The organism is Peribacillus tepidiphilus, assembly GCF_009466385.1.
Lineage (GTDB): Bacteria > Bacillota > Bacilli > Bacillales > DSM-1321 > Bacillus_BN > Bacillus_BN tepidiphilus.
The window spans coordinates 1-57,671 of the sequence record NZ_WIAQ01000017.1 but is presented as its reverse complement, the minus strand read 5'-3'; the positions used below and the strand labels follow the sequence as shown (position 1 = coordinate 57,671).

General features: G+C 37.7%; 49 protein-coding genes, 2 pseudogenes and 1 riboswitch (1 of these 52 running past the window's edge). Of the genes and pseudogenes, 18 read left to right on the top strand and 33 right to left on the bottom strand.

The genetic code is table 11. The annotated features are described in order from the left end of the window. Window positions 1-316, top strand: the 3' portion of a protein-coding gene (locus GD441_RS10605) for a YkvA family protein (protein ID WP_153126407.1). 98 nt of this gene lie to the left of the window's left edge; the window shows 316 of its 414 coding nt (coding positions 99-414); its start codon lies off the left edge, out of view; it ends in the stop codon at window positions 314-316. Between the two features lie 132 nt (window positions 317-448). On the opposite strand, the gene GD441_RS10600 is transcribed toward GD441_RS10605, so the two are convergent. The 7 genes from GD441_RS10600 to GD441_RS10570 form a co-directional block, all read right to left on the bottom strand. Then, the gene (locus tag GD441_RS10600; RefSeq protein WP_225434201.1) at window positions 449-1,381 is read right to left on the bottom strand and encodes a DMT family transporter; all 933 of its coding nucleotides are present in this window, start codon (window positions 1,379-1,381) and stop codon (window positions 449-451) included. A gap of 241 nt (window positions 1,382-1,622) precedes the next feature. Then, window positions 1,623-2,627, bottom strand: coding sequence for an ABC transporter permease (locus GD441_RS10595; protein ID WP_153126406.1), 1,005 nt, complete (start codon window positions 2,625-2,627; stop codon window positions 1,623-1,625). Then, window positions 2,628-4,127 (bottom strand): sugar ABC transporter ATP-binding protein, encoded by a 1,500-nt coding sequence (locus tag GD441_RS10590; protein ID WP_153126405.1) that lies wholly within the window; start codon window positions 4,125-4,127, stop codon window positions 2,628-2,630. Window positions 4,128-4,201: 74 nt separating this feature from the next. Next, window positions 4,202-5,314 (bottom strand): sugar ABC transporter substrate-binding protein, encoded by a 1,113-nt coding sequence (locus GD441_RS10585; RefSeq protein ID WP_153126404.1) that lies wholly within the window; start codon window positions 5,312-5,314, stop codon window positions 4,202-4,204. 333 nt (window positions 5,315-5,647) lie between these two features. Further along, window positions 5,648-5,754: riboswitch (SAM riboswitch) on the bottom strand. An 88-nt stretch (window positions 5,755-5,842) separates the two neighbouring features. Then, a complete protein-coding gene (locus GD441_RS10580; protein ID WP_153126403.1) occupies window positions 5,843-6,073 on the bottom strand; it encodes an excisionase family DNA-binding protein in 231 nt (76 codons plus the stop codon). Between the two features lie 73 nt (window positions 6,074-6,146). After that, a complete protein-coding gene (locus tag GD441_RS10575; RefSeq protein ID WP_153126402.1) occupies window positions 6,147-6,680 on the bottom strand; it encodes a GrpB family protein in 534 nt (177 codons plus the stop codon). Window positions 6,681-6,738: 58 nt separating this feature from the next. Beyond that, window positions 6,739-7,713 (bottom strand): aromatic acid exporter family protein, encoded by a 975-nt coding sequence (locus GD441_RS10570; protein WP_153126401.1) that lies wholly within the window; start codon window positions 7,711-7,713, stop codon window positions 6,739-6,741. Window positions 7,714-7,986: 273 nt separating this feature from the next. On the opposite strand from GD441_RS10570, the gene GD441_RS10565 reads away from it, so the two are divergent. The 3 genes from GD441_RS10565 to GD441_RS10555 all read left to right on the top strand — a co-directional run bounded on the left by GD441_RS10565 (window position 7,987) and on the right by GD441_RS10555 (window position 10,031). Then, entirely contained in the window at window positions 7,987-8,226 is a 240-nt protein-coding gene (locus tag GD441_RS10565; RefSeq protein ID WP_153126400.1) for a YkuS family protein, read from the top strand. 178 nt (window positions 8,227-8,404) lie between these two features. Beyond that, window positions 8,405-9,325 (top strand): DMT family transporter, encoded by a 921-nt coding sequence (locus GD441_RS10560; RefSeq protein ID WP_153126399.1) that lies wholly within the window; start codon window positions 8,405-8,407, stop codon window positions 9,323-9,325. A gap of 157 nt (window positions 9,326-9,482) precedes the next feature. Further along, window positions 9,483-10,031, top strand: a complete 549-nt coding sequence (locus tag GD441_RS10555) for a YhcN/YlaJ family sporulation lipoprotein (protein WP_153126398.1) — start codon at window positions 9,483-9,485, stop codon at window positions 10,029-10,031. A 262-nt stretch (window positions 10,032-10,293) separates the two neighbouring features. Here the strand turns inward: GD441_RS10555 and GD441_RS10550 are convergent, their stop codons facing one another. From GD441_RS10550 to GD441_RS10530, 5 genes are all read right to left on the bottom strand, one after another. After that, window positions 10,294-12,108: a DUF2357 domain-containing protein gene (locus GD441_RS10550; RefSeq protein ID WP_153126397.1), complete on the bottom strand. Its 1,815-nt coding sequence runs from the start codon at window positions 12,106-12,108 to the stop codon at window positions 10,294-10,296. Continuing rightward, window positions 12,092-14,113 (bottom strand): McrB family protein, encoded by a 2,022-nt coding sequence (locus tag GD441_RS10545; RefSeq protein ID WP_153126396.1) that lies wholly within the window; start codon window positions 14,111-14,113, stop codon window positions 12,092-12,094. Before GD441_RS10545 ends, GD441_RS10550 begins: the two co-directional genes overlap by 17 nt. A 6-nt stretch (window positions 14,114-14,119) precedes the next feature. After that, entirely contained in the window at window positions 14,120-15,175 is a 1,056-nt protein-coding gene (locus GD441_RS10540) for a hypothetical protein (protein ID WP_153126395.1), read from the bottom strand. Between the two features lie 613 nt (window positions 15,176-15,788). Further along, entirely contained in the window at window positions 15,789-16,580 is a 792-nt protein-coding gene (locus tag GD441_RS10535; protein ID WP_153126394.1) for a TerC family protein, read from the bottom strand. A 281-nt stretch (window positions 16,581-16,861) separates the two neighbouring features. After that, complete coding sequence (locus GD441_RS10530) at window positions 16,862-18,607, bottom strand: methyl-accepting chemotaxis protein (RefSeq protein WP_153126393.1); 1,746 nt, start codon at window positions 18,605-18,607, stop codon at window positions 16,862-16,864. Window positions 18,608-18,913: 306 nt separating this feature from the next. Here GD441_RS10530 and GD441_RS10525 point away from each other — a divergent pair, with 306 nt between their 5' ends. Further along, window positions 18,914-20,314, top strand: a complete 1,401-nt coding sequence (locus GD441_RS10525) for an APC family permease (RefSeq protein WP_153126392.1) — start codon at window positions 18,914-18,916, stop codon at window positions 20,312-20,314. 291 nt (window positions 20,315-20,605) lie between these two features. On the opposite strand, the gene GD441_RS10520 is transcribed toward GD441_RS10525, so the two are convergent. The 6 genes from GD441_RS10520 to GD441_RS10495 form a co-directional block, all read right to left on the bottom strand. Next, entirely contained in the window at window positions 20,606-21,979 is a 1,374-nt protein-coding gene (locus GD441_RS10520) for an RsmF rRNA methyltransferase first C-terminal domain-containing protein (RefSeq protein WP_153126391.1), read from the bottom strand. A gap of 484 nt (window positions 21,980-22,463) precedes the next feature. Then, window positions 22,464-23,984, bottom strand: coding sequence for an MFS transporter (locus tag GD441_RS10515; protein WP_153126390.1), 1,521 nt, complete (start codon window positions 23,982-23,984; stop codon window positions 22,464-22,466). A gap of 465 nt (window positions 23,985-24,449) precedes the next feature. Then, window positions 24,450-25,598 carry a mannitol-1-phosphate 5-dehydrogenase gene (locus GD441_RS10510; RefSeq protein ID WP_153126389.1) on the bottom strand — a complete coding sequence of 383 codons (1,149 nt, stop codon included), beginning with the start codon at window positions 25,596-25,598 and terminating at the stop codon, window positions 24,450-24,452. Continuing rightward, window positions 25,599-26,030: a PTS mannitol transporter subunit IIA gene (locus tag GD441_RS10505; RefSeq protein ID WP_153126388.1), complete on the bottom strand. Its 432-nt coding sequence runs from the start codon at window positions 26,028-26,030 to the stop codon at window positions 25,599-25,601. It lies immediately after the preceding gene. Window positions 26,031-26,035: 5 nt separating this feature from the next. After that, window positions 26,036-28,135: a BglG family transcription antiterminator gene (locus tag GD441_RS10500; protein WP_191992154.1), complete on the bottom strand. Its 2,100-nt coding sequence runs from the start codon at window positions 28,133-28,135 to the stop codon at window positions 26,036-26,038. A gap of 240 nt (window positions 28,136-28,375) precedes the next feature. After that, entirely contained in the window at window positions 28,376-29,812 is a 1,437-nt protein-coding gene (locus GD441_RS10495) for a PTS mannitol transporter subunit IIBC (RefSeq protein ID WP_153126386.1), read from the bottom strand. Window positions 29,813-30,082: 270 nt separating this feature from the next. On the opposite strand from GD441_RS10495, the pseudogene GD441_RS10490 reads away from it, so the two are divergent. From GD441_RS10490 to GD441_RS10465, 6 genes and pseudogenes are all read left to right on the top strand, one after another. Next, window positions 30,083-30,433 (top strand): annotated as a pseudogene (locus tag GD441_RS10490) (pre-toxin TG domain-containing protein); the annotation flags it as partial. 9 nt (window positions 30,434-30,442) lie between these two features. Then, window positions 30,443-30,931 (top strand): SMI1/KNR4 family protein, encoded by a 489-nt coding sequence (locus tag GD441_RS10485; RefSeq protein WP_021096119.1) that lies wholly within the window; start codon window positions 30,443-30,445, stop codon window positions 30,929-30,931. Between the two features lie 567 nt (window positions 30,932-31,498). Continuing rightward, window positions 31,499-31,720 (top strand): HNH/ENDO VII family nuclease, encoded by a 222-nt coding sequence (locus tag GD441_RS10480; protein WP_153126385.1) that lies wholly within the window; start codon window positions 31,499-31,501, stop codon window positions 31,718-31,720. A gap of 16 nt (window positions 31,721-31,736) precedes the next feature. Then, window positions 31,737-32,219 (top strand): ankyrin repeat domain-containing protein, encoded by a 483-nt coding sequence (locus tag GD441_RS10475; protein WP_153126384.1) that lies wholly within the window; start codon window positions 31,737-31,739, stop codon window positions 32,217-32,219. A 169-nt stretch (window positions 32,220-32,388) separates the two neighbouring features. Further along, window positions 32,389-33,189: an RHS repeat-associated core domain-containing protein gene (locus tag GD441_RS10470; RefSeq protein ID WP_153126383.1), complete on the top strand. Its 801-nt coding sequence runs from the start codon at window positions 32,389-32,391 to the stop codon at window positions 33,187-33,189. Window positions 33,190-33,204: 15 nt separating this feature from the next. After that, window positions 33,205-33,639, top strand: coding sequence for a hypothetical protein (locus GD441_RS10465; protein WP_153126382.1), 435 nt, complete (start codon window positions 33,205-33,207; stop codon window positions 33,637-33,639). Window positions 33,640-33,992: 353 nt separating this feature from the next. Here GD441_RS10465 and GD441_RS10460 read toward each other — a convergent pair whose 3' ends face one another. After that, window positions 33,993-34,193, bottom strand: coding sequence for a helix-turn-helix domain-containing protein (locus GD441_RS10460; protein WP_013877118.1), 201 nt, complete (start codon window positions 34,191-34,193; stop codon window positions 33,993-33,995). 158 nt (window positions 34,194-34,351) lie between these two features. Between GD441_RS10460 and GD441_RS10455 the strand changes: the two genes are divergently transcribed. Next, entirely contained in the window at window positions 34,352-35,128 is a 777-nt protein-coding gene (locus GD441_RS10455) for a recombinase family protein (RefSeq protein ID WP_153126381.1), read from the top strand. Window positions 35,129-35,621: 493 nt separating this feature from the next. On the opposite strand, the gene GD441_RS10450 is transcribed toward GD441_RS10455, so the two are convergent. From GD441_RS10450 to GD441_RS10440, 3 genes are all read right to left on the bottom strand, one after another. Next, a complete protein-coding gene (locus GD441_RS10450) occupies window positions 35,622-36,599 on the bottom strand; it encodes a ring-cleaving dioxygenase (protein WP_153126380.1) in 978 nt (325 codons plus the stop codon). A 568-nt stretch (window positions 36,600-37,167) separates the two neighbouring features. Continuing rightward, on the bottom strand, window positions 37,168-38,406 hold the full coding sequence (locus tag GD441_RS10445) for an MFS transporter (RefSeq protein WP_153126379.1): 1,239 nt from the start codon (window positions 38,404-38,406) through the stop codon (window positions 37,168-37,170). A gap of 370 nt (window positions 38,407-38,776) precedes the next feature. Beyond that, window positions 38,777-39,568, bottom strand: a complete 792-nt coding sequence (locus GD441_RS10440) for a DUF817 domain-containing protein (protein ID WP_153126378.1) — start codon at window positions 39,566-39,568, stop codon at window positions 38,777-38,779. A 164-nt stretch (window positions 39,569-39,732) separates the two neighbouring features. Between GD441_RS10440 and GD441_RS10435 the strand changes: the two genes are divergently transcribed. Next, the gene (locus tag GD441_RS10435; protein ID WP_153126377.1) at window positions 39,733-40,452 is read left to right on the top strand and encodes a GGDEF domain-containing protein; all 720 of its coding nucleotides are present in this window, start codon (window positions 39,733-39,735) and stop codon (window positions 40,450-40,452) included. A gap of 460 nt (window positions 40,453-40,912) precedes the next feature. On the opposite strand, the gene GD441_RS10430 is transcribed toward GD441_RS10435, so the two are convergent. Beyond that, complete coding sequence (locus GD441_RS10430; protein WP_191992153.1) at window positions 40,913-41,401, bottom strand: type II toxin-antitoxin system PemK/MazF family toxin; 489 nt, start codon at window positions 41,399-41,401, stop codon at window positions 40,913-40,915. 555 nt (window positions 41,402-41,956) lie between these two features. Next, the gene (locus GD441_RS10425) at window positions 41,957-42,784 is read right to left on the bottom strand and encodes an MBL fold metallo-hydrolase (RefSeq protein WP_153126375.1); all 828 of its coding nucleotides are present in this window, start codon (window positions 42,782-42,784) and stop codon (window positions 41,957-41,959) included. A 721-nt stretch (window positions 42,785-43,505) separates the two neighbouring features. Here GD441_RS10425 and GD441_RS17215 point away from each other — a divergent pair. From GD441_RS17215 to GD441_RS17450, 3 genes and pseudogenes are all read left to right on the top strand, one after another. Then, a pseudogene (locus GD441_RS17215) lies at window positions 43,506-43,592 on the top strand (SAM-dependent methyltransferase); the annotation flags it as partial. Window positions 43,593-44,145: 553 nt separating this feature from the next. After that, window positions 44,146-44,388 carry a hypothetical protein gene (locus GD441_RS10410; RefSeq protein ID WP_153126374.1) on the top strand — a complete coding sequence of 81 codons (243 nt, stop codon included), beginning with the start codon at window positions 44,146-44,148 and terminating at the stop codon, window positions 44,386-44,388. A 106-nt stretch (window positions 44,389-44,494) separates the two neighbouring features. After that, window positions 44,495-44,617 carry a hypothetical protein gene (locus tag GD441_RS17450; RefSeq protein ID WP_263862440.1) on the top strand — a complete coding sequence of 41 codons (123 nt, stop codon included), beginning with the start codon at window positions 44,495-44,497 and terminating at the stop codon, window positions 44,615-44,617. 214 nt (window positions 44,618-44,831) lie between these two features. On the opposite strand, the gene rlmD is transcribed toward GD441_RS17450, so the two are convergent. Then, a complete protein-coding gene (rlmD, locus tag GD441_RS10405; protein WP_153126373.1) occupies window positions 44,832-46,202 on the bottom strand; it encodes a 23S rRNA (uracil(1939)-C(5))-methyltransferase RlmD in 1,371 nt (456 codons plus the stop codon). 150 nt (window positions 46,203-46,352) lie between these two features. Here rlmD and GD441_RS10400 point away from each other — a divergent pair, with 150 nt between their 5' ends. Further along, entirely contained in the window at window positions 46,353-46,580 is a 228-nt protein-coding gene (locus tag GD441_RS10400; RefSeq protein ID WP_153126372.1) for a hypothetical protein, read from the top strand. A gap of 354 nt (window positions 46,581-46,934) precedes the next feature. On the opposite strand, the gene GD441_RS10395 is transcribed toward GD441_RS10400, so the two are convergent. The 4 genes from GD441_RS10395 to GD441_RS10380 form a co-directional block, all read right to left on the bottom strand. After that, window positions 46,935-47,885 (bottom strand): diacylglycerol kinase, encoded by a 951-nt coding sequence (locus GD441_RS10395; protein ID WP_153126371.1) that lies wholly within the window; start codon window positions 47,883-47,885, stop codon window positions 46,935-46,937. A 142-nt stretch (window positions 47,886-48,027) separates the two neighbouring features. Next, complete coding sequence (locus tag GD441_RS10390) at window positions 48,028-49,326, bottom strand: hypothetical protein (protein WP_153126370.1); 1,299 nt, start codon at window positions 49,324-49,326, stop codon at window positions 48,028-48,030. Then, window positions 49,298-50,632, bottom strand: a complete 1,335-nt coding sequence (locus GD441_RS10385; protein WP_153126369.1) for a hypothetical protein — start codon at window positions 50,630-50,632, stop codon at window positions 49,298-49,300. Before GD441_RS10385 ends, GD441_RS10390 begins: the two co-directional genes overlap by 29 nt. Before the next feature lie 390 nt (window positions 50,633-51,022). Beyond that, window positions 51,023-53,323 (bottom strand): YhgE/Pip domain-containing protein, encoded by a 2,301-nt coding sequence (locus GD441_RS10380; RefSeq protein WP_153126368.1) that lies wholly within the window; start codon window positions 53,321-53,323, stop codon window positions 51,023-51,025. 242 nt (window positions 53,324-53,565) lie between these two features. On the opposite strand from GD441_RS10380, the gene GD441_RS10375 reads away from it, so the two are divergent. Further along, the gene (locus GD441_RS10375) at window positions 53,566-53,853 is read left to right on the top strand and encodes a hypothetical protein (RefSeq protein ID WP_153126367.1); all 288 of its coding nucleotides are present in this window, start codon (window positions 53,566-53,568) and stop codon (window positions 53,851-53,853) included. An 81-nt stretch (window positions 53,854-53,934) separates the two neighbouring features. On the opposite strand, the gene gatB is transcribed toward GD441_RS10375, so the two are convergent. From gatB to GD441_RS17210, 4 genes are all read right to left on the bottom strand, one after another. After that, on the bottom strand, window positions 53,935-55,362 hold the full coding sequence (gene gatB, locus GD441_RS10370; protein WP_153126366.1) for an Asp-tRNA(Asn)/Glu-tRNA(Gln) amidotransferase subunit GatB: 1,428 nt from the start codon (window positions 55,360-55,362) through the stop codon (window positions 53,935-53,937). Window positions 55,363-55,375: 13 nt separating this feature from the next. Beyond that, on the bottom strand, window positions 55,376-56,836 hold the full coding sequence (gene gatA / locus GD441_RS10365) for an Asp-tRNA(Asn)/Glu-tRNA(Gln) amidotransferase subunit GatA (protein ID WP_153126365.1): 1,461 nt from the start codon (window positions 56,834-56,836) through the stop codon (window positions 55,376-55,378). An 11-nt stretch (window positions 56,837-56,847) separates the two neighbouring features. Continuing rightward, on the bottom strand, window positions 56,848-57,138 hold the full coding sequence (gene gatC / locus GD441_RS10360; RefSeq protein ID WP_153126364.1) for an Asp-tRNA(Asn)/Glu-tRNA(Gln) amidotransferase subunit GatC: 291 nt from the start codon (window positions 57,136-57,138) through the stop codon (window positions 56,848-56,850). A 306-nt stretch (window positions 57,139-57,444) separates the two neighbouring features. Beyond that, window positions 57,445-57,671 (bottom strand): hypothetical protein (locus GD441_RS17210; RefSeq protein ID WP_225434199.1); only part of this gene is annotated, 227 nt, incomplete at its 5' end.

Sequence of the window (57,671 nt, the reverse complement as noted above, 5' to 3'; positions counted from 1 at the left end):
GTTCGGCAAAAAAGCCGGCTCGTCCGTTGTTTATGCTGTTCTTCTTTTGTACTATACGCTTCAAAAGCCTGAAGTACCTACTAAAACAAAAACGATCATTATTGGAGCACTCGGTTATTTTATCCTGCCTCTTGATTTGATTCCGGATTTTGCTGTAGGCGTCGGGTTTACAGATGACTTAGGGGCTCTAGGCATCGCTCTCTTGCAGGTCGCGATGTATATTGATGATGATATAAAATTAAAGGCTAAAACGAAGCTGAAAGAATGGTTTGGAGATTCTGTAGATACGTCGGATGTAGATAAGAAATTAGGATAGAAACCGGGGCTATAGCTTGACTGGTCTTCCGATTTTATTATTAACGGGGCGCTTTATTAAGTGCCCCGTTTTCTGTTATGTAGCGATGTTCTTGCTCCTGTAGACTTCTTAAAAAATGAAAACCCCCCATACTCACAGAGGGCTCACATCCTTCCTTTTTCTTCTTTCGATTCGTCTTAGCATCAGGATTTCATAGGTTCCAGAACCAAGAATGACGCCAGCCACAATAAAGACAACACCAAAAAGATGAGCTGCCTTAATTTGCTCTCCTAATAAAAGAGCAGAACCCAATAGGGCAAAAAATATATTAAGATTCATAAAAATGGATGCCTCAGCTGCTCCTATTCTTCCAATTGCAAAATTATAAATCATGTGTCCTAATGCAGTGGCGAAGATGCCTGACGCCAAGAGCCATGCCCATGAACTTCCCTCAACTTTTGACAAACTTTGGAGTCCACCTGGTTCTTTTATAAGACTTATGATAAATAGAATGATAGCTCCAATAATCAGCATATACCCAGTCAGTAAACGAGGATCCAAAGTTTTTGCTGCTTTACTGATCAGGATAAAGCTCAACGCCTGTGAAGTAATAGCTAGGAACACATATAAATCTCCCACAGAACCTCCTGATAGTCCATTTCCACCTGCAAGAACCGTAATAAATACCCCTAAACTCCCTAAAAGAAAGCCTATAACTCTAATAAATGACGGTATTTCCTTTAATAATACCGAAGCTAGAATCGCCGTTAACAATGGACCCAATCCCAATATTAAACCACCATTAACTGCTGTTGTCTTCGTTAGCCCCATCGCCAAGAAAGAGTGGTGGAACACAACACTTAATAAACTCCCTAGAACAATGTATATGACTTCTTTCTTTGTGGGCTTCCTGACTAATTTAAACCAGGAGAGAATGACAAAAACCGTTATTCCGGCAATAAAAATCCGAATAGACGTCGCAGTGATCGGCATAAACCGTTCAACAATGATTTTCAAAACGGGCACATTAACCCCCCACACCACCATGGTCCCGACCAAAATTAAATAGATTTTAAGGTTTTTCAAAACAAGTTCCTCTTTTCAAAAATAAGGTATCTTTAATGATATACATAAAAATAAAAAAAAGAATAATCCTGCATCTTTTAAATAAAGAAGCAGGATTATTACCAATTATTCACACTATCCTTAAACATATATAGAAATTCATCTGCTAACAGAAGCACCTTTTCTGTGTTAGGCAGTGTTTGTGGGCAAAATGCAGCCCATATATTTCAGTCGAAATACACATCTTGTCCCTTCCGTTGGTTCAATGTTTTTGTTTGTAATACGTAATCGCTAGAGCAAATGAGAGTACGGCACCTTTTACAATATCCATGGAATAGTATGGAACAGAGAGCATAACCAGTCCATTTTGCAGAATTCCGATGAGTGCCGCTCCTATAAAAGTTCCAAAGGCATTCGGCTTCCCTGCCCCGAGTACTGAGAATCCGATAAATGCAGCGGCGACTGAATCCATAAGATACGGCGCACCTGCATTAATTTCCGCTGTCAGCACACGGGAAGCATGCACAATTCCGCCAATTGACGCAAACAAAGCTGACAACAAATACGCAGCAATTTTGTATTTATTTATTGGAATTCCTGAAAGACGGGCAGCTTCTGCATTTCCTCCTATTATATACATATACCTTCCATATTTCGTGTAAGTTAAGAATACATGAACAATTACAACTACTACAATCATGATAAAAATGATCCAAGGTACCGCTCCGATTTTTGCAAAAAGTGGGCTAATGACTCCCTTAGAGAAGGTTCCATCCGGCATTACCATGTTTTGTGATACGGTAGCCCCCTTCGTATAGGTCAACGCAATCCCTTGAATAATAAACATCGTAGCAAGTGTCATGAGCATATCAGGGATTTTCCCTTTCACAATCATAAAAGAGTTAAAAGCACCCACAAGTAAAGAAGCGGCTATAGCAGACAAAACGGCCACAACCGTATTTTGTGAAAACCATACAAACATCGAAATGACGATGGCATTTGACAAAGATGCAACGGATCCGACCGATAAATCAAAGCCGTTGACGGATAAAGAAATGGTAATTCCTATTGCAATAATCGTCACAATCGAAATCGAACGTAAAATATTAATGAGATTGTTTCCTTGAATAAAAGAAGGATTGCTCATTGAGAAAACCAAAATAAGAACAAAAATCGTGATAATTGTTCCATACTTATATAAAAAATCAAACCAATTGAATGGCAACTTATTTAGTTTTTTAGTAGAAATAGGGTTCGATAGATCCATCTATCTGCCACCTCCTGTTGAATAAAATAACAACTCTTCTTCACTCGTATTTTTCGTATGGAGTTCTTTTACCGTTTTTCCGTCATACATCACATACACTCGGTTTGTAATTCCCATAATTTCAGAAAGCTCAGAAGATGCATAAAGGATCCCTTTTCCTTTTTTAGCCAGCTCCACAATTAATTCAAAAAGATCTCTCTTCGCCCCGACATCCACGCCTTTTGTTGGCTCGTCAAATATATACAAATCCGCTTCGGCAACCAACCATTTTCCAATGACAACCTTTTGCTGATTACCCCCAGACAGATTTCCAACTTTCGTTTGCTCGGAAGGTGTTTTCACTCCTAAGCTTTCTATTATTTCTTTAGATCTTTGTTTTTCAGCATTCCTGTTTAAAAAACCAAACAGCCTTGTAAATGGCTTCAAATTTGCTGCTGTCAAATTGGCCAAAACAGATTCTTCCACAAGAATGCCTTCTTTTCTTCTTTCTTCAGGCACAAGCGCTATACCTTTTTTGACTGCATCATATGGATTTTTCACAACAGCTTGCTTTCCGTTAATGGTAATTTGACCTGCAACAATTTTAGAGTCCCCAAACAACGCTTTGCACAATTCTGTTTTCCCGGCTCCTACAAGTCCCGCAATGCCAACAATTTCTCCAGCTTTTACATCCAGTGATATGTCGTAAACATTTGAATCTGTTAAACCTGATACCTCTAAAACTTTTTCACCGAATTTAACAGGAATTGATGGAAACTGTTCATCTAGTGAACGTCCAAGCATCTGTTCAATAATCTTATGCTGATTGGTTTTTTCAATGTTTTCTGTCGTTATGGTTTTACCATTTCGCATAACCGTTACTTCATCACATATTTCAAATATCTCCGGCAATCGGTGTGAAATAAATATAATGCCAACATCCTTCTTTATTAATTTTTTTATTACCCTGAACAGCTCAGTTGTTTCTTGATGGCTTAATGGGGCAGTCGGTTCATCTAAAATTAAAAAACGACAGGAAGTTGTAAGAGCTCTTGCAATTAAGATCATTTGCTTTTCGGCAAGCGTTAAATTCTGTACTAGCTTTTTGGAGGACAAATTGAGGTTTAAGCTACTAAGAATCTGAGTAGCTCTCTCATGAAGCTCTTTCCAGTTTACAAGAGGATTTTTACCAGACTCGTGAATGGTATATGGGAGCATGATGTTTTCACCAACCGTTAAATAAGGAATAAGTGCTGTATCTACTTCTTGATACACTGTCTGAATCCCAAGCTGTTGAGCCTCTCTAGGTGAAGAGATGGAAATTTCTTTACCGTCCAAAAAAATACCACCAGTGTAATGGTTATATGCACCCGATAATATTTTCATCAGTGTGGATTTCCCTGCTCCATTTGCGCCTATTAATGCTTGTACGGTGCCTGTTTCACATGAAAAATTTGCGCCATCTAAAGCTTTGACACCTGGGAATTCTATAGATATATTCTTTAACTCTAGCTTAGTCATGTACTCTCCCCTTTCATTAGGAAGAGGGGACGAAGAGTACATTCACCCTTTCGTCCTCCCTTTTGGATGCCTTATTATTTATAATGTTCCTTAAGCGTCCTCATCCAATCTTCTACAAATGCGTCCGACTTGCCCCATCCTTCGACGACATTTCCTAAGTTCTCCATGTTAACTGGTTCTTTTGAGTGTTTAATCGCTTCTTGAGAAATAAGAGAAGCTTCTAAATCATAGGTTTGCGGTGTTTTTTCTCCAGCTAATTTTTTCGCTAGCAATCGAATATTCACAGCACCGATGAGCTTAGGATCAACGGCAGCTGTATATTTCCATGAACTTTTTTCTTCTCCCATTGCCTGTATATCTGCATTAGAAATGTCTATTCCATAAATTTTTATTTCATCTCTTCCTGCTTCCTTGATTGCTCTAGCTGCCCCAATGGCAAATGCATCCCATGTGGCAAAAATTGCATCAATTTCCCCTTTTTTGTGTTTATTTAACATGGCCGCTACAGCATTTTGCGTTTGAACAGATGTATCTGCAGCAGCAACTCCGAATCGTTCTACTTCTTTAATACCCGGATTAGCAGATAACACTTGTTTATAGACTGCATTACGTCGCACCATTGGTGGGAAACCATCAACCCAAAGGTAGACAATATTTGCTTTACCCTTTGTATCTTGAACTAGCTGATCAAGTGCTAGTTTAGCTAGTGCTTCATCATCTTGTGATGTAAGTGTCACACCTTCAATATCTGCAAGTTTAGGATTGGAATCAAACGTAACGACACTTTTTCCTTGATCGACTAGCTTTTGCACATCACTTACCGTTGCTTCGTCATCACCATGAGAGATAATAAAACCGTCATAATCTTCTTCTAAAGACTGTGCAATGGCATCATGAAACTTTGCAGAATCACCATTTGCCGTAAACACATCAACCTTAAAACCTAGTGCCTCGCCTTCTTCTTTAGCTCCCGCAAGATATTGTGCTGTATGGTCATCTCCACCAATTTTACGAATCACCTTAATTTTCACTTCTTCTCCATTCGCAAACCGCTCCGGAACATTTTCAATTGGACCGGACGGCTTTTCCTTAACTGGCTCTGCTGAGCTGTTGTTTGAGCAGCCTGTTATTAGAAGTGATGCAGCTAATACAGGTACTAATAATCCTTTGAACACTGTTTTTCTCATTTTTTTGCTCCCCTTTTTCTAATCATTTTTATCATTGGAGAAGCTTCTTTTTATAAAGAAAACTCGCCGATTGGCTAGCCTTGTAAAGGCGAAGACAGAGGCGTAGTTGCACTTATGCAGATAGGAAAGTTTTATACTTTCCTATCTGCCAAAAAGAAAACCTCTCCGTATAGAGAGGTTTTAGACTGTTGACAAAAAACATTGGCATTCTTCGTGTGATCTACCCTTCACCAGTAATCAGCGAGATCAAACTCCACGAATGCAAATTTGTCTACAGTAAAAAAACCTCTCCGAAAAGAGAGGTTCATCAGCATACATATGTAGGATTCGCCTCTCTTATCTCTCAAAACAGTCCTTGTTTTGCAGGATTTAGCACCAATTCCATTTGGAACGGTTGCCGGGCATCATCGGGCCAGTCCCTCCGCCACTCTTGATAAGAGAATTTCGTATAAAATTTTTAATTAAATTTAATCATTACTTTAATTAGAAAAAGTAAATATGTCAAGAAAATTTTGAAATGAATGATTTTTAATCCTCATCCTTCACGTCTAAATCTTCCGGAATCGGCTCACTCCATACCTCTTCCACAAACTTTTTATATTTTTCCAATTGTTCAAAGTGTGTATTGAACTGATCTTTGTAAATCAAATACTGCTCACCGTCGTACAATGCCCGGATTTTCTTTTGCTGGATCAACTTTTCAACGTAAAACTCTGAAACTGATAAATACTCCGCTGTTTCTTTTACAGTCAGATACATTTCTTTCACCCTTTTTTGTTAACTTCGATCTTATTTTATATTTTTTTACAATGTTGTCAGAGAAACTTCCTGCTCACTTGTTGTTATATAAGCGATCTGCTTCCTCCATCATTTGTACAATAAAATCTGATTTCCCCTCTGTATACTTTTGTCTGTCTTCAGGGTATGTCGCAGCCAGCTGTTTTTTTAATGCCTCATATTGCCTTGCTTTGTCAGGATGTGCGTTCAGGTAGTCTCTAAACTGTATGTATCCCTTCCACCGATCTTCACCATAGATGACAACATGAATATGGTGCGTTCTAATCGCATCGTTTCCACACGAAAAAAATATTTGCCACACTTGATCATTTTCCGGCTTATGATAAAAGCCGTTTTCCTCAAGACGCGGGACCAAATCATATACTTCTTGAAAATTTTTCACACCGATTACCAAATCGATAATCGGCTTTGCTTTGATGCCTTTTATCGATGTACTCCCTACATGCTGGATATCGATGGCCAGCTCTTTATAAATTCCTTTTAGTCTCTGAATGGTTTGGTCGGCAACACTAGCCCATTGGCTTTCATGTTGAGCAAGCTCGACGATCCCACGCTTAAGTCCGATCATATGCTCCCCCCTTTTTTATTCTACACCTTACTGTACTGTACGATGGACTTGGAGTAACCTATTTATTTTGCTCTTGCGCTTCCATGCCTTTATTATGGAAGTCTGTTTCAATTTGGATGAATCGTTCTAGCTCATTAATAAAGACAAGCAGCGCTGCCCGAGTCTCGAACTCCTCTCTTGTCTTCGGAAGCTCCATTTGCTCAAATTTACTCCTCATTTCACGGAGCTTATCAAGAAGACTAACCGCATCCATTTTACGATAGATTTCAAAGCCAAGACCTTCCACGAAATCAGCTACCATCTCATTTTGCTCAAACGTCGTTGGCAGGTTCAAGATAATTGGAATAACCCGCTCAATCAGATCCAGCTGCTGCTTTCGCATTGTAAAATAGTCTAAGTAAAATTCTTCTTTTCGGAAAAAAGAGTTTTCAACGCTTCTTCTCGCAAGCTCAAGCCCACGCTTTATGGTATTTTCACTCTTATATACAAATTCATCGTTCCAAACCCGCTCCCTTTTCCGGATAAAACGAGCAAGCTGAACAAAAACAGCCTTAAAATGATCCTCCGTTTGAATAGATAGCTCGCACAATTCCTTTTCAACACTCGGCATATACAGATTAAACACAAGTGCAACTAAAATACCTATTGTCAAAACCCAAATCTGATTCAATACAAAATCCAACGTGATATGGTAAGTAATAAACAACTGCATGACAATGACAAAGCCGGGTACGATTCCTTCCTGCAATCTAAGCTTTGCCATAGCGGGAATAAAAATAAAAAGAAACACTCCTACCATAATGGGAGTATATGCTCCGCCTTCAAACAACAATACAGCAAGTCCAATGCCGAACAAGCAAGCAACTAAACGACGAATCGCTACTATAACTGATTGCTTCTTGGTGCTCTGAACACTTAACAACGTAACCACCGCGGCAGTGCTTGCATTCTCGAGCCCGATCAATTGCGCGATAAACAGCGCGATCATTGAACCTACCGCTGTTTTCACCGTCCGACTTCCGATTGTAATCAAAAAAATTCCTTCTTTCTCATGTTGTTATTAGCTTATTATATGTTTTCAGAATCATGATATCAAAATGTAGGAGAGGATGCTTAGCAACCGCATTGATTAGTTCTTTACATATATTTCTCTCGTCGACCGATTTATCCGATTGACAGCCGATTTTTGCTCCTGACGACCGATATATTGCTCATGATGACCGATTTATGTGTGTAACATTCTTCCTTTAAAAAAGAATAATTTTTCCTAAGAAGTAAAACATAACTACTGGAGGAGGTGTTCAAGATGGCAAAAATCGGTGTTGAACAATCATTAACAAACATACAGGAAGCCTTACGTGAAAGAGGACATGAAGTGGTAGAGTTAAAACAAGAATCAGATGCAAATGGATGTGCATGCTGTGTCGTATCAGGCTTAGATTCTGATGTTATGGGTATGCAGGACGTTTCCATTCAAGGCTCAGTCATCAACGCAAGTGGATTAACAGCTGAAGAAGTTTGCCAAGAAGTTGAAAACAAGCTTTAAGCAAAATAAAGTTAATCTACGAAATTCCACACCTAAAGCAGCCATTGTTTTAGGTGTTTTTTATTTTATGAATGATCTACAGTTTTATTTGTATTTTTAAATTGCTTCCTTTTTTCCAGTTTGATATATTGAGTGCAATATATTCCATTTTCAATCGATTGGAAAGAGGAGCGTTTGAATGATAAAAAAACACTATGTCCTATTATTCCTAATCCCGGCCAATTTGTTTTGGGCAGGTAATTATGTGTTTGGAAAATATGTTGTAACAGAACTGTCTCCTCTACAAATATCATTTTCCCGATGGCTAATCGCCGTTTTTCTTTTATTTCCAATTGCTCATTGGATTGAACGTCCAAATTGGAAAAAAGTGTGGAAGGAATGGAAGATTCTTTTACTCATGGCCTTACTAGGAATCGCTGGATATAACTTTCTATTGTATGAGGCTCTGCGATTTACCACTTCTATGAATGCTGCACTGGTGAATGCGATGAATCCAGCTTTACTTGTCCTTTTTTCATCCCTGCTCCTAAAAGAAAGAATTTCTCTGAGGGTTGGTCTAGGTCTTTTTATTTCCTTGATGGGGGTTCTTCTCGTCTTAACGAAAGGACAACTGCAACAGGTTTTCCACATCAACTATAATCAAGGAGACCTATTCATGCTTGTGGCGATCCTAATCTGGACCTTTTATTCCATCATTGGGAGAAAATTAAAAAATGTCCCTCCTATTTCTGCCACAGCGATTTCTGTTTTATTTGGAATATTGATTCTGCTTCCGTTTTTCCTTCTTTCCGGGGGGATCCACGATCCTATTAGCAAACAAGCTACAATAGGCATTTTATATATGGGGATTCTTCCTTCGGTAGGATCGTTTATTTTCTGGAATATCTCAATTCGTCAAATTGGTCCGAGCCGAGCAGGAGTTTATCTTAATTTAATCACAGTTTTTACTGCCATCCTTAGCCTTCTATTAGGAAACACCATTACGTACGTTCAGATTATAGGCGGTATTCTCGTATTTATCGGGGTTTATTTAACCAGTCAAAGTACAGGAGCCGTTCCTGTCACCACTAGAACAAACACAGCTTCGAAAAATTCATAAAAAGGCTATTATGGTGCTCAAATCATCCTTATATTTCGGATGGTTTAGAGCACCTTTTGTTGTTTCAATCAACACCATTGAAATATATTTCCAATTATAAGCATGAAATGATTGGAGAATGATACATAATGAACTGAATCAAAAGGAGGAAATATGTATGAAACATGCGAACAAACTCATGATGCTTTTATTAACCATGCCGATCTTTGTTGGATGTGGAGTAAATACGGATCATGACCGTAATACAGCAAATCGATTTGGTGTTGAAAACGTCCGATACGATAACGTCAATAACAATCAAGCTGGATATGATGACCTTCCAGATAATCGAAGACTGAATTTAAGAAATGTGAACATGAACAATGACGAAAACCGAATGGAGGTTGCTGATGAAGCAGCTGAAAAGGTTGCCAATTTAGAAGAGGTTCGTACAGCAAATTGTATTGTTACAGATCAAAATGCATATGTTGCCGTTATTTTAGAAAACAATCCTAAAGGTGAAGTCACAAGGGATATTGAGAATAAGATAGCAAGAGCAGTAAAATCTACAGATCCCGATATTCAAAATGTGTATGTATCAACCAATCCGGACTTTGTCGATCGTATTACTGATTACGTTGATAAAATCCAGCAGGGTAGACCGGTACAAGGATTATTTGAAGAATTTAATGAAATGGTAAGACGAGTGTTCCCAACCGCTCGTTAACTGTCCAATTCGATTTTTGTTTAGTCTGAATATGTTGTTGTATATATACCAAATGGTGTAGGCGTATGAATGATTCATACGCCTACTCTCAGACTGTTGACAAACGCTCGCATTCTTCGTTACGAACCCTCCTTCGGTGCTCATTACCATTTAAGGTAAATCCGCTCATCGCACGGGTTCGTTCCTTGACTGACAAGCGTTTTCGATCAGTCTAAATGCGCGTGATAATACATTTTGTCTACAATCTAACCCCTACTCTATTTTATCTCACCATGGCTTCTTTCCTTTGCAGCATTAGATCCATGATTTGTTTTAGTTCTTCAATGATGTGGGAGTTTTCGAAACCTGGACTTAGTTCAATTAGCTTTATGCCATGGTCATCATGATATTCACTGGTTTGTAATTGTTTTCTTCCAGGATAGATCGCCCACACTTCTGGAACCGGTCGAATGGTGTTTCGGACACTCTTATGCAGCTTCCCTTCAAACAAATGTGGGGAACGACAATGAAATGCATAACTAACTAGCTGCTTCATGGTATTTGTCTGCTTGTTTGTTGAAATGAGGTCTGGCTTCCAAATAGCTGTCTTAGAACGATATTTAAAATCAAACAAGAGACTCCCAAGATACATTTCCTTCTCATAAACATCTAGTCTTCCGTCCGGATGATTGTTCGTTCCACTCGTATACAAAGGTTGCTGTAAAGGATGTGTATCTAAACTTTGCGTTGGCAATTTCCCCTCGTACACAATCTTAACGATGAGATCACCTTTGGAAAAAGAAACAGTTGTTCCAGGTTGAATGGAAGGTATGATCAGGTGGTCATGGATTTCCTCATTGTATAGCCAGCCACTAACTGGAGTAAATCCTAATCTTTCATCCTGCAAAAACTTCAATAATTGAATAAATCCCCATATTTCATAAAGCTTGTCTGTCCGCTTCCATTGATAAGAAAGAGAACGGTCCAATTGTATATCAACAGATTCTCGCCTCAGATTGTTCATGAGTTGATAGAGTGTTCGATACCTTACATCTGTTGTCATCACAATCGGCGGTACTAAATCTTTCTTTTCGGACACTTGCTTATACCAAGGAGCTGTCCGAAACCAATGAAGAGCTCCTCTCATTTGTTGTGCTTGGTTCATGTATTCTTTCAATTGATCCAAGTTTTTTACATGGTATTTCTTTTCCACAGGTTCATGTTCGAAAGAAGGAATTTCAGTATTCCCCTTATTGACATAAGTCTCTACAGCTGAAGCAAACAAACTAAGAGTTTGTATAAGTTTCTCCACGATGCTCTTGACTAATCGATTTTCAGGCAAATCAAAATCCAGCGTGTTCACAGGTGTTTTAATTAACTGCTTTGTTTCAGGATGCTGCGTACGGTGTCGAATCGTTATTTGGTCGATCAGACGGGATTTATCTTCAGGAACCAATTGATAAACCTTTTTGATCCGGTAATTTACTTTTCTATATAAATCATTTAAGGCAGACATCGTTCTTTTAAAATTCGCTTGGATGACCCTAAACTGCTTAAAAAGCTCCGGAGAAGCAAAGTTCGTCTGTTCCAAATCTAGACCAGCACTCGTATATACTAAATCATGAGCCAATCCTTTTAACACCTGTTCCACTTCTTCTCTCATAATATCCAGCTGCTTCTGATTAATTTGTTTTGGGACAATTTTTAACCAAGCATAGTAATTTTCGTTCTCGTGTCTCACCATTAATCGATACAGTCCTGGAATATACGGATAATAATACTCTGCCTGGATATCGTAAAGTACCACTGGATGTTCGGAAGGCTGTAAAAAAATATCCCCATCCTGCTTATCGATTTGTATGAACGTTTCAGGCAGAGCATCTAACCCATCCATATACAAACGATCGGAACTGTTGTCTGACTGAAAATGTATTTGAAGCGGGATATTCTCCGTAACAGAAATAACAGGAGTAGCTCCCTCTTCATATAGCTCCGATTCGGTTGTAAAAAAGAAAGGTACCTTCTGCTCGCTTTCCCCTTCTAAGAAACGCATGGTAAACGTAACTGAAAATGGGAGCAAATCAGACTGTATAACCATTGAATTTCAACTCTCTTGCTTTTTTAATAATTTCCTCTTTTGTAGCAGTAAAAGGAGAAACATCACGATATTTTTCTAATAGGCTCATAAACAAACTGTCATGAACTTGATCTTCCGCTTTTATGTACTTGCCTAATAGAGGGTATAGTTGCTCTTCTGATCCTCTTATTTTTGTTAAGATACGCTGAATAATCTGCATATCAAACGCTTCTTGCCGAGTAAAAGTCGGATGAGCAGGAAGATTTTTTAAATATGCATCAATCTGTCTTACAATTCTTGGACCAATTCCTAATTGCTTGCTCACTTTTCTCAATTCTTCGTGTAACTCCCACAAGAATTGTAATTCACGATCTGAAAGCTCAATCGTTCGGTTCTTATTCTTAAACGAATCATACATTACAAAATCGATGGCTTGGTCCCGAGAATGAACGATTTTCTTTTTATCTGTTATTTCACGAAGATGATTAAACTCCATAACCTGCAATTGTATGACATTTGCTCGATCTAACACTTTATCTGAAAAATGATAAGTAGATTCATCAAGATTCACCGTACCAACAAATAAGACATTGTCTTTAATGGAAATAGTTGGTGGATACTGTGCAGAGTTGTAAAGTCTATTCGCTAATTCATCATTATATAAGCGAAGCTCTCTCTTGCCAGGCTCCATTTCTAATATAGAAAGAAACTGAGAAAAATAATGCTCGACTCTTGCCAGGTTCATCTCATCGAAACAAATGATAAAGAGCTTATCCTCTTCTTTTTGAGCTTGCATTAGTACATTAATTAAACCGGAATCCCCTGGTCTATATACCATATGAAGCGTATCAGCATAACCAATTAAATCGGCATCATCCGACCAAGAAGGTCTTACAGGTACATATGTAAATTGGTCTGAATACAATCCCAATGCACGACTATAAGCACTTACAAGCTTCGATTTACCAGTTCCGCTCATTCCAGCCAGTATAACCAGATTGGAAGATTTCATCGCCGTGTGGAAGTTGTAAAGATCCTTTTCTGCATAAATTAAGCCCATTTCCTGCGTTGTAGCAACAAACAACTCCAGAAACTTCATTTCATTACTATTTTCTTCCGCACCCGAAATAAATGGGGGTTCATTCATTGTTTCAGAAGTGCTAGTTACTGGCGCAGATTGTATTTCTTCTCGAAACTCCACCACTTCTTCTGTCGCTGCTGCGGCTTGTTCGATTACTACATTATTTCTTTCTGCTCTTTGCTGGAGAATATGATCCACCGTCTTTGCTTGTTCCATTTCCTCCGTTATTTGCTGATAGCGCTCTAGTGTTACAAACATTACATTCGGAATGGATTCAGAATCCGTGTAAGAGTCTTCTAACCATTCTTCTTCAAATTCAATGTGCTTAAGCTCCCCTCTTACAGAGAAACTGAAGCCACCATGAGCATATTGATGTTTATCGAATTCACCAAGTAAAGAATAAGAACCATCTTCGTGTTGCCACATTACATATGATGGTGTGTCATTTATTTCATTTGAGATATTATCAACCCGTCCTACAAATTTTCGGTTTTGCAGTTTAAAACAGAATTCCTCAAAGGATAATTTATGAGCAGATTCGCTAAAAACAGGAATCGGAAATAAGCTAACATTATTACGATAACTTTCTGCTTTCGGAATAAGTCGAACATTCTTTGCTTGATACACCTCATTATGGTTATAAAGTACTTTCCGTTCCGCGTTAAAAACAATTAAATTATCATTTAAAAAATCTCGCAAATTCTGTTTTCTTATTTCATCAGTCGTATACGGATCATCTTCAAATCCCCATTTTTCCAAATCAGTTGCAAAGCATGTAATATATTTGACATTCGGGAAGCTCTCAGGCGGTTGGGAGATTAATTTAAGCAAACACTGTAAAACATCTTGACTATTAATAAATATATTCTGTCTGAACGATAGGCTTTCAAAATCGTCCTCTGCTAGTACTCCAATTAAATCTGTTGTCCAAATTTTTTGATTCATACTGATTTATCCTCTCTGTAGAATTTTTGTAAGATTAAGAAAATTTCCTATTTCCTTGATTCCGGTCTTAGCTTTTTCCTGTAACACTTTTTGTTTTGTAGGTGGCACTTTATATGTTAGAACCCAAATTTCATCATATTGATGAAAAGCCTCTTCTCTTTCTATTGCCTCATCTAACTCTGCTGTTTCAAAAACAACAAGATCAAATGTATTATTTTGTAAAATTTTCTTATTTCTTGGATTCCCAATGACCGCAATTTTCTTTTTCTCTGACGCTGCTGCAATTTCTTTATTAAGGGTTGTTCCTTTTTCTACGTTTAATAATTGTGCATGCAAATGTGAAATTTCTGCATTTTTTCTAGATAATTCATTGTCCTTATTCATCAGCTTTTCATTAAACTGATCGATTTCTCGTTGTAGTTTTTCGAGTTGGTTATATATCGTGTTCTTTTCATGCTTTAAAGAAGCGATCGTTTTATTGATCGTTTTCTTCTCTTCCTTCCAATGCTTTTTTGCATGGTTGTATTCCTTTTCAATCTGTGAATACCTGTCAGCGTAATCTTGATTTTTCTGTTCAAGTTGATGGATCTTTTTTTCTTGCGACTTTATAATAGATCGAAGTTCTTTAATTAATGTATCTTGGTCTTCTTGAGCATCCTTTTCTAAAATGTCCATCTCTGTTTGTTGGTTTGAAACAGCGTTAAAGAATTCTTTCGCTAATTGGAGATGCTCCTCTTCATCGCTGCTATATAAAATACCCAAGATTTCCTCCTTATTCTGACCTTCATCATAGAGCTGAAGTAACCGCTCAAGATCCATGGACCGAATATCTTTTTCTTCCTCTTCCCTGTAATAATGATGCAATCCTTCAAAAGCTTTCTTCACCTTCAGTAAGTTTTGGTTCTTTAAAGCTTCCATGATAAACCTTGCTTTAATCGGTTTAATCTTATCTTTTTTAATTTGTCTAAAGCCAGGGATCGAAATATCACACATCTGAATAAGCTTGATAAAATGATCATCCGGCATGCTTTCCAGTAATTCTTTCCAAATATTCTTTTCCATATCTTCAACCTCCTATTTTTTAAATAAAATCTAACCGTATTTTCCATAAAATTTGTCAAAAAGTTGCAAAGCTCCTCACCTTTCTCCCCCCCTTTGTTCTTGTATTCAAATTAACACATCACCCAAACAAAAATTTGAAAAGGTGGTATTTATTCCCTACCTTATCCTTTTTTTGTTCAGCCCAAAAGAAAAACCTCTTCACAGTGAAGATTTACTAAGCTTGGCTTAGTAATTTCTCCCTACTAAATCATACCATTTTACCATCAATTTTTTTGAATAGGTTGAAGTTTTTTTCAATTTCTTCCCTTACCAATCGAGGAAACAAAAAAGAACCCCATGTTGATTCAGTGCGGGACAAACCTATCATTTTGCTGTCCTTCCAGTCTGAATAAACCTCTTTTAGGAATTCAGAGGTTTTGGATATTATCCCGTCAAACGTTTTTTTAAACTCTTTTAAAGTTGTAGGAGCTGGAACTAGGTACGCCTAATCTCCCTGTATACAAAAAAACAGATCTTCCGCAGGATGGAAGGTCTGTTTTTCTAATTCATAGATTTTTTAAATCTAAAAGGTTAGTTAAACATTAAAAGCAATGTTTATTGAATACTTGGGATCCTATACATTTGCGTTGGATTCTTCTATAGATGTACGTTCTTTTTTCTCCTTTGAAAGAAACCAACCACCTAGTGCAATGAGAATAAGCACAGCATAGAAGGTTATTTTCCATTCAGCTGATTTTGCAAATCCTACAGGTAATATAGCTAGCTCTGGATGTGATAACGTATAAACAGATAGCTTCACTCCAACCCACCCAACAATAAGAAATGCTGCGATTTCTAAGCCTGGTTTTGTATGAAGTAATTTTACAAAGAAATTAGCTGCAAAACGCATAATAACTAAACCTATTAGTCCTCCAGCAAAAATCACGAGAAACTTTCCACCGTCTAGTCCGCCGATTTGGGGCAGTTTTGAATTGGGAAGTGTAACCGCCAAGGCGACTGCTGCCAGAATAGAGTCAACCGCAAACGCGATATCAGCTAATTCAACTTTGAAAACAGTTCCCCAAAATCCCGATGGTTTCCTTTCTTTTATTTCATCCTTCTTTTCTTTTCCTTTGTTCACTACCAGTTTTCTAAAGATATGATTGATTGCGATAAACAATAGATAAAGAGCGCCTATAGCTTGAACTTGCCAAACATCAACAAGGTATGAAATCGCAAATAGGGAACCGAAACGGAAAACAAATGCTCCTGCAAGCCCATAAAACAACGCTTTCTTTCTTTCCTCTTCTGGAAGATGCTTGACCATAATCGCTAATACAAGTGCATTATCTGCTGCTAAAAGTCCCTCGATTGCAATTAAAAGCAATAATACCCAGCCATACTCTAATAAAATTCCAAATTCCATCTACATATTTCCTCCTTATAATGTGATGTTATGGGTGACAAATAAAAAACCTTTACCAAAATGCGGTAAAGGTTTTACATACAAATAAAGACCCTTACCAAAAGGTAAAGGTCTTGCTAACAACGTCATGTTGCCAACAAAGCCGAGAGTGTTAAACTCCGAAATGACGACTTTATTGTAAAAGCTACTCCCCTTTAGGAGAACTATTCAGCTGTTTAAGTTAATGATAATTCATTCCCTATGAAACTGTCAAATTTTATCTATTTGCTCCAATGATTATTTTACAATTTAAACTTTTCGAGAAGTCTTTGTAATTCTTCGGCTTGATTGGCCAGGGCAGTAGCTGAAGCTGAAACTTCCTCCATGGAAGCAAGTTGTTCTTCAGCCGCAGAGGCAGCTGTTTCTGTACCTGCTGTTGCCTCTTGTGCAATTTGAGCGGATTGATTCACAGCAGCTACCACCTGATCTGTTCCCTCGACAACAGAATTTGCCTTATTCGTTATATCCTCTATTTCACTCAATACCTTTTCTATTGAATCCTTTATTAACGAAAAATTACTGCCGGCTCCCTCTATCGCAGCCATTCCATTGTCTACTTCTGTATTAGCTAATTCCATTGTACTTTTAGCATGCAAAGTATTCTCTTGAATCTTCGCAATTATTTCTGTAATTTGCTTAGCAGAAGAGGTAGACTGTTCCGCTAATTTTCTTACTTCACTTGCTACCACTGAAAACCCTTTCCCATGTTCTCCGGCTCTAGCGGCTTCAATGGAAGCATTCAAAGCCAACAGATTTGTTTGGTCAGCAATATCTGAGATCACCTTAATAATATTCTCTATGTCTTTGGATTGCCCATTAAGTACCATAATGATATTCCCTAAATTTTGAGCAATCGATTGGATATTCTGCATCTGATGAACCACTTTTTCAAGAGATCTTTCCCCATCCTTCGCTAAAGAGGAAGCATGCTCTGCGCTTTGAACCGTTTCACTTGTACGCTGAACAATTTGATGGATGCTTGTCTTCATTTCGTCCGCTGCTAGAGCAGTTTGCTCCGCCTGTCGTAACTGCTGTTCAGCACCAGAAAAGATATCCTGCATTGTATTCGATATTTGCTCTGTTGCTTTGCTTGTTTCCTCTGCTGATGCCATCAACTGTTCTGAAGAAGCAGCAACATGCTGTGTATGCAATCCAACCTCCTTAATAATCGTTTTTAACTGGGAGGTCATATGATTAAATCGATCTGCAAGACGCCCTATTTCATCTCTTCTGTTCACATTAATTTCTTCTACTGTTAAATCGCCGTCTGCTATCTTCGAAACCGCAGCTTCCATGTCTTTCAATGGCCTGATCATTCTCTCTGAATATAGTAAAATCAGGGCTGCACCTGCAAGTAAAGATACTCCTAATGTTATTAGAAGGATATAAATAATATGATTGGCGCCCTCATTAAAATCAATGAAATAGGTTCCCGCATTGACAATCCAACCCCAATGAGGATCCTTTCCTACATAGGTAATTTTTTCAGCTGTTTTTTGAGAATTTGGCAGAGGCCAATCAAATTCTAAGTATCCTCCACCCTTTTCTCCTAATTGAACAAGCTCTTTACCGACTAACAATCCATCTTTCGATTTCGTGTTCCAAATATTTTTTCCTTCTAATAAAGGATGGGCTACTTCATTAGCTTTTTCATCAAGAATAAAAATATAACCATTCTTCCCTAAGTCAAAATGCTTAGAAATAGGTCTTGTTCCATCTTCCCGTTTTTTGCCGAGAATTGTTTCTTTTACTTTTTCCTGTGCTTCTTCTAATGATATGTTTCCTTTTTTGACTTGTTCATCCATTACTTCAATTAAGGCAAGAGTATATTGAACATTATTTTTCAAATTAATTTTGCCTGCCTCATCTAATTCTGACTTAGCATTAAAATACCCTGTAATACCAATCAGTAAGCTTGGCACTGCTAAAAGAAAAAAGCCGATTAAAATAATTTTGGTTTTTAATGTTTTCTTCTTTTTAGTTCCCACTGTGATGTCCTCCGATTTTTAAAAAATCCATTCACTCTTATTTTTCGACATATACAATAATTTTTTAATACTATTTTTAATTATGAGAAAAATTTTTTCTATTTACATGATGTAAATAGAAAAATACCTTCAACATTCATCTTATTCAGTGCTAATAATGGACATCCTACTAAAAATCATTCTGACAAAATACTCTTAATTCATAGAATAATATTATATTAATAAAACATATTGAATAATTATTCCTATGTATATATTATTAATCCTGTGAATAAAAATAAACGATTATTAGGAAGGTATGCAACAATGATTTCTACAGAAAAAAAGAAGATCGGTGTATTAGGATTATCCATCATTAGTATAAATACAATACTCGGTTTAAAAAATATTCCTTTTGCTTCTACAGTTGGGCCATCTGCTATCCTTTATTGGATTGTAGCTGCATTTCTATATTTTATACCCATTAGTTTAATCGTAGCTGAATTATCTACGACTTATCCTGATCAGGGTGGAGTGAGTGCGTGGGTAAACCGTGCTTTTGGCAAAAGAGCAAGCTTTTTAAGCAGTTGGTTTTATTGGGTTGCGAATTTTACTTATTATCCATCCCTCTTACTCGGAATTACAGTCAATCTGGCTTATGCAGTGAATCAACAGCAAATTATCGATAACACATGGTTAACGACGATCATTACGATTACGATTTTCTGGATTATCACATTGTTAACATTACGCGGTACGCAAATGAGCGGAAAGCTGGCGGCAATCGGTACTCCACTAGGCGTTATTGTACCGATCATCTTACTTTTCGGTTTTGGTTTAGCCAGTATTCTAAGCGGACAGTCTTCAGCAACAGAATTTACAACACGGACGATTACACCGAATAATCTTTCATTAGATACAGTGATGTTTTTGTCCACGTTGATGTTTGCCTTTTCTGGTATGGAAATGCTTGCAACCATAGCAGGCGATGTAAAAAATCCGCAAAAAACCTATCCAAAAGCGATTTGGATTACTTCAGTGATTATTGGAGCCGTTTATGTTCTTGGTACCATTGCTTTTCAATTTGTTATAAATATTAAACCAGATCAAACAGCAACAGCTTTTTACTTATTTGCTGATCAAATCACACAGCAGTTCCATTTACCGTTTCAATTATCACAGGTTCTTGGAGCTTGTTTTGTCGTTTCTACTTTGGGCGCATTGTCATTTTTGATTTTGAATCCGAGTGTCATGTTCTATGAAAGCGGGAAGACGGTTCTGCCTAGTATCTTAACAAAAACGAATAGAGCAGATATGCCTGCAAACCTTATTCTTTGGCAGGCCGTAGGCGTAACCATTATTTTACTGTTATCTGGGTTTGTTCCGACAATCTCTGATGCACTGAACATGCTAATCTTTATGGCAACTCTCGCCTTTTTCATTCCTTATATCTTTTTAATTTGCGCGTATATCAAGCTGCGCAAGACAGATCATGCAACAGTCAGACCGTTTCAAGTTAAGAATAATGCATTAGCCTATTTGGTGGCAGGCATTGGTTTACTATCCGTTATAGGAACCATCGCATTAACCTTAATTCCTGCACCTGATACAACCATTTCCCAATATGCACCACTTGTTGTTGGACCTATATTTTTTGCTATTTTAGGTGTTTGGTTCTATCGAATAGGGACAAAAGAAAAAGAAGTAGACTTGAAAAAAGTGAGTTAATATTCATTTTTATAAAATTTATTTGGTTGATATTGTATGTTTATTCCCCATTCTGAGAATAAAATAGATGATTAGGAATCCCACGCTACTAAAAAAGGAGATGATTGTTTGTAATCATCTCCTTTTAAATTGTAGACAAAGTATATTATCACGCACATTCTGACTGATTGAAAACGCTTGTCAGTCGTTAAACGAACCCCTGCGAGGAGCGGAGTTACCCTAGACGTAATGAGCATCGAAGTAGGGGTCGTGACGATGAATGCGAGCGTTTATCAACGGTCTGAATAGTCCTTACAAATTCCCCGTCCATCTTAAACCTTTTGGATAATGGTTTTTTAGGACACCATTCACTAGCTTTCCCCATCCAATAGAATAACCATCGACTTCGACAAGATACCAGCCTTTAGGACCTTCTGCTGTTAGTGATTCTCCTCTTAAATAAGCCATTAATTCCGGGGAGTCCTTTTCTAAGTTCCATTTATTTTTCACTTCTGCTCCTTTTAACGATAGAGCCAAAGCATGTGAAGGCTCAAAACGGTTTTTCTTAATTGTACCTAGATGCCATCCAGCTCGTAATACTTTAAGATTATTCAAAGATAGCATTTCTTTAGGAATCATATATAATTGATCACCAAATAATACATACTCCCCTTTTGGTATTTCCTGCAGCGTTTCCTTCGCAAATTGCAAATAGTCCTTTAGTAATTTTTGATCCTTTACCGTTTCTGCATATTTCCGTTTAGTCGTTTCCTCGCCTTCTGTCTTTCTTAAAACGGCGATATAGTGCCCTTCTCCTTTCACTTGATGCGGCCAAATTCGAATCGTTCTGTCGATGTTCGCTGCTCCGTCAGAAATCCAATCAGCCCGACCTTTTCCAAAGCCTTCATAGACTTGAACCTCTTCGATTTCAAATCTTGAATCTAGCATTAAAAACTGACTGATTACTCCTTCATTTTCTTCTGGTGAAAACGTGCATGTGGAGTAGACGAGCCTGCCTCCAGGTCTAAGCATGTTTGCAGCATGTTTGAGGATATCAATCTGGCGAATAGCGCACATCTCTACGTTTTCTAAGCTCCATTCTGCGCAAGCTTGAGGATCTTTGCGGAACATTCCTTCTCCAGAACATGGGGCATCCACCAAGATTCGATCAAAGTAACTAGGGAATCTTTGTGCTAAACGATCCGGAGTTTCATTGGTAACAACGGCGTTTTTGATGCCCATCCGTTCAACGTTTTGAGAAAGAATTTTGGCTCGTGCTGGATGAATCTCATTGGTAAGCAAAAAGCCTTGTTGCTTCATTCTTGCAGCGATATGAGTGGTTTTTCCGCCTGGAGCTGCACATAAATCCAGAACCTTCTCTCCTGGCTGTGGATCCATCATTTCCCCTACAGCCATTGCACTAGGCTCTTGAATATAATACAATCCAGCTTCATGATAAGGATGCTTGCCGGGCCTTTCCTCATCTTTATAAAAAAATCCTTCCTTTACCCAAGGAATTTTCTCTAATGTGAATGGACTTATTTCTAAAAATTCATCGATTGACACCTTTAATGTGTTAACCCGAAGACCTTGACTTTTGTTTTCCCCATAGCTTTTTATAAAAGCTTCGTATTCATCTTTTAAAAGACCTTTCATTTTTACTATAAAGTCTTTTGGTAAATCCATTGTGTTATCACCTCAAATTTCAATACACACTCTATCTTGTTTTCACCATTCATATTTCATGTTCTCTAATGCACATTGATTTAGGTAAATAATTGTTATTATAATATAATATTCTTAGCATCTTTTTCAAAATCCAAAAAACATTATAGCACTAAAGTTTGTTTATATTGAGAGCACTATCGAATAGGTAATGTTGGAAATCTAATTTTAAATGAGGCATTAAAAGAGAAGCTCTTAGGTTTATAGTCAATTTTCACAGTGTTTAATATTCAGTTAAAATGTTTGATAATTGGTTTAGTTTTTAATATTTCTTTCTCGATTCGAATAAAGTATGCTGAATGATGATTATTATATTAACAGCCACTATTACAGCTTGGTAATAGAACAGTTTTTGTAAATGCTTTGCACAAATATAGAAAGCTCATCCTATGACGATACAAAGGATGAGCTTTTTTTCAATTAAAATTTGACGATCAATCTGCCATTATGCAGCCTCATTTACTCCGCTTTTTCTCATTTGGTAACGGTCCCTACCTACAAATAATGAAACCAGAAATCCAATAATACCAGCAATGAGTGCTAATTTAAAGCCGTGGTGCAAAGCTGTTTCTACTGCGTCTCTCATAAACTCAATAACCTGAGGAGGAAGCTGTACATTCTCTTGCATCAAAATTTCTGGCTTTGCCAATTGTTCAATCTTATCAACAGGCATTTTGGAGGCTGATGCAAATTCTGTCATCTTCTCATTTAAATCATTGTTCACAATAGTTGCAGTAATCGCAGCCCCTATAACACCGCCAATACTGCGCCAAAATCCTACAACCGAAGAAGCGATTCCGATATATTTCATTTCAACGGATTGAGCTACAGCATTTTGAGAAACACTCATGAGTGGACCAAGAACGATCAGTCCCATCGTGATCATCACGAGTGTTACCGTCCACTTCGCCGTATCATGCGTAATGGATCCAAGCAGATAAGCCTCGAATATACCCACTGCCATGGAAAATGCCATAATGGTACGGAAAGGAACTTTTGTACAAAGGAAACCACCTAAAATTGCACCAATCATAATCGGAAACATCATGGGCGTTAATACGCTGTTTGAGTTTTCGTTCCCAATGACAGCTACTGAAAGAATAGGAAGATACGTAATGGCAGAGAACATGATGGCTCCCTGGCAAAACACTACAATGCTTGTTCCCAACACCATTTTGTTTTTAAAAATAGAAAGAGGCAAAATCGGTTCCTTCGCCTTTCTTTCCACCAATAAAAACAACACAATCGAAAAAGCGGCTCCACTAAACATCCCAATGATTTGAACGGAGTCCCATGCATAATCCTTCCCGCCCCATTCTAAAGCAAGAAGTAGCAAAACGGTTGAAGAAACTAACAGTATGGTCCCGAGATAGTCCACTTTTGGTTTTTGATTTGACTTGGATTCTTTTAAAGCAAACAACAAAGTAATAATCGATAGGATGCCAAAAGGTACATTTACATAAAAACACCATCTCCACCCTAACCAAGAGGCCTCGGAAATCCAAGTACCAATTTGTGGGCCAAGAACGGAGGAAATACCAAATATCCCTGCAAAAACACCAGACATTTTGGCAGCTTGCTTAGGATCTGTTGAAATCGAATAAATAATCGTGAACGAAATCGGAAAAATGGCTCCTGAACCGATCCCTTGAATGACACGATAGGCAATCAGCTGATCGATATTTTGAGCCGTTCCGCATAAGGCTGACCCAATCAGGAACAAACTAATCCCAATCAGATAAAACAATTTTCTTCCAAATAAATCACTCATTTTTCCAAAAACGAGCATCGTACTTGTCGAGGCCAGCATATAAGCCGTAAAAATCCAGCTCATCTTATCAAATCCCTCAATATCCTTGATCACTTCACTAATGCTGGCAGAAACAATTGTATTATCAAGTGATGCCATAAAAAGCCCCAACGCCATAGCTAAAATAACCAATGGCATTCTTTTGTTTTGTTCCATTATTTTCTCACTTCTTCCCTTGTAATCGTTTATTATTTCTTAAAATAGAATATCACGTTAAACAACACAATATGGAAATGTTTTTTCGACAAATACTTCACTTGAATAGGACAAAAAAAGGTGCCTGCCCCATGGTGCATGAAAGCATTACTACCAGGAGCAAAAACTTATTTTTTTAAATCCATAACCTTCTCAAATTTTTATCAACCTATTGATTTATATTTAGATCAGATAAAGTTTTTCATCAAAACTAAACTATAAAATAGGAGAGATTTGCAATGGCAAAAGAAAAAGTGAAGAAACCATTTTATAAGAAGTGGTGGGTGTGGAGAAAATACTAAAAATGTAAAAACCCACGAGATAAATTTATTTTCTTCGTGGGTTTTCTTCATTCATAAGGGCTTTGGGGACAGCCCCTTTACGATTCGTTGTACTATTATAAGAAAAGATAACGTAACACTTCTTTTACTTTAGTTTTTGATAAGCTTGAACTACACTTTCTACTAAAATATGATGTTCATCTAATCCTGTTATTTCACTAAATGATTTTGTGACTCCATTACTTGCTATGTTTTTCTGAAGTTCTAATGATTCTGGGTCATCTTTTGATTCAAATGCTAAGGCTGCTGCCATAACTTCTACTAAATGATGTGGAACTTCGTTGAATAGACTCAGAAAATCTAAGGCAGGAGCAACTAAACGATCCTTTGAACCAAGCTTACGGATCGGAGCCCTTCCAACCCTTTGTACATCATCAATGATAAATGGATTGGAAAATCTCTTGATGATTTTTTCAATGTATTGGTAATGCTCGGCTCCATCGAATTTATGCTTAGAAATCAGGACCTTTCCTGTCTCCTCTAAAGCTCCCAACACAATATTTTTTATTTTTTCATCTTCAATCGATTCAGCAATGGTTTTAAAACCATGAAGATTACCTAAATAGGCTGTGGCTGCATGACCAGTATTCACAGTAAACAATTTTCTCTCAATATAAGCGTTTAAGTTATCAACAAATAACGCTCCTTGAATCTCTGGCTTACTGCCTTTTATCCCCGTTTGATCAATAACCCATTCATAAAATGGCTCAACCAAAACATCTAATAGGCGTTCATTTTTTTGATTTGGAACAATTCTATCAACTGCAGCATTTGGAAAACCTACATTCTGCTTCACCCATTGTTTTTCCTCTTCGTTCAAGTGTTCTAAAACGTATTTTTGAAGCTCACTGCTTCCGCCAACCATGTTTTCACAAGCAATGATATTTACAGGCTGACCTTTAGTTTCTTTACGTCGTTTTAGCCCTTCAGCAATAAGCGGGGCAACAAACTTTAATATGTTTGGTCCTACTGCCGTTGTAACAAGATCTGAAGTGGCAATCGATTCAATCGCCTCTTCCTTCGCTTCAACGCTATTGATTCCTTTGATACCACTAACTGTAAAAGTTTCTCTTTCTTCGTTTGCCAGAATCACTCGATACGATTGTTCTCTGTTCATTTCATCAATCATCTTGCCATTGACATCAATAAAATCAATTTCATAATTCGCTTGATGCAATAATAAGCCGATAAAACCTCTTCCGATATTTCCAGCACCAAAATGAGTGGCTTTCATTTAGTTCACCTCACCAAGAAGTTGAAGAATTTCTTCCACTGATTGAGCGTTTACTAATTTTTCAACATTTTCTACCTCAGAGCAAACAATCGCAATCTTTGAAAGAATATCTAAATGTTCATTATCTTTTCCAGCGATTCCAATTAAGATCTTCACAATGTTACCATTGCCAAAATCGACTCCCTCAGGAACTTGTACAACGGATAATCCTGAATGAAGAACAGCCGCTTTGCCCTCTTCAGTTCCATGTGGAATAGCAAGATAGTTTCCCATGTAAGTGGAAGTAAGCTCTTCCCTTTTCAGCATTTCTGTAATATATTCCTCTTTTACATATCCTTGGTCCACTAAAATTTGGCCAGCTATTTTTATAGCCTCTTCTTTATTACTGACTTTTTGATTTAATAAGATATTTTCTTTTTTTAAAATTGACATTTTTGTCACTCCTTATGTTTTTGAACAAAGTTGTAAAAGTAATGTTGAGTAATATATTGAATCAGATCGTTACGGATTGCCGTTTCGAAAACTTGAATACTTTCTTCAGACTGAATAATGAGGGCACTGATAAAGCTCATGATTTCTAAAATATTTGAGCTAGCTTCCTCAGGAACTAATAGTAAAAGGATTCGTTCAACCTTCATGGTCTTTTGATCCATCGACTTAATGAACTTAGGATATTTTAAATCAATGACAATGAATGAAGGTCGAATTACATGCTCGCTCTTTGCATGATAAAGGGCTAGTTTCGTTCCAGGTATTCCTAAACCACCTAACATTTCTCGTCGTTTTAAGGCCGTTACAACGCCATTAACACTTTGGATCAATCCTTTTTGTAAAAGACTTTCACAAACTGATTGAAGAATACTTTCGATTTCCGTATCCTCTTTGATTTCATATAGGTCTAACGATTCTAAGATGTGAATGAGTTCAAAGGATTTCTCTGTAAATCCTTTAAAGTCATCAAACTGAATGAAATATTGAGATGGGGTATTCTCTTCTTTAGAATCGGGCTGCGCTAAATAGTCCCCTTTTTTACCGATATATTTTTTTATGGTATCAATTTCTTCATCTGTTAGCATTGGACTAACAAGAAGATACTCTTTAGGTAGCTCTTCAATCGGTATTGTCGAAAGAACAAGATCATATTGTTCAACATTCACTTTTTTTAATTCAAATGCTGAAATACTTTTTAATTCAGATATACCAGGAATTTGATTTTTAATTTTTGTAGCCAGCATTTTTGACGTTCCGATTCCACTTGAACATATAATCAGCACACGAATCTTGTTTTTGATTTTTTGAGAATTCAATGCGGATCCAAAATGAAGAACTAAATATCCTATCTCTTCATCAGGAACATCCAGATCTGGCAAAGCTAAGGAAACCGCTTTCTTTACCGTGTGAAATAATTCCTTATAATCTCTTTTAATCTGATCTAAAAGAGGATTCGAAATTCTCATATTTTGCCTTAATCGATATAGAGTTGGCTGCAGATGTGCTAATAATCCTTGAAATAAAGAACGATCATCCCTTAACGTAGCCCCCATCAGCCTTTCAACCGTTTTGATTAGCTGATTGACAATAAATGCAGTCTCTACATTTTCCTCTTGAACATTTACTCCTTGCTCAAAGCGGATTTTGGCACCTCTCAAGTGCATGGTAATATAACCAATTTCATCCTCTGGTATATTTTGATTAAAAATTTCTTGAAGCTTATGCGCAATTTCCCTTGCAAATTGGAATTCCTTTGTCAATCTGAGTTGGGATAAATACTCCTCTTTAATCGTAATCTTTTCCCCTCGTTGAATTCGTTCCATAGCCAATGCCAAATGTACAACTAAACCAACGTAGGAACTATCTGCTAGCGGATAAGGAAGACGACTATTGATTTCTTCAATTAAATGTTCAATAATAACTAGCTTTTCTTTTTGAACAAGTCCTAGTAATCGTTCTGAAATGGAATCAATGGTATTGGTTGATTTTTTTTGAATATTTTCTCTTAATAACTTTAAGAAATCTTGTACATCCAAACGATCAGAAATTAAACTTCGGATCATTTTTCTCTTTGACTCCTCAGAGCCTACGAGTTCGATTCCGTACCCTCTTCTTCTTACTAGAGTTAAGCCAAATTTCTCAATATTGGGTTCTATTTTATCTAAATCATGACTGACTGTTGCAGCTGTAACTCCTAAATCGTTTGCCAAAGAAAACAATTTAACGGGCTCCTGGCTTTCTAAAAGGGTACATAAAATAATCATGATTCTTTCATCCGGAGTATATTCTGTATAATCCTGTTTTTGAATGGCTACTCTTAATTGATGCAAATGATTTTTATCACCAATTAGCTTGATCCCTATGCCAGAACGCTTGACTAATTGGACATCAAATGGTTGGATCACATCTTCAATATTTTTTAAATCTCGGTGAATGGTCCGTTCACTCACATCTAATAATTCTGCTAGTTCTTTAATCGTAACTTCTTGATTCATCTCATCGATCAAATATTGAAGAATAAGACGTTCTCTTGCTGAAACAATCATTCCTCTCATCATCTCATTTCAGAATAAGTTACTGACACAATTTAATTATAAATATTCCCGCAACTTTTATTCAAAGGTTTCATAATGTGTTTTTTTCAGAATCCTTCCTGACAAAATTAAATTATTCATTGTTAAAATAAAGTATTTCTATTTTCACATAGCCTAATATAAATAAAGGGTGACCCTTATCGTAAAGAGGTGCACCCTTTCATATATAATACGTAGAAATTTTTTTATTTTCTATTTTAATTGATTAACAATTTCATCATACTTTGGACTATTTAAGAAATTTTCTACTGACACATGGTAAGCATTAGGAAGCTTTGCTTTTGCACGATCGGTTAAATCCTTATGGGTAACGACAAGATCAGCATCATTCGGCAAGTTATTGATTGAAGTATTGGAAACCTCTACGTGCTCAATACCAGCCTTTTGAACTTTATTTCTTAAGATGGAAGCACCCATTGCACTAGATCCCATTCCAGCATCACATGCAAAGATGATCTTCTTTACATTCTTGAAATCGAAAGTTTTAGTTCCCTCTTGATCTTCTTTACTCTCAGCTAACGCTGCACTAATAGAGCTTTTCTTTCCTTTTAAAGATTCCATTTTCTCTGTAGCCGCCGCTAAATCTTCCTCTTCTTCTTTCTTGCTTGATTTAAGAATGAATGAAGCAACAGCGAAGGAAACTAATGTTCCCACGATAACACCTGCCATTACTCCTAAGTAATTGCCTTTTGGAGTCATTGCTAATAGTGCAAAAATACTTCCCGGTGATGGAACAGCAACTAATCCTGCATTGAAGATTGTAAAAGTAAAGACTGCGCTAATACCACCTGAAATCACAGCTAATAACAATAATGGTTTCATAAGGATATATGGGAAGTAAATTTCATGAATTCCACCTAGGAAATGAATAATTGCTGCTCCTGGTGCAGATTGTTTAGCAGTTCCTCTTCCGAAAATCATGTAAGCTAGTAGGATCCCTAAACCAGGACCAGGATTCGTTTCTAATAAGAATAAGATAGATTTTCCTGCTTTTGCAGCTTGTTCAATACCAATTGGACTTAAAATTCCGTGGTTAATCGCATTGTTTAAGAATAATACTTTAGCAGGTTCAATGAAAATACTTGCTAGTGGAAGAATACCTGCATCAATAATCACTTGTACTCCACTTGCTAAAGCTTTATTTAAACCTAAGACTAGTGGTCCGATTCCTTTAAACGCTAATAAAGTTAAAATTGCCGCCAAAATACCTGCTGAGAAGTTATTAACTAACATCTCAAAACCAGATTTGACTTTACCATGAAATAACTGATCCACTTTTTTAATTAAATAACCGCCCAAAGGCCCCATGATCATGGCTCCTAAGAACATCGGGATGTCTGCTCCAACAATGACCCCCATCGTTGCAGTAGCACCTACTACTCCCCCGCGAACATCATAAACCATCTTTCCGCCTGTATAACCAATTAGTAACGGTAAAAGATAGGTAATCATAGGACCAACGAGTTTTGCTAAATTCTCATTTGGTAACCAGCCAGTTGGAATGAATAAGGCTGTGATAAAACCCCAGGCAATAAATGCACCTATATTCGGCATAATCATTCCGCTTAAGTAACTGCCGAAGCGCTGAATCTTGACTCGGAAATCACCTTTATTCTTTATTTCAGACATTTATCTCACCTCTTTACTATTCATGACCTAATAATAAAGCGTTTTCATTTTGTGAACAATGGAAAGTAAATTTGATTTTGACTGTAGGAATGTTGACAAAAATAAATAATATTTGATAGTGTGCCTGTGCTCTGCGATCCCGAATTTTTAGAACATAAATATTGGATAAAAAAACTGGAATTGAGCTTTTCTTTTGAGATCGTTGCAGTGCAAGAAAAAACTCACCCTAATCAAAATCAGGATGAGTTTATTTTTAAGGGTACGGGTAATGTTAGACCGTATGATGTCGTACCGTATCGTCCAAGCAATGCACCACTAGAAAATCGCCATGGTATATTAGATGTCTGGGCTAAGCATAATGTACCAAACTATGTAAGTAGAGGTGCTGATACCCCTACAGTTGCTTTGACAAAAGCACAACATGATGCCACAAAAGCAATATATAGACAATGGTTATACGAAAAAACCGGTAAAAAAGTTGGAGGAAAAGTAGATTGGAAAACAGTTTCGCCGAGAGAAATGCAACAATTAACAGAGAGAATGTTCGATGCTGCTGGTGTTCCCCAGTCTGCTAGAAGAGAGTATTATCGTGCATTTCATCAATATATTTATCGGGAGTAGTGAAGAAAAATGAGGATTGAGAATTTAATTAATAAAATAAAAAATTTAGGGGATTGTGTAGTTTATCCTCCAGCTGGTATTCCAAATGTGAGTACATCGCATATTTTACCTGATGATGTGTATAAGTTTTATGAGTTATGTGGGGGGGCGCTTTTATTTGAAAAGGCTGATTATTCCATTTTAATAGTCCCTCCTCAGGATTTTCAGTTAGCTAACCCTATTATTGTAGGGGAGTTATGTGAAGAAGATATTTCATCCGATTGGTATATCTGTGCAACGGATAGAAATGGAGAGTACATTACGATTGATTTGAATCCGGGTAGGCTCGGTAGGTGCTATGACAGCTTTTATGATAGGCATGGGGTGGTAGGAGAGTGTTCTATTATAGCGACTTCTTTTACCGATTTATTAGAACGATTGATAGAAAATAGAGGTAGACATTGGTACTGGCTACAAGAAGATTTTATACCGTTAGGTGATGCTTACGATGATTTTTAAAGCCATTTTTGAGAAAGGATGCTTCTCAGGATTCCTCCCCGGATTTAAAAAATTATATAAGGTATTTAACAATAAATTGAAAACCTTGACTGGCTATATGCCTTTCAAGGTTCTTTTTATTATTAATGGTTTCGCTCTTAAAATAATTGAACATTAACTTCAGAACTCATGATGGTTATACCTACATGGAGTTTTGGCTGATATGCATACTAAAGAGACGGATACCATTAATACCCTTCGAACATAGTTTAAAACACGGGAGAACGCATTCTCGCGGCGAGAAAGTGGAGATAAACATTGAACCGACTGTGACAATACTAAACGGGCACATTATTTTTGTATTGTATTTTCACTAGAGACGGTCGTATAATACTCGCCATTGTTAAAAAACGTTACATAAATTGTAAATTGTGTAACCGTAGGTGATAAAAGAGTTTACTAGAATCGAGATTTAGAAGTTAAACTAAGGGTAATCGTAAACCTTATTCAAATCCGAAAAATCGACCAAAATATGCTCCTGGTCAAGTAGAGCAAGTTTGGGAAAATGCTAAGGATGTTAATGGTAGAATATATGACCCAAATACTGGGGAAGAATTATTTTGGGATAAAAGTAAGCCGAGAGCAGGTCAATGGGATATGGGGCATACACCAGAAAATAAATATAGTGTATGGCATAAAAAATATATAAAAGGTGAAATCACTAAAGAGGAGTTTTTAAATTGGTATAGAAATCCAAACAATTACAGACCGGAAAGTCCTTCTGCAAACAGAAGTCATAAATATGAATAACAAGGAGATGAAGTATATGCCGACGGAGAAAGCAGACATTTTTACATTGGCTAAGTTCGGGGATTTAGAAACATTTAAGATTAAATTTGATATCGGTGATATCAATAAAAAAGATGAAAATGGTTCTGGCTTATTACATTATGCTATTTCAGGTAATAAATTTGATATTGCGTTATTCCTTATTAACAATAACATTGATGTTAATATGACAAATTCCGACGGTCAGACTGCATTACATCTTATTTGTATCAATCAAAATTTAAATGTCGCTAAAGAGTTGTTACAAAGAGGTATAGATATAAACTTAAGAGATAAATATGGTAATAATGCTATGTGGACGGCTGTATTCAATTGCAAAGGTAGAAATTACGAAATGGTTGAACTATTAATGAAATATAATCCTGATATTTCAACTAAGAATAATGCTGGAAGGTCTCCTTTGGACTTTGCAAAGCAAGTAGGGGATGAGAAATTGATAAATATATTGTTGAAAAAATAGTATCGTATAATCGTACCTTGATTGGTTATAAGCCTTTCAAGGTTTCTTTTTTATATACCCTCCATGCAATTAAGAAGGAAAGATGATGGGTGGACAAACATAATTACGTGGTACAAAGCCACATTAAGAAACACCATGTAAATAATCCAAAAAAAATAAACCAACTTCATTGAATCGTTACTTGTACGCCGATGGAGACGCAGTTAATAACATCGATCCGGACGGCCACTTGCCGAAATGGCTGCAGCGCGGATGGAAAGCAACGAAAAAATGGGCGAAGAAAGGATATAACTTCGCGATTGGCGACGATATTCGGACATTGAAAAGCCCGAAATCGAAGTGGTACCATAAAGCTGGAGCAGCCGCGAGCATTGCCAGCAACTTCTTCCCAGATGCGGGAGCCGTCAAATGGGGCGTAAAAGCCGTAAAATACGGCAAAAAGATGAAGAAGTCGAGGAAATTCGCTTCGGCATCGATTAAAAAGATGCGGAAGGCGAAGTTAAAGACGAAAGCCAAAGTCAGCCGATCCTACCATAAGACAAAAAAGGCTGCGCATCGGGTGAAGAATCGGACTGTCAAATCTAAGGGTAAACTTAATAAGCCTGTTGCCGGAGATAATATAGGAATAAATTTAAGGTCTAAGGGTACAGGTAAAAATTGGAAAGTAGGAGACCCTATAAATAAATTAACAAAGAAAGGTAATTATCCTTCATGGAGTACAGTAAAAAGTAGGTATTGGAAGAATGTTGCTAATGAAGCAGAGGAAGGAGAATATTCAGCACAAAATTTAGCACGAATGAAGAAAGGGAAAGCACCTTTACATCCAAAATTAAATGTACCGAAGGAATTACATCACATTAATGGTAGGAATATACCTGACCCTCATAATATAAACAACTTACAAGAAGTGTGGCCATGGGAGCATGCTGATATTGACCCATTTAGACATTATAAAGGACCACGTCCATAGAAAGGAGAAAGATAAATGAAATTTGGTAAAAAACGTATATACAATGATGAATTTGAAGGAAGAAACAATGTAGTTATGTGGGATGTTTTAAAAATTGATAATGAACAAACAATAAAATTAACATTTATTAGTAAGAATTCGAAAAATAGACAGGGAGTTAGATTAGGGATAGATGTAGGAGAAGGATATATTGAAGTTAATGGATTAAAATCAAAAAGTATCGAATTATGGGAAGATACTGCTCCAAAAGAAGTTCTGTGCAAGTGTGTTTCTTCCGAGGGTTTGTTAAGTGTGTATAATATTTGGGATAAAGGTAAGGGACGTCAATCGCAATTATTAACATCGGGAATGATACTTGAAGAAAAAGATAATAAAATAATTTATTATTGTAATGATTATGGTTTTGAAACAGATTTCGATAAATTAGTATTTTCAATAGAAAAACTATAGAGAATTAGAAAAACGGTTATTACATTATTGATAACTGTTTCAGACTGTAGCCTTAAGAGATAAATTCTCTTAAGGCTTTTTACATGGAGGAGTGCCGAATAAACCGCAAGAGCAACAACCTATACGCATAACCCTTGAAACTCCTGTATGATAATTCTTAGGGTTAGATTGTACGCACAAAATCAGTTTGAAAAAGATGCTATATTTTATGATTTTCATCAACGATAAACGACTGAAAATTATCAGCTACCACCGTTTTTATCTCCTAAAACCTTACCTTTGCTTTCTCCTTGACTTTTGAAATTTTTTTCGCAACTTTTTCTTCGCTACCACCGATTACTATAGCGAGAGGATTACTCCACCTCGATTAACTCCTGGATGTCGATGTCTAGCACTTTGCACACTTTTTCTAATGTTGAGAGATAAACTCTGTCCACGTTGTCTGAACAAAGATGGCTGATGGTGTTCGGGCGCAGCCCTGTAAGTCGAGCTAATTCACGCTGAGAAATGCCACGTTCTTTGAGGATTTCTTTCAGTTTGATTTTAATTGGCATACTACATCCCTTCCTCTGTCTGTATTACTTATACGATACATAAAAAATTTGTATCGGTAAAGGGNTTGAATGTATCGGTTAAGCCGCATACAATAGACTTAACATAGCGTCTAAGCGTTACGTTAATCTCAATTTGCGTAACGGAGGGGGAAGGTATCATGAAGGTGATTGGATATATCCGCGTTTCCACACAAGGGCAAGCCAAAGATGGATACAGCCTTGCCTACCAAGAAGATGAAATTAAAGCGTATTGTCAGGCACAAGGATACACTCTCCTGTGTTTGTTTAAGGATGAGGGTATCAGTGGGGCGAAAGTGGATGAAGAAGCGTTAGAAATCGACAGGACAGGATTTCAGGAGATGTTGGGGTATCTCTCCCGCCATCAGGTGGATTATGTGGTGACACTTAAAACAAGCCGATTATGGTGTTCAGACATTGTTAAGGTGTTAGTACATCGTGAACTGAAAAAGTATGGAGTAGACATTCGGAGTATCGAACAACCGCAATACAGTATTTACAAGAAAGACCCCAATGATTTTCTTATTAATGGGTTAATGGAACTCCTCGACCAATATCAACGCTTAGAAATTGCGTTAAAGCTAGGGCGAGGAAGGAATAAAAAAGCACAACAGGGCGGTTATGCAGGAGGAAATGTCGCTTTTGGATATACGGTTAAAAGAGGCCAAAAGCGACTCGTTATAGATGAAACACAAGCAAAAACCGTTCAACGAGTGTTTGACTTACGAGAACAACATCCTTCATGGTCTCTGTCACAAATTGCATCACAACTGAATGAGGAAGGACATCGAACCAAACAAGGGAAGTTGTTTACGAAAGTCCAAGTCAAGCGAATTTTGAACAGAAAAGCGTTCTACAGTGGTGTATACCGTTATGGAGAGATAATCGCCAACGGAACACATGAAGCGATTTTATAACGGAACGAGATAGAGAATGGATAGGCTTTCGTACCCTTGCGAGTCCATAGAGACGAACGCTCGACCTAAGGTTGCCGACATTCTCTGTCTTGCTTTATCCGTTCAATACAAGATAGGGGTGAGATGTTCTGATTAGACGTCACAAGCCCTTCTCTGTATTATGAGAAGATTAGTGCGGATTATCTATGGCATGATGAAGAATAAGACCGCTTATATCATGCCTGACATACCTAACAGCAAAGTAAGTTGATATAATGAGTGGTAGTTACTGAACTGCCACTTTTTTTATAAAGTACATGTTTAGAATTTCCTAAGGGTATGAGCAATCACTAAAATAAAGGTGGTAATAAAGGTAACAATCAATAAAATGGCCTGACCCCAGTGCATTAAAGCATTACCTCATTGAGGGTCAGGCACCCATATTTGGTTCTCATATTTTAATCTTTTACAAGTCAAATATTGCATGCGAAGAAGATGCCAGCCTTTCTTTCTACTATTCTTTAATAAACTCTTTTGTGCTCCTTACTGTATCGATCGGGCGAACTAATTTTTCGATTTGTTCACGTTTTGGTTCTAAGAATGGAGGTAAAGATAATTTTTCTCCAAGCGTTTCATAAAGTTCATCTCCCATGAATCCTGGACCATCTGTTGCAAACTCAAATAAAATGTGTGGAGCAACTCTTGCGTATAAGGATCCAAAAAAGTAGCGATCAACAAATCCTGAAGTTTGGAATCCGAAGCTACGCATACGTTGATCCCATTCTTCTAAAACAGAGCGGTCTTCCACACGAAATGCAGCATGGTGTACTGTACCAAACCCTTGTTGTGCTTGAGGAAGAATCGTATTATGCTCTACAACTACTTGTGCACCATTTCCTCCTTCACCAACCTCAAATAAATGGAAGGCTCCTTCTTGAGCGATTTCTTTAAATAATAGAACTTTTTCAAGCATGTCTTTAAAATAATCAAAATGAGCGACACGGACGAAGATTGGACCTAAACCAGTAATAGCATATTCTAGTGGAATCGGTCCTTTTTGCCATGGCGTACCCGCAGCAACACCCTTATTGTTTTCATCTGAAATCAATTGATATTGCTGGTCATCAAAATCCACAAAAGAAAGTGTCTTTTTACCAAATTGTTCTTGAATCCCAGAATGTTTAACATTGAGACGATCAAAACGTTTTACCCAATAATCTAATGCTGTATCACTTGGTACACGGAAAGATGTTTTCGAAATCTCGTTTGTACCATGTACACCTTTTGGAATACCAGGGAAGTCGAAGAACGTCATATCTGTACCTGGGCTTCCTGTATCATCCGCAAAAAATAAATGATACGTTTGGATATCGTCTTGGTTAACAGTTTTCTTTACTAAACGCATACCTAAAACATACGTGAAAAATTCATAGATCTTTTCTGCACTACTTGTAATGGCCGTTACGTGGTGTATTCCTTTTAGTTCATTCATTTACTATTCCTCCAATAAACCCTCAATGTATGTTCATTTACTTCTTCCCTTTACCTATTCATATACAAGGCATATGAATGTTTCATCATAGGCCCAGCTCCGGAATTCAGCATATCTTTAAAAAATATTGTTGTTACCTATGAATCCTCCACTTATTTTTCCAGGATACTCCATATTTATCATCAACCCATTTTTAAAAGGCTGTTTTCGTAAACTTTGTTGCTTTTTAACAAGTAGTGAGGATCGGTTGATTTCCGCTCCAGGATGCTCGCTTTCCGCGGGGCGGGCGGTGAGCCTCCTCGGCGCTCAGCGCCTGTGGGGTCTCATCTGTCCCGCTGCTCCCGCAGGAGTCTCGCACCTTACGCTCCAATCAACCAACTTTTTTATCAACGGTTTTCATTCCCAGAACCTATGTAAAAACAACAATCTTTTAGAAAAGAGCCTTTTAAAACTATAAAAGATCGGTAAAGTCAAATGCCTTCCCTATCTTTTATACTTCGTGATTTTGTCACATTAAAGTGAAATTAGACATTGCAAATTTGAAAGTTAATCCATAGAGCACTTCTTTTTATTTACCTTTAGCAGTTACAAGCTTTAGCATTTTGAACATTGGTAGCATGACGAGAATCCCAATGATGAAAAAAGCTGCAGAGATTTGATAAATCGTGATTAAGGAGAATTGTTCCTTCAACAGACCGGCCACGCTCATCGTAATGACCATCGAACCCATGAATAAAGGGGTCAATATTCCATTTACACGACCTACGAAGTTTTCCTCGGTGTTGTTTAGAATAATCGTATTAATGCCAATATGTAGAGCTGGCATAAAGAGACCAATGAGAAACTCCATCACCATCGTAAGCCAGAACATAGTGGACCAACCCATCACGGCAATTCCTATAGCCATAGCCCACATCCCCAACATCAAAAGGATGTGAGGAGCGATTCGATTGGATAAAATCATTGCTATACCACCACCAATGATCATGGCTGCTCCATTGGCTGCGAACAGCCATTTTAAAAAACTCTCATCCATACCTAAGCGCTCTGTTACAAGAAATATGGCCATTGGATGGATAAATCCTAGTCCTAACCCAGCTGCCATGAAGACTCCGCCCAAGGTTACAAGAATTTTTCGTGACCAAACATATTGAAAACCAAGCCTCATTTCTTGCCATAACGATGTCTCACAGTCTTCTTTCTCCTCCATTTGATCAGGAGGCAATAAGGTCAATACAAGTGCAGATAATAGAAAAGCAACACCTACTATTGCCATAGAGATGTTTATACCGAATTGTTGAAAGACGAATGTACCTAAAATTGGACCTATAATCATGAAAATAGCCATCATCGTCTGAAATAGTGACATTCCTGCCTGCATCTGTTCACCTGGAACATGAATCTTAAACAACTTTATCCCCGAAGGCTGCGAAAACTGAGATAGAATCGCAGAGACGAGTGTAGCGAAAAATACCACCTTCCATGTACTGAACAGAAGGGCCATTAATATGCCAAATATGGAAACAGCACTTAAAATGTCACACCAAATCATTGTTTTTTTCGGGCGCCAACGGTCTGCAAACGTTCCACCAATAAAGGAGAAAATAAAAATCGGTGCAAATTCGGCCACTGATATGAGTGAGATGGCATTCGCATTGCCATTCGTCTTCTCCATAACAAACAATAGTATAGCAAAATTCCGGACCCAGATGCCCACCTGAGCGAATAAGCCAGCAGCCATAATCGTTAATATAAATCGATTACGTAATAGTGAAGCCATGGATGGATTTGAATTTGTTGATGACATACAAATATCCTTTCTAAATTTGAATTTTCTCTTGTATTCCTCTATACATTTTTACCTATATTTCCAATTTACACAACATTTGGAATCTAGAAAATTCTATCGTGACATGCTCATCTCAAAAATACGGACTTACATATTCTGCAACTCATTTACAGTGACAAATTTATAACCTTTTTTTGATAAAGAATCTAATATTTCCTACAAATATATGGTCCTTCAATAATAAGGTGCATTTCCTTGCTACAGGATCGCACCAAATATTAAAAGACGCCTTCTTGCTTAAGAAGAGCGCCCTATAATGGACAATTAATCTTAATACAATTTTTTCAAGGTAATAGTACTAATTTAACATTCTTTTTTAATTGCCCCCTCATACTTGCAAAGGTTTATCTCTCTTCACCCTACTCATTTCACGATTTTCTTTTAAATGTTTTAATAGTGCAACAATCATAAAACTAACAATAACAAGCAAGAACCAAGAGCTAATTTTCCCGATATGGACAATTTCCCATTGCTGTTGTTGGTTTGGATATTGCCAAGCTCCAAAAAACGTTGCAATATTTTCAGCAATCCAAATGAAAAAGCCGATTAAAACAAATGATAATGACAAAGGCATCGCATACGTATGTTTTTTGACTGTAAAATATACAAATGTTCGATAAAAGAGGAGCAAGGTCATAATTTTTAAAATCCAGCGAAAATCGTAAATAAAATGATGCGTGTAGAAATTGGAATAGATGGCAGCGCTTAGTAGAACAACACTCCAAGTAGGGGGCCAATTTATAAGTCTCAACTCTAGCCTTCTCCATGCTTGGCACATATAACTTGCTACACTGGCATACATGAAGCCACTATACAAAGGGACGCCAAAAAACTTTGTAATGGCTTCCTCAGGATAACTCCATGAACCCATATGTACTTTATAAAGCTCTAACGCTAGACCAATGAGATGAAAGACTCCAATCACTTTCACTTCATCAAATGTTTCAAATTTGAACATGATCATCAAAATTTGTGTCAATAAACAAATAAATAAAATTAAATCATACCGAGCGATAAAAGACACTTCAACCATTTTTGTCATTGCAAGAGTAAGAAAAATAATAACAGGAAAAAGACAAGATTTTGCTTGCTCATAACCAAAGTAGAATAATTGCTTCATCGTAACACCCTTTCACCAGGTAATAAACTATTCTTAGTTAAAATGTAGATTCTTTCTTATTTTTAAGATTATTCCTTCTGAAACCAGTAGTGACATATTTAATCCTTTACAAACACATGATATAATAGAATAAGACTTTTAGACTACAATAGAGGCGGACCACCATGGATTATACCGGTAGAATCATTGGGAGTTTGGGCTTATTTTTATTACACTCCGTTTATATCTTCTACTATTATTTTCGTGATAAAGTAATTGAACCACTTGATTTATATTCATATCCTTTTCTAATTTTTTTTGGTTATTGGGCTGGTAAACAGTATGATAAAGTAAGATTTTATTCTGAGAAAGATGAACTTACGGGTATTTTCAATCGAAGATTTGTTATGAATAATTATGAAAAGATTGCTTCCTTGGCGGAACGAACCAATAATAAATTATTTGTATTAGTAGTAGATTGTGATAATTTCAAAACGATAAATGACACCTACGGGCATCATAAGGGCGACATAATTCTAACAATGATTAGTGAAACACTTGTTGAAACAACAAGAAAAAGTGATATTGTGGCTCGTTGGGGTGGTGATGAATTCTTGGTGATTGGACATTACAATGAAGAGGCAGGTTTGCAAGCCCTTCTTCAAAGGCTGGAAGAGAAACTGGAGAGCCTTTCTGAACAAGTAAAAATACCTATTTCGACTTCTATAGGTTCGGCAATCTATCCAAATCACAGTAAAAATTTGTTTGAATTAATAAAGATAGCTGATCATAAAATGTATCACAGTAAAAAATTAAAGAAAACCTTCATAACTTCCAATTGCCTAAATAGTGTGCACTGGCACCCCCCGAAGTTTGACGAACAAATGTTCTTAACAAAAAGATGAAGCTGCAAAAGAGTGGGGCTTTTTTTGGAATCGTGTATGGTACTCCTAAAATTTCTCATTGAAAAACTCATCCTAATCTCAATTTAGGATGAGCTTTTTTCTATACCAAATGTAATGTTGCCAAGAACTCCACATGTGCAGAGTACATTTGACAGACAAAAATAAAATTGGCGACTATCTACTTATTTTTATCAAGGTATGAAAAACATCATATAAACTAAAATGAGAGCCTTTAAAAAGGCTCTCTTCCTCTGATGATGGAAAATTTTCCTCTTGATAAGCAAATCATCAAGCACCATCTGTTACATATTATGTCTCTAATAGTCAAAAAATAACCTGAATAATTTAAAAAGAGAAGATAAAAATCTCCTCTCCATTCTGAATATAAACCTTTTTCCTCTTATCCTAACAAGGATAAGCACTATCTGTAATTTTATTAAAACATAACCTAGGGAAAATATCAATTATTATTTTTTTTTAACGACTGAATAGCACTCAATATATCCTCATTTTTATTTACTCCGAGTTCTTGTTGTATTTCCCTTAACTGTCTATTCAAACTTCTTGCATAATTGTCTCTTTGCTCATGTATTAAATACTGATAAGTTCCTATAGATTTCATTAAAGCATGGTCCACTTTCTTAAGTTCTGCATTCTTTAATTTATCGATACTATTCCCAATTAATCTTGATTTGTGTACTACTTTAACCTGACCTAAATCAATTGTTCCTGTAACATTGGGGTTAGCTGCTCTATTAATCGGTACTGCTATAGGAAGGTTAATTGTGGCATTAGTAATAGGCGCTACTATAGTAGTTGGAGCATTATCGTTCCCTTTTTGGTTCTGTATTACAACTACTGGTCGCCTTTTACTTTCCTCACTACCTATGTTCTCACCTAGTTCACACCAATAAATTTCTCCCCTATAAATTACTTTATTATTCTTCAAATGGAAACTCCTATTTAATCTGATCTTTCTTATAGACCATTCTAGCAGTTTCTCTGATTTATTGGGATCCGATTGATGTAGTTTTCTCGCCATTCTTTCAACTAAATTTACCATTCTCGTTATGAGAGGCATATGTTCACCTCATTATTCTTTTACCCAATTTTACCAATAAACAACCTATTTTTCTATAAAATTATTACATATCTCGACAAAAGGTGAACTCACAATACACTTGTACATGATATTAAGTTCATAATTTAGCTAAACTAAAGTCTAATCTTTCTTATTATAGAACAGTACCGAACGATTATATTGCATTTCTTATTTCTTTCACCTTATTTTGTATGTAAGTTAAATCTCTATTAGACTCAACAATCTTCAATGCTGTAAGTAAACCATTAACTTTATTAGTTTGCACAGGTTGAGGGGTTATAATCCCCCTCAATCATTTTTTAAAACTATCTGTGAAATACACTCCACATGTGCAGAGTATATGTGGAAACACATGGTATATAATAAGTTGTTATATTTTGAATGGCGATTTGGAAACATCGTTTATGATATGTGCGTTTTATCATGTTGTTTGATAATGGAACGGACAATATGGATGGAGTCCCATTCTCCAGAAGAAAAAAACGTAATGGGATATTTTTTAGGAAACAATGTGGTATTAATATCTTCAGGAGTCTTTCCTTCATCATACAGCTTTAAAATATTTCCTTGCAGATCCAACAAATAATCCAACTTTCTCTTTAAAGCTGTGCGTCCATCGTTCAAGTAGCCTGCGTGACTGCAAAACACATCTTCAAAATCATAGGTTAAGATTTTTTTTAATGATTCGATAATCACCGGAATATTTTCCTCCCGAAGAACAACCTTTGTCCTTTCTTGACAATAGAGGTCTCCAGTAAAAAGCTGACCTGTTTCATCATTTAAAAAGGCAAGATGATCAATGGCATGCCCGGGAGTTTTGATTACTCTCCATGTTGCATTTGGAGAATGAAATGTTTCACCAATGGGTTCTGCTCGAAATGGTCTGCGCCTCCCCCAAAACAATTGACGATAGATCGGATAATCTGCCTTCTTCATGCAGTATTCAATCATGATGTCATTCATGAAAAGCGGCAGCTGAAGCTCTTCCTGTAAAAACGCTGCACACCCTGTATGATCTTCATGAAAGTGCGTCATCACCACTTTATCAATATCAAGATGCTTAAAAAATGCCTTAAATAACTTTTCTAATGACTTTGCGCCTGTATCAATTAAAACACCATCAAGGAAAAAGCAATGAACATTTAGTTTTACTCGTTGGAACGATACCGTTCCATTGCCCATCTGCACCCCATTCACTGTCTTTTGGGCAAAATTCTTTTTAAACAACATAGACTCTTCCCCCTAAGTCATTCCTTTTTTTCATAGTAACATAAAATGAATGACTATTCATTCAATACCGAGGGTTAGCTAGTTATAATTTAGTCGATGACCAAGGCATTAACAGATCCAAAGACTCTTTATCTTGGGTATCCATTTTTGGTAATTGCTCAAAAGGTTCTTTAAAAAACTTTGGGTAAAGGAAAAAGCGAATTATAATCAGATTGAAAAATATCATCAGTTCTTAGATATCGTGCCTAGCACACCCTGAAGTTTTACTAACGAATAATCTTGAAAAAATTGTAGCTATTGTCGTCGCAATAAACAAAAAGAAATAGCCACCCTGCCTGACCAAGCTAAGGTGACTATTTCTATTCAACAAAATTTGGTCAGCCGCTAAATCCTGCGGCATGTGTGTTGTAATGATCAGGTGTTCCAGCACCTGATCTTTTCTTTTATACCCTTATTATAGATAAGATATTCACATAACTCAAGTTAATTGAAAGAGTCCGGCTCATTGAATTAAATGCAGTAAATTCTTTGTTTTTAAGTTTCTAGACAACTGTTAAAATTCATTTATGGTCTTTTAGTTCCATTGCAGCGTATAAATGAAAAACCGCCCTCTCATTTACATCTTCAATTAGTATCATCTGAACTGAATAATTTTGATAGATTCTCTCTTTTATTGCTTCTGGACATTTCAATCCACACACCCAAATAGGGTGCGACCTATCCAAATGTACCTGTCGCAAAAGAACGATTAACACCTTTAGGGGTTAAGGTAGTTCAAATTGATAATGATGAAAATCTTCCTTTTGAAGATATGAATGAAAAATCCCATCCCAAAAAAGGTTCATCTACCTGTTTTAACAACGAAATAAACTTTTTGTCATTCATTATATTTACCTCCAGTAATAATTTTGAAATTTAATATGGTTTAAAACTTTGGAGGGCCTCTCGCAAACGAGAAAGGTTGTTATATATCAAGTTCCTTCAGTCTCATAGTTAATAGCTCCCCGTAAAGTATTGATTTATTTCACTATAACAAATTGCCCTTTAAAAAGTATTCTAAATATTCCATATTTAGTTAATAATTCTTTACCTAATAAATGAAAAGGCAATAAATCAACGGGAGTGTGTGCTTTCTATACGGATCAAGCCACTTCTTTAGATTCATGACCAAGGTTCGGAGAATCATTGCAAGATTCCTGTAGTTTTTACACCAGAACCGTTAAGGAGAACATGGAATAGTGGAAAAATTACTATTCAAGCGATTATAATCTATATTAATAATTAACATTTTTTTCCTTGATTAACATATCTATCTAGTGGTACATTTTTAGAAAAGGAGTCCCTAAAAGGAGGGAATTCATATGAGTTTATTTTTGAGGGAAAAACCGTTACTCTCAGCAGAAGATGAAGAAAGATTTATACAAAGAATGCGGATCGTCGAAAATAGAAGAAGAGAAAGCGTTTTGCATTTAGAGAATGTTATTTTAGAAGTAGCTGCAAGTGTTGAAGAGAATGTTTCTACTAATAATCCGTTCCAATTAGTAAAACAAATGAGTGAGGTAGCAAAGGAACGTGAAAGATTTAAGGAACTGTCTAAGAGATAAATTTAATTTGAACGAGGACTTATATATAATTTCAATCGAAGACTTTTGTAGCTAAAGAATGAAAATCTGCCCTCTAGCCATACTGTTTTATTAAGAGGTGAGAGGGATGACTTTATTTATAAGAAGAAAACCTATTTTAACAAAAGAAGATGAAGAACGGTTCTTAGAGCGAAAGAAAGACAAGGAACAAAAAAGAAAATCAAAATCAAATAAAAAAAATCATAAATAAAAATGACTCCCGTATTGCTGAGTCATTTTATTTTTATATAGGCTCTGTTATCGCTTGCTATTGATTTTCAAATAAGACACCATATTATAGGTAGCTATTAAGTATAAATAATTTTAGTAAGGCTTTCTTTTGGATCTTTGGATCGTATATGGTCACTCCAAAAATTGTTATCATTAAAAAGCTCACCCTAATCTTAATTAGGATGAGCTTTTTTCTATACTAAATGTAATTTTGCCACACACTCAACGTGCGTCGTCTGCGGAAACATATCCACCGGCTGGACTTCGAGTGTTTTGTATCCACCGTCTTCAAGAATCCGCAGGTCTCTGGCAAGAGTTGCGGGGTTGCAGGATACGTATACGACTTTTTTCGGTTTCATTTTTAGAATGGTTTCCAGCAGGGCTTCGTCGCAGCCTTTTCGTGGTGGGTCGACGACGAGGACATCAGCGGTGATGCCTTGCTTGTACCAGTTCGGGATGACTTCTTCGGCAGATCCTACTTCGAATTCGACATTGTCCATTCCGTTCAATTCGGCATTTTTCCGTGCGTCTTCGATTGCTTCTGGGACGATTTCGACTCCGTACACTTTCTTCGCTTTTTGAGCTAAAAATAGTGAGATGGTTCCGATACCGCAATAGGCATCGATGACCGTTTCATTGCCGGATAAATCAGCATACTCTAATGCCTTTTCGTACAGCACACAGGTTTGATCCGGATTTACTTGGTAAAACGAACGGGCGGAAATAGCGAAGCGAATGCTGCCAATATAATCGTAAATGACCTCATTGCCCCACAGTACCTTCGTTTCGTCACCCATGATGGCGTTTGTACGCTTGCTGTTGACGTTTTGGATAATGGATTTTATGTGATCCACCTTGGATGTAATTTCTTCGACAATTTTATTTTTGTGTGGAAGATCGGCTGTCCTTGTGACAAGCACGACCATCACTTCTCCTGTTTGCTTTCCATGTCGGACGACAATGTGGCGTAGAACACCCTTATGCTTCACCTCATCATATGGCTGGACGCCGTACTTTTGGCAAATGTCCTTTACGACTTGAATCGTGCGGTCATTCTCTTCATGCTGGATAATACACTTTTCCATATCAATGATGTCATGGCTGCGCTTTTGAAAAAATCCTGCAATCAGCTTGCCATCCTTTTGTCCAACTGGCACAGAGGATTTGTTGCGATAGACCCAAGGCTCCTTCATTCCAAGAACAGGATGGACCTTTACATCCTCCAGCTTGCCGATTCGTGCTAGCACCTCACGCACCTGCTTTTCCTTTGCACGCAGCTGGCCTTCATAGCTTAAGTGCTGAAGCTGGCAGCCTCCGCACACCCTATAAATATAGCAAGGTGGTTCGACTCTGTCCGGGCTTTTTTCATAAAGTTCCATCAAGCGCCCGAAGCCGTAACCTTTATTCACCTTGACGACTTTCACCATTCCACGTTCGCCTGGCAGTGCATTCGGTACAAATAGCGGATACCCCTCTACCTTTGCTACCCCGGCACCGTCATGGGTCAAATCCTCGAAAACCACTTCTACTGTGTCATTTTTTGAAACAGGTACTTCTTTTTTCATATGTTCAGCTTCCTTTTCTATATCAAAACGTGGTTGTATTCTTCATTAAGACTGTACTGATTTTAACATAAAGAAGTTCGATGATAAAAGGCAGGCTTTATGCATAGCAAAAAGAACCAAGGCTATCCTAACAACAAAGGAGTTGATAGTATGCCAAAAGATAGCCAAAATACGCACTCACAAAGTTTTCCGCATCCTGATGGCCCGTATGATCGGGTCATTCAGGATTCTGGAGAAGACTTAGTCAAACAAATTGGGGTTGTGTCCGGTCCGACAGACGAATTAAAGCAGGAAAAAAATCCGTTTGACTTTAACTTTAAGCAAAATCAGACGATGGAAATGCTCAATCGGTTTGTGAATGGGAAAGATGTTGAATAAGAACAAACGATTGTCTTAGCTTGGCTCCAATCCTTTTTGGCGAGCATTCTAATGAAATATTATCTGCGTTATCCTACAATATGGAAGAAATCAAGCATTTATTTGAAACAGGCATTATTTGAAGGTAAATAGCTTTCGGGGCTGTCCAAAACCTCATTGATTTTGGCAGCCCCTATTTAAATTGTTTTTAGTTTGGTGACTAGCAATTACGCAGAGAGGTGATTCATTAAATTAGCCTTGCAATTCGATCATTCAGCGAGATTTTCCGATCACTCTACGGGATTTTTCGGTCACTCCACGAAATTTTACCCGAAAACGAAAAAAGAACACCGACCCATGCGATGTTCTACCCTACTATTCCTTTACCTCCAGACGGTCAAGTTCTGTTTCGTTGCCTGATTGATCGGCTTCTTGAACAAAATCCTTCGGAACAAATACTTCAAAATGCCGGTACAGGTTGACAAATTCAGCAGGCGCTAATCCCCCGTACTCACCATCAAGATTTAATTGCATTTTTTCTTTTGGAATGACTTTTATTCGATTTGCCTTCGCATAAATAACGTTTGGATCCTTTGTATGCTCCCCTCGAATAGCCAATGTTGCAATCCGGATAAAGTCTGCCAAATTGGTTTTCTTTACGATCAATAAAGAGAACATACCATCATTCAAGGAAGCATCGGGAGCGAGTTTTTCGAACCCGCCGACCGAGTTTGTGTTGGCCACTAGAAACAGCATGATTTCGCCTTCAAACAGCTTGCCATCATATTCAATCGTAACCTCTTCCGCCTTAATAGAAGGCAAGATTTCCATTCCCTTTAAATAATAGGCAAGCTGACCAAGCATTGTCTTCAACTTGCTAGGCACTTCGTATGTCAGTTCAGTTAAGCGTCCTCCGCCTGCGATGTTAATGAAATATTTGTCGTTCATTTTACCAATATCAATTGGCATCGTGTGACCTTCTGCAATAATATCTACGGCAGCCTCTACCGTGCGAGGCACATGGATTGCCCGTGCAAAGTCATTGGTTGTCCCAACCGGAATGACGCCGAGCTTAGGACGCTTTTCTGCCTCGGCTAATCCATTGACCACTTCGTAAATGGTTCCGTCTCCTCCGGCAGCAATGACGACATCGAAATCCCGTTCAACTGCTAAGCGAGCCGCTTTTGTTGCATCTCCAGGACCCGTTGTGGCATGACAAGAGGTTTCATAGCCAGCTTGTTCAAGCCTAACCAAAACGTCTGGCAGATGCTTTCGAATCACTTCACGCCCAGAGGTTGGATTATAAATTAATCTTGCTCTTTTCATAAGCCCCATCATCCTAAACTCTAAAAGTTTTCCATATTTTTCATATTAACGAATAATCCCGTGAAAATCAATGGATTCATCTGATACATTATCAGCTTTTCCAAACGGATGCTGTACAAACTTATTCTCTTGCAAAATTTGATTATAAACCTTTCTTGGATGAAAAGCTATTAAAAACATCAGGATGGTTTCTCCCTGTAGCTTTTAAGGCCTGCTCTTCTTGTAATAGCTGCTGATTGTGGGACAAACAAAATAAAATCGATTTCTGCACGAGTTCAAACATATTATAATCTGGCATAACCCCGTATTTTTCAAGAAGCGGTTTGATTTTTTCTAATGGTGTGGCTCCATTAAAATATGACTGGAATTTTTCTTTTGAAAAATCGGCAAAGCCATGCCCGCTGACCCCTTCATGGCGCAGTTTTAAAAATTTCTCCAGCTGCATATCATTCATTTCATAGTAAAGCTCGACAAAATAACGCTCTTCTTTTGTAAATGGAGCTGTAGGAATCGGCTTGTCCCTTCTAACTTTGATTCTGTATTTATTCTCCAAGCTTCTCATTTTTTTCGTAAGTAACTGCAAATATTTATGATGATGCCTTGTTAGCCGATCATTTGAAGAAAAGTCCAGAGCGAACAAAGCATTTTTCCTTCGTACAAATTGAGGGTGCTCCTGCTCCCAGTCGATATCCAGTCCAATTGTGTACAGCAATAGCTCCTCTGCTAATCGGTAATAAAGAACCAGAAATTCAATTAAATCATTTTCTTTATACAAGTATTCTAAGTAATTATGCAAATAATAAAGGAAAGCGACTTGATCACGCTCTCGCAGCTTTTTCATCCCCTCGACATAGGAGATTGCTTCTTCCTCTGCCTCCATATTTCGTAAAACGCCCGCTAATACGTCAAAAGAATCGTGTTCCTGTTCGAGCTTTCGTACATCCAGCTTCTTGAGTTTTTCCCCGAACTCTAGCAGTTGCATAACAAAGCGCGGCACATCTCCCGTTTGCAGCAGCTTTCTAGCTGAACGAAAGTTTCCTGAACCAATTAGCTCTCGAACTGGCTCCATCCAGTCATTGCTTGAATCATAAACCTCAAGCTCCCACTCCGTCAGTTCCTGATCCAACCGCAAAAATTTTGCCGTTTTCCCATACTCTTGGGATATAACATGCAAAAGTACATTTTCGTATAAATGAGAGCTTCCTGTTAGTAAAAGGTACAACGAATCTCCTGGTTTCACGTTTTCTGCTAAAGCCGTGCGAATTTGACGATACACTTCTTGAACGGAGTATCCAGGATCGATCCAAGTAGCCTGACCCGCAAATCTATCCTTTTTCTCTTCTGAAACAAAATAAACGTGAATGTCAGGATACTTATTTTTTAAATAGCGAATGGCAAGATCAGCTTCATTTTTAGGATAACAAAACAGATGTGCCTTCATCCTGCAAACGCCCTTTCTTCTCCATGCTGTTGCTTAGCTCAATCAAATAGTCCATTAATTTTTCGAAATTGTCATCCTGCTCTGCTTGTAAATCCCGAAATAAAAGATCGGTTTCGAGTAAAAATCTCCGCTTGGCACGGGCAATCGTAATGTTGTCCGTGCCATAATAGGAATACCATAGCTCTGCATTTTCAATCGGATCACGACCATGACCGATGAAGCTTTTATTTCTCACCTGTAGCGCGTTTGCTACATTCAAACTTTTTAAATAAAAATATGCCCCGTAATAACCGTCGATTTTCTGCTGCTCATATCGTTGCTCGAGTTCATCGACTACTTTATAGATGGTGGACTTTTTCATAGATTGCAAATCAACATCAGAATCCTGTGCATATTTTAACAAAAAAAAGAGAACAGCTTCTCTCGCTCGATAAAAACGCACAAGAAAAGCAGAAACATCGTCAATCTCCACAAAAAACTCCATATGACGGTATAGCTCTTCAATAAGCGCTAAATCTTTTTCCTTTTCGTTTGTAGAATTTAGCTTTACTAGAATTCTCTTTGTTTCCTCTAAAACAGGGGTGGATGGCAGCAGCTTTTCCGCTTCAGAAAGATGAACAAGCGCATCCTCCAAATCAAAATTCACCCGAGCCTCGAGCATCTCTAAAATCTTCTTCATGCCTAAAACAGCCGGTGTCTCTTTCATATTTTTCAATAGCTGCAGAGCTCCAACAAAATCATAGTCCAATAAAAAACTTCTAAACTGCTTTATGATCGAAGGAAAAGATGGCTCTGTTTTCGTTTCCATCACAATAGCTCTGTCCGATTCCAAATACATGCAGGACATCCGGTCATGTAAAACCTCTACACCACTTAAAAACATCGCCTGATACAAAGTCGGCTCACCAAAACCATGTACCACTGCAAACCGTTCATACGGATGTAAATAAGACAGTCGATAGTAAATCTTCTCTACCTGCTCCATCAGCTGGGTAAAGCTTTGTGAATACCAGGTTTGAATGATATACACATCGACCGTCTTCTCCTGCAAAATCTCCTCCTCTATTAAACTCTCTAAATAACGCTCTAAGCTTAAACGATCCTTCTTTGACAGCCGACCTTGAAACGGGAAATAAAGCACAACTGTATCATCGGCAGCAGCAGAGCCATTAAGCCCTTCATGTAAACGGCTTAACTCTTCATTCAGCTTCCCCTTATCATACACCCACTTTCCTGTTTTATGATGGGAAGAAGACTGAATACGGACTGAGCTCAAAATGATTGGTATGTAACTAGTTTTGTTCATTGTGAGACCTCTTCCATATAACAATTGTTGTATTAAGTATAACGAAAAATATGGACAGAAGTGGAAGATTTTTTCTATATACCTCCAAAGAGGGTGTTGCTCGTTCTCTTCTTTATTCAGATTCTTTTCGTAAAAAATTCTAAATAAAAACACAAATTTTTTCAGTAGGGGCGGCCATTTTTAGTTTATCGATTTGGCCTATATAAAGGAAGCCATTTAAGAATTGTTTTAAGCGAAACATTTTCTGATTTAAACGAAAACTCCCTTGATTTAATCGGAAGTTCTTTTGATTTAAGCGAAACTTATAAATGAGGCAAATGATCGATTGAATGGTGCTTAGAGTTGAAAAAAAGGACCCCTTTTTATTTTTATTTCAGGGGTCCCTTTTTATTAAGCTGCTAGCGTCATATCCACATCCTGCTTTTTAAAGCCAAAGAAGAAGACCGCTAGAGAAAGTACGGCAAATAAACCGAAATAGATTCCTAAAATACTAGTGTTTGACCATAAGAAGCTGCTGTCTCCTAGAGATATAATGGACTTGAAGCCAGCGTTGGAATAGGTTAGAGGCAAATACTTACTCAATGTTTGTAGATTTTCTGGAAGCATCGGAATCGGTAGGTTAGATCCTGTAGTTGATAGTTGCATAACAATGAAGGCTAGCGCTACAAAGCGTCCAATATTTCCTCCTAATGCGACAAGGAAGAAAACGATTGTTAAGAATGTTAAGCTAACAAAAACTGAAAATAATATAAACGAGAAAACGCTTTCAACTTGAAGCCCTAGAACAACAAGTGTAAAGACTGACACTAAAAGAGCCTGAGCAACAGCGAATATTGAAAGCTTTAGGAATTTGCTGAAAAACCAGCTGAAGGCCGAGTTCGGTACATCGAGCGGTTTTTTGAAGTCGGTTACAAATGATAAAATCAAGATTCCTACAAAAAGGGCTAACGATAAAATATACGGTGCGCTAGAATCTCTATAATATTGAAGCTCATTGACTTTTTCTCCAGCAAGTTCTACCGGGGATGAAAACATCTCGATATTTTCGTCTGACACTTTTACCTTCGCAATTTCATTGGCACCGCCGGAAAGTCCTTCAGATAGTTTCTTGCTGCCATCCTTTAGTTGTTGTGCACCGTTGTTTAACTTGCTCACTCCTTCGGACATAGCGCTCCATCCGTTTTTCACGCTTTCATTTCCAGCACTCACTTTTTGCATGCCTGAATGCAGTTGACCAGCACCAGAAGATAAGGATTTCCAGCCAGATGCTACGGTTTGGTTCCCTGCGCTGATTTGTGAGACGCCTTGTTGAAGCTGTGCAACGGAATTTGTCATTTTAGTCCATGAAGTGGCTAAAGATGAATTCCCTGCAGCGATTTGATCAGCACCAGCAGACAGCTCGCCAATGCCTTTAACTGCCATGGTTTGACCGGCTACCAATTGAGAAAGCCCATTATCTAAATCCTTTACTCCCGGAGCAGCTTGTGCAAGACCGCCAGCAATTTGTTCAGCACCAGCTTTTAACGGGACCACTCCTGCGGACAGCTCCTGCATTTTCTTTGATACGACTTGACTTGTACCAACGAGTGTCATGAATTCCATATCATTTTTCAATTCTGGGTGTTTTCCGAGATAAGCTTCAAGTCCAGCTGATAAACCTTTCGTAGCATCAGACAGACCCTTTGCTCCAGCTTCTATTTGACTCATTCCAGCAGCTAGCCCCGCACTGCCAGGGACAAGCTTATCAAGACCAGCATTTAACTCTTTACTGCCTGCCTGAGCTTTCTTTAATCCATCCAACACTTTAGTGGAGCCTGTATTTAGGGCCTTTGCTCCATCGGCAACCTTTTTTGACCCTGCCGCAAGCTTATTAATATCACCAGAACCATTTTTTAAACCTTGCAATAGCTGAGTTGTACCATCGTCTACCTTTTTTGCGCCATTCGCTAACTTAGAGATGTCACCTTGTTTGGAAGTCAACGAATTGTATAATTTCTGCGTTCCTGCTGCTAGTTCTTTTGAACCTGCTGCAAGTTTGTTAATATCTGCTGATTTTTCCGTTATGCCTGTTAATAGAGTGCTTGTTCCTTCCTCAAGCTTAGAGGTTCCCTCAAATAGCTTTTGTGATCCATCAGCCCCTGATTGGAAGCCTTCTGAGATGTCTCCAAATTTAGAGAAAAGATTGCTGGTATACGTTTTTGTAATTTTATTGCCCAATTGTTCTCTAATTCTTTCCGTAGCACTTCTTGTTACCTGTGCAGCCATAAAGTTTAGTCCTTCATTCTGGATATACTTTAACTGCGGGACTTGTGGTTTAGCATCTAAAACGGTTGTTACCTTTTTAGAAAAATCTTCAGGTATTTCAATTACCATATAATATTTCTGGTTTTCTAACCCCTTTTTTGCCTCTTCATCGCTGACAAAATCCCATCCAAGTGTATTGCTGCTTTTTAATTCCTCAACCAAATCCTTGCCAACATTAATTGGTTGGTCCCCTGACGTTGCTCCTTGGTCTTTGTTGACAACTGCCACAGGCAAGTTGGACAGGTTATCATAAGGTCCCCAAGTGGCTGAGAGCATAATGGCTGCATATACAATTGGTATTAATAAAACACCAATAAGGGAAAACAGCAACCCCTTTTTTTCCTTCCACTGTGAAAGCTCCATCCCTAGTAAACGGAAAGCGTTCATATAAAACCCCCAAATCCTAATAAAATCATTTATATAAAAAATAACTGAATGACCATTCAGTTATTTGTTAATTCATTATATTCAAAATATTAGGACAAAATTCCTGCTAAGATATCCCCAAAATTGTAAAAAAATCGCGATTTTTTTCATTCTTACTATGAAATTGCGGCATTTTGAGGGTTTATGTCAGATTCCGACGCTATTGATTGGAGCCTATCCATTATCTTCAGGATACCAAAACAATGATTGAAAACGGTTGTCTGTCAGATATATCGGTCATCAAGTGTAAACTATCGGTCATCATTTTGATAGATCGGTCGTTAAGAGCAGGATATCGGCCGTCATTCCGATATATCGGTCGTCAGAGACAGGATATCGGCCGTCATTCCCATTTTATCGGTCGTCAGAGGCAGGATATCGGCCGTCATTCCGATAGATCGGTCGTCAGAGGCAGGATATCGGCCGTCATTCACATTTTATCGGTCGTCAGAAGTAAAAATCGGCCAACATTCCAATATTTAGATTATTAGGTGACAGGTTTCGTAATGAAGAATGCCAGCATTGCGAACAGTAAAAAATCCCCGCCAGCTACTGTAGCGGGGACTTTTTTGCTATCTCTTCTGAATCTCTTCTAAAAGAATTTTGTTTACCATTTGCGGGTTGGCTTGTCCTTTTGTAGCTTTCATGATTTGACCTACTAGGAATCCAATCGCTTTTTGTTTTCCTGCTTTGAAATCTTCGATCGATTGCGGATTGTTGTCAAGTGCCTCTGTAACAACCTTAAGGAGCGCGCCTTCGTCAGAGATTTGAACCAGTCCTTTTTCTTTTACAATAGTCTCTGCGTCTCCGCCTTTTTCAATTAACTCTTTAAACACGGTCTTCGCAATTTTCGATGAAATCGTACCATTTTCGATCAGCTTAATCATGGCAGCTAAGTTTTCTGGAGTCAATGCAACGTCCTTTAACTCTTTTCCTTCTGCATTCAAGTATCCGGACACTTCACCCATGATCCAGTTAGAAGCCTGCTTAGGATCAGCACCTGCTGCAACAGTCGCTTCAAAGAAATCGGCTGTTTCTTTTGTAACGGTTAAAACTTGAGCATCATAGGCAGGCAGACCCCATTCTTCCATGTAACGCTTTTTACGGGCATCCGGAAGCTCAGGAATTTCTGCACGAATCCGCTCTTTCCACTCATCATCAATATATAAAGCGACAAGATCTGGCTCAGGGAAATAACGGTAGTCGTCAGAGCCTTCTTTAACACGCATGAGCAGTGTTTTACCAGTTGCTTCATCAAAACGGCGCGTTTCCTGCTGAATTTCACCGCCAGCAGAAACAATTTCAATTTGTCGCTGTTGCTCGTACTCCAAGCCTTTGCGTACAAAATTGAAAGAGTTTAAGTTTTTCAGCTCTGTTTTCGTACCAAATTCCTTTTGTCCGACCGGACGAATGGAGATGTTCGCATCACAGCGAAGTGAACCTTCTTCCATTTTACAATCTGAAACGCCAGTATATTGAATGATGGATTTTAATTTTTCCAGATAAGCATACGCTTCATCTGGTGTTCGTATATCTGGCTCTGAAACGATTTCCACAAGCGGAGTTCCTTGACGGTTGAAGTCAACGAGTGAGCCTTCGCTTGTATGCGTCAGCTTCCCGGCATCCTCTTCTAAATGAATACGTGTAATCCCGATTTTTTTCTTATAGCCGTTTACTTCAATTTCAATCCAGCCATTCTGACCGATTGGCTTGTCGAACTGGGAAATTTGATAAGCCTTCGGATTATCTGGATAAAAGTAGTTCTTCCGATCAAATTTTGTGTCAGTTGCAACCTCGCAATTTAAAGCCATAGCTGCTTTCATTGCATATTCGACTGCTTTTTTATTTAGCACCGGCAAGACACCGGGATATCCTAGGTCGATTACGGTTGTATTCGTATTCGGTTCCGCCCCGAAATGGTTTGGACTTGATGAAAAAATCTTTGATTCTGTTTTGAGCTCTACATGGACCTCAAGGCCAATGACCGTTTCAAATTCCATTGTTTCTCACCCCTTACAGCTGTGGCTTTTTTGTATGATGGTCAGTCGCTTGCTCAAACGCATGAGCTACACGATAAACTGTGCTTTCGTCAAAATGCTTTCCAATAATTTGAAGACCAAGCGGCAGACCTTCTGCAGAAAAACCGCATGGAACCGAAATACCAGGAACACCAGCAAGGTTCACTGGAATCGTTAAAATGTCGTTTGCATACATCGTAAGCGGATCGCTTGTTTTTTCACCAATTTTGAAAGCAGGTGTCGGTGTTGTTGGTCCGATGATGACATCATAGTTTTGGAAAACATCTTCGAAGTCCTTTTTAATTAATGTACGAACCTGCTGCGCTTTTTTATAATAAGCGTCATAGTAACCGGAGCTAAGAGCAAACGTACCAAGCATAATACGGCGCTTTACTTCATCTCCAAAGCCTTCGGAACGAGTTTTCTTATACATATCGATTAAATTTTTTGCATTCGGCGTTCTATAACCATAACGAACCCCATCAAAACGGGCTAAGTTTGCAGAAGCCTCTGAAGAAGAAAGTAAATAGTAAGTGGCTAGTGCATATTTAGAGTGTGGCAATGATACCTCTTCCCATGTTGCTCCTAGACCTTCTAATACTTTCAATGCTTCCAATACAGCGTTTTTCGCTTCTTCTCCAACACCTTCTCCGAGATATTCTTTCGGAACGGCAATTCTCAAGCCTTTTATGTTGCCTGTTAATGCGTCCGTAAACTTTGGAACGGGAAGGTTGGCGGAAGTTCCGTCAAGTGGATCAACGCCTGAAATAGCTTCTAACAAGTAAGCATTATCTTCAACTGTTCTTGTGATTGGACCAATTTGATCTAAGGATGACGCGAACGCAACAAGACCAAAACGGGAAACTCGTCCGTATGTAGGCTTCAATCCGACAACTCCGCAATAAGCAGCCGGCTGACGAATGGATCCTCCTGTATCGGAACCTAAAGAGAATAAAACTTCTCCTGCTGCAACGGATGCAGCTGAACCTCCTGAAGATCCGCCCGGAACATAATCTAGGTTCCAAGGATTGCGAACATTTTTATAGGCAGAGTTTTCGTTGGAAGAACCCATCGCAAACTCGTCCATGTTCAATTTTCCAATGGTGACTGTTTCAGCTTTTTGAAGCTTTTGGACAACTGTCGCATCGTAAATCGGATCAAAATTCTCTAAGATTTTGCTTGCACAAGTCGTGCGCAAATTTTTTGTGACGATATTGTCCTTGATTCCGATCGGCATACCAAACAGAATTCCTTTTTCATCGTTACCGTCTAATTTTTCATCTAGTTTTTTTGCCTGCTCGCGAGCATTTTCTTCATTTAATGTTAAAAATGCCTGTATCTTATCTTCTACCTGGCCGATTCTTTTGAATGATTCGTCCACTAGGTCAGATACTGAAATTTCTTTTTTATGTAAAAGATTATGAAGCTCTGCAACCCTATGATTAAATAGCGACACTGATAACCCCCCTATTCCAAGATGGATGGTACACGAAATTGTCCATCTTTATGATCCGGCGCATTTTTCAAAACCTCTTCTACCGGTAAACCTTTTTTCGCTATGTCTTCGCGCAGTACATTTTTCATATCAAGAACATGTGAAGTTGGCTCTACAGATGAGGTATCCAATTCATTCAGCTGTTCTGCAAATTCGATAATGTCTGCAAGCTGCTTGGTAAATTTCTCAGCTTCTTCCTCTGTAATGGCTAATCTCGCTAAGTGAGCAACATGCTTCACTTGCTCTAAGGAAATACGTGACATACTTTTCACCTCCGATACTGTTCGTTCATACACAATAATATTGATTCTACCAAACTTTCGCGCGTTAAAGCAACAATCCAACGGTTTACAAATCAAAGTAAGATGACAAAAAGTCTTTCCTTTAAACCGTTCTTTTACACCGCTTACTATTTTATCATGTTTATCCCCATAAAATGAGTTTTTTGTCAAAAAGGTATTATCGAATTTTACAAAAATTTTATTAATCAAACGTTTGATTAAACGTAACTACTTTCTTGTTATTTAGGTGATCTATACGAAAATCACTGTAAAAAATAAGTCGTTTTTTCAGAGAATATTGTCCGGGAAATATTGACCTTTTTCGAGTTTTTTTACGCAAGCAAAAACCCCTTTTCGTATTGAAAGGGGTTTTTGTTGTGTGCGCCCGGCATGGGTGTAATCTATAGGGTGAGAGTCCCGAGCTGCGAAGGCAGAAGTAGCAGTTAGCTTAACGCAAGGGTGTCCGTGGTGACGCGGAATCTGAAGGAAGCGAGCGGCAAACTTCCGGTCTGAGG

Bases quoted from the DNA above. Each gene is read 5' to 3' on its own strand.
- GD441_RS10505 (WP_153126388.1), bottom strand. From the start codon at position 26,030: ATGTCAATTTTAAAAAAAGAAAATATCTTATTAAATCAAAAAGTCAGT.
- GD441_RS10485 (WP_021096119.1), top strand. From the start codon at position 30,443: ATGAGGATTGAGAATTTAATTAATAAAATAAAAAATTTAGGGGATTGT.
- GD441_RS10390 (WP_153126370.1), bottom strand. From the start codon at position 49,326: ATGAAGGCACATCTGTTTTGTTATCCTAAAAATGAAGCTGATCTTGCC.
- GD441_RS10380 (WP_153126368.1), bottom strand. From the start codon at position 53,323: ATGAACGCTTTCCGTTTACTAGGGATGGAGCTTTCACAGTGGAAGGAA.
- GD441_RS10560 (WP_153126399.1), top strand. From the start codon at position 8,405: ATGATAAAAAAACACTATGTCCTATTATTCCTAATCCCGGCCAATTTG.
- rlmD (WP_153126373.1), bottom strand. From the start codon at position 46,202: ATGAAAAAAGAAGTACCTGTTTCAAAAAATGACACAGTAGAAGTGGTT.
- GD441_RS10515 (WP_153126390.1), bottom strand. From the start codon at position 23,984: ATGGAACAAAACAAAAGAATGCCATTGGTTATTTTAGCTATGGCGTTG.
- GD441_RS10595 (WP_153126406.1), bottom strand. From the start codon at position 2,627: ATGGATCTATCGAACCCTATTTCTACTAAAAAACTAAATAAGTTGCCA.
- GD441_RS10520 (WP_153126391.1), bottom strand. From the start codon at position 21,979: ATGGATTTACCAAAAGACTTTATAGTAAAAATGAAAGGTCTTTTAAAA.
- GD441_RS10400 (WP_153126372.1), top strand. From the start codon at position 46,353: ATGCCAAAAGATAGCCAAAATACGCACTCACAAAGTTTTCCGCATCCT.
- GD441_RS10565 (WP_153126400.1), top strand. From the start codon at position 7,987: ATGGCAAAAATCGGTGTTGAACAATCATTAACAAACATACAGGAAGCC.
- GD441_RS10460 (WP_013877118.1), bottom strand. From the start codon at position 34,193: ATGCCAATTAAAATCAAACTGAAAGAAATCCTCAAAGAACGTGGCATT.
- GD441_RS10475 (WP_153126384.1), top strand. From the start codon at position 31,737: ATGCCGACGGAGAAAGCAGACATTTTTACATTGGCTAAGTTCGGGGAT.
- GD441_RS10495 (WP_153126386.1), bottom strand. From the start codon at position 29,812: ATGTCTGAAATAAAGAATAAAGGTGATTTCCGAGTCAAGATTCAGCGC.
- GD441_RS10440 (WP_153126378.1), bottom strand. From the start codon at position 39,568: ATGAAGCAATTATTCTACTTTGGTTATGAGCAAGCAAAATCTTGTCTT.
- GD441_RS10580 (WP_153126403.1), bottom strand. From the start codon at position 6,073: ATGTATCTGACTGTAAAAGAAACAGCGGAGTATTTATCAGTTTCAGAG.
- GD441_RS10510 (WP_153126389.1), bottom strand. From the start codon at position 25,598: ATGAAAGCCACTCATTTTGGTGCTGGAAATATCGGAAGAGGTTTTATC.
- gatB (WP_153126366.1), bottom strand. From the start codon at position 55,362: ATGGAATTTGAAACGGTCATTGGCCTTGAGGTCCATGTAGAGCTCAAA.
- GD441_RS10555 (WP_153126398.1), top strand. From the start codon at position 9,483: ATGAAACATGCGAACAAACTCATGATGCTTTTATTAACCATGCCGATC.
- GD441_RS10545 (WP_153126396.1), bottom strand. From the start codon at position 14,113: ATGAATCAAAAAATTTGGACAACAGATTTAATTGGAGTACTAGCAGAG.
- GD441_RS10500 (WP_191992154.1), bottom strand. From the start codon at position 28,135: ATGATTGTTTCAGCAAGAGAACGTCTTATTCTTCAATATTTGATCGAT.
- GD441_RS10445 (WP_153126379.1), bottom strand. From the start codon at position 38,406: ATGTCATCAACAAATTCAAATCCATCCATGGCTTCACTATTACGTAAT.
- GD441_RS10410 (WP_153126374.1), top strand. From the start codon at position 44,146: ATGAGTTTATTTTTGAGGGAAAAACCGTTACTCTCAGCAGAAGATGAA.
- GD441_RS10575 (WP_153126402.1), bottom strand. From the start codon at position 6,680: ATGATCGGACTTAAGCGTGGGATCGTCGAGCTTGCTCAACATGAAAGC.
- GD441_RS10455 (WP_153126381.1), top strand. From the start codon at position 34,352: ATGAAGGTGATTGGATATATCCGCGTTTCCACACAAGGGCAAGCCAAA.
- GD441_RS10585 (WP_153126404.1), bottom strand. From the start codon at position 5,314: ATGAGAAAAACAGTGTTCAAAGGATTATTAGTACCTGTATTAGCTGCA.
- GD441_RS10425 (WP_153126375.1), bottom strand. From the start codon at position 42,784: ATGTTGTTTAAAAAGAATTTTGCCCAAAAGACAGTGAATGGGGTGCAG.
- GD441_RS10385 (WP_153126369.1), bottom strand. From the start codon at position 50,632: ATGAACAAAACTAGTTACATACCAATCATTTTGAGCTCAGTCCGTATT.
- GD441_RS17450 (WP_263862440.1), top strand. From the start codon at position 44,495: ATGACTTTATTTATAAGAAGAAAACCTATTTTAACAAAAGAAGATGAA.
- GD441_RS10550 (WP_153126397.1), bottom strand. From the start codon at position 12,108: ATGGTTATACAGTCTGATTTGCTCCCATTTTCAGTTACGTTTACCATG.
- GD441_RS10375 (WP_153126367.1), top strand. From the start codon at position 53,566: ATGATTGAAAACGGTTGTCTGTCAGATATATCGGTCATCAAGTGTAAA.
- gatC (WP_153126364.1), bottom strand. From the start codon at position 57,138: ATGTCACGTATTTCCTTAGAGCAAGTGAAGCATGTTGCTCACTTAGCG.
- GD441_RS10590 (WP_153126405.1), bottom strand. From the start codon at position 4,127: ATGACTAAGCTAGAGTTAAAGAATATATCTATAGAATTCCCAGGTGTC.
- GD441_RS10540 (WP_153126395.1), bottom strand. From the start codon at position 15,175: ATGGAAAAGAATATTTGGAAAGAATTACTGGAAAGCATGCCGGATGAT.
- GD441_RS10450 (WP_153126380.1), bottom strand. From the start codon at position 36,599: ATGAATGAACTAAAAGGAATACACCACGTAACGGCCATTACAAGTAGT.
- GD441_RS10465 (WP_153126382.1), top strand. From the start codon at position 33,205: ATGAAATTTGGTAAAAAACGTATATACAATGATGAATTTGAAGGAAGA.
- GD441_RS10525 (WP_153126392.1), top strand. From the start codon at position 18,914: ATGATTTCTACAGAAAAAAAGAAGATCGGTGTATTAGGATTATCCATC.
- GD441_RS10535 (WP_153126394.1), bottom strand. From the start codon at position 16,580: ATGGAATTTGGAATTTTATTAGAGTATGGCTGGGTATTATTGCTTTTA.
- GD441_RS10435 (WP_153126377.1), top strand. From the start codon at position 39,733: ATGGATTATACCGGTAGAATCATTGGGAGTTTGGGCTTATTTTTATTA.
- GD441_RS10395 (WP_153126371.1), bottom strand. From the start codon at position 47,885: ATGAAAAGAGCAAGATTAATTTATAATCCAACCTCTGGGCGTGAAGTG.